The 57451-nt window shown below is 64.6% G+C and carries 53 protein-coding genes, 1 tRNA gene and 1 pseudogene (1 of these 55 cut by a window edge); 35 read left to right on the top strand and 20 right to left on the bottom strand.

What is annotated here, in order from left to right; all coding sequences use genetic code 11:
- From AOP77_RS03510 to AOP77_RS03480, 7 genes are all read left to right on the top strand, one after another.
- Nucleotides 1-340 carry the end of a DNA-directed RNA polymerase subunit alpha gene (locus tag AOP77_RS03510; protein WP_061963600.1) on the top strand. Its footprint begins 653 nt before the window's first position, so 340 of the gene's 993 nt are visible here — the last part of the coding sequence; the start codon falls outside the window, past its left edge; it ends in the stop codon at nucleotides 338-340.
- 18 nt (nucleotides 341-358) lie between these two features.
- A complete protein-coding gene (gene rplQ, locus AOP77_RS03505; RefSeq protein WP_062209419.1) occupies nucleotides 359-922 on the top strand; it encodes a 50S ribosomal protein L17 in 564 nt (187 codons plus the stop codon).
- A gap of 49 nt (nucleotides 923-971) precedes the next feature.
- On the top strand, nucleotides 972-1868 hold the full coding sequence (locus AOP77_RS03500; protein WP_062209416.1) for a tRNA pseudouridine synthase A: 897 nt from the start codon (nucleotides 972-974) through the stop codon (nucleotides 1866-1868).
- A 266-nt stretch (nucleotides 1869-2134) separates the two neighbouring features.
- Nucleotides 2135-2578, top strand: coding sequence for a 50S ribosomal protein L13 (rplM, locus tag AOP77_RS03495; protein ID WP_061963606.1), 444 nt, complete (start codon nucleotides 2135-2137; stop codon nucleotides 2576-2578).
- Nucleotides 2579-2609: 31 nt separating this feature from the next.
- Complete coding sequence (gene rpsI, locus AOP77_RS03490) at nucleotides 2610-3107, top strand: 30S ribosomal protein S9 (protein ID WP_439644698.1); 498 nt, start codon at nucleotides 2610-2612, stop codon at nucleotides 3105-3107.
- A gap of 10 nt (nucleotides 3108-3117) precedes the next feature.
- Nucleotides 3118-4479: a phosphoglucosamine mutase gene (gene glmM, locus AOP77_RS03485; RefSeq protein WP_062209413.1), complete on the top strand. Its 1362-nt coding sequence runs from the start codon at nucleotides 3118-3120 to the stop codon at nucleotides 4477-4479.
- Nucleotides 4476-5195, top strand: a complete 720-nt coding sequence (locus AOP77_RS03480) for a DedA family protein (RefSeq protein ID WP_152649752.1) — start codon at nucleotides 4476-4478, stop codon at nucleotides 5193-5195. The genes glmM and AOP77_RS03480 overlap by 4 nt, the downstream gene beginning before the upstream one ends.
- Nucleotides 5196-5199: 4 nt before the next feature.
- On the opposite strand, the gene AOP77_RS03475 is transcribed toward AOP77_RS03480, so the two are convergent.
- From AOP77_RS03475 to coaA, 3 genes are all read right to left on the bottom strand, one after another.
- Entirely contained in the window at nucleotides 5200-6735 is a 1536-nt protein-coding gene (locus AOP77_RS03475) for a DHA2 family efflux MFS transporter permease subunit (protein WP_152649751.1), read from the bottom strand.
- A gap of 45 nt (nucleotides 6736-6780) precedes the next feature.
- Complete coding sequence (locus AOP77_RS03470; protein WP_062209407.1) at nucleotides 6781-7407, bottom strand: PadR family transcriptional regulator; 627 nt, start codon at nucleotides 7405-7407, stop codon at nucleotides 6781-6783.
- 126 nt (nucleotides 7408-7533) lie between these two features.
- Entirely contained in the window at nucleotides 7534-8478 is a 945-nt protein-coding gene (gene coaA / locus AOP77_RS03465; protein ID WP_236685744.1) for a type I pantothenate kinase, read from the bottom strand.
- Nucleotides 8479-8614: 136 nt separating this feature from the next.
- Between coaA and glmS the strand changes: the two genes are divergently transcribed.
- Genes glmS through rimI form a run of 6 tightly spaced genes read left to right on the top strand, consistent with a single transcriptional unit; the run spans nucleotide 8615 to nucleotide 13621 of the window.
- On the top strand, nucleotides 8615-10480 hold the full coding sequence (gene glmS, locus AOP77_RS03460; protein ID WP_062209402.1) for a glutamine--fructose-6-phosphate transaminase (isomerizing): 1866 nt from the start codon (nucleotides 8615-8617) through the stop codon (nucleotides 10478-10480).
- Between the two features lie 6 nt (nucleotides 10481-10486).
- The gene (locus AOP77_RS03455) at nucleotides 10487-10843 is read left to right on the top strand and encodes a holo-ACP synthase (protein WP_062209399.1); all 357 of its coding nucleotides are present in this window, start codon (nucleotides 10487-10489) and stop codon (nucleotides 10841-10843) included.
- A gap of 2 nt (nucleotides 10844-10845) precedes the next feature.
- A complete protein-coding gene (gene alr / locus AOP77_RS03450) occupies nucleotides 10846-11955 on the top strand; it encodes an alanine racemase (RefSeq protein ID WP_062209396.1) in 1110 nt (369 codons plus the stop codon).
- A gap of 4 nt (nucleotides 11956-11959) precedes the next feature.
- Nucleotides 11960-12502, top strand: coding sequence for a tRNA (adenosine(37)-N6)-threonylcarbamoyltransferase complex ATPase subunit type 1 TsaE (gene tsaE, locus AOP77_RS03445; protein ID WP_062209393.1), 543 nt, complete (start codon nucleotides 11960-11962; stop codon nucleotides 12500-12502).
- 4 nt (nucleotides 12503-12506) lie between these two features.
- The gene (gene tsaB, locus AOP77_RS03440; protein ID WP_084622246.1) at nucleotides 12507-13127 is read left to right on the top strand and encodes a tRNA (adenosine(37)-N6)-threonylcarbamoyltransferase complex dimerization subunit type 1 TsaB; all 621 of its coding nucleotides are present in this window, start codon (nucleotides 12507-12509) and stop codon (nucleotides 13125-13127) included.
- A gap of 53 nt (nucleotides 13128-13180) precedes the next feature.
- Nucleotides 13181-13621, top strand: a complete 441-nt coding sequence (rimI, locus tag AOP77_RS03435) for a ribosomal protein S18-alanine N-acetyltransferase (protein WP_062209390.1) — start codon at nucleotides 13181-13183, stop codon at nucleotides 13619-13621.
- 138 nt (nucleotides 13622-13759) lie between these two features.
- Here the strand turns inward: rimI and AOP77_RS03430 are convergent, their stop codons facing one another.
- Nucleotides 13760-14401: a malonic semialdehyde reductase gene (locus AOP77_RS03430; protein WP_062209387.1), complete on the bottom strand. Its 642-nt coding sequence runs from the start codon at nucleotides 14399-14401 to the stop codon at nucleotides 13760-13762.
- A 53-nt stretch (nucleotides 14402-14454) separates the two neighbouring features.
- Between AOP77_RS03430 and tsaD the strand changes: the two genes are divergently transcribed.
- Nucleotides 14455-15495 carry a tRNA (adenosine(37)-N6)-threonylcarbamoyltransferase complex transferase subunit TsaD gene (tsaD, locus tag AOP77_RS03425; RefSeq protein ID WP_062209384.1) on the top strand — a complete coding sequence of 347 codons (1041 nt, stop codon included), beginning with the start codon at nucleotides 14455-14457 and terminating at the stop codon, nucleotides 15493-15495.
- Between the two features lie 47 nt (nucleotides 15496-15542).
- Complete coding sequence (locus AOP77_RS03420; protein WP_084622244.1) at nucleotides 15543-17225, top strand: glycoside hydrolase family 3 protein; 1683 nt, start codon at nucleotides 15543-15545, stop codon at nucleotides 17223-17225.
- A 16-nt stretch (nucleotides 17226-17241) separates the two neighbouring features.
- On the opposite strand, the gene AOP77_RS03415 is transcribed toward AOP77_RS03420, so the two are convergent.
- Nucleotides 17242-18435, bottom strand: coding sequence for a THUMP-like domain-containing protein (locus tag AOP77_RS03415; RefSeq protein WP_062209379.1), 1194 nt, complete (start codon nucleotides 18433-18435; stop codon nucleotides 17242-17244).
- 193 nt (nucleotides 18436-18628) lie between these two features.
- On the opposite strand from AOP77_RS03415, the gene groES reads away from it, so the two are divergent.
- Nucleotides 18629-18922, top strand: coding sequence for a co-chaperone GroES (gene groES, locus AOP77_RS03410; RefSeq protein ID WP_062209376.1), 294 nt, complete (start codon nucleotides 18629-18631; stop codon nucleotides 18920-18922).
- A 148-nt stretch (nucleotides 18923-19070) separates the two neighbouring features.
- Here the strand turns inward: groES and AOP77_RS03405 are convergent, their stop codons facing one another.
- Nucleotides 19071-19361: a WhiB family transcriptional regulator gene (locus tag AOP77_RS03405; protein ID WP_061963635.1), complete on the bottom strand. Its 291-nt coding sequence runs from the start codon at nucleotides 19359-19361 to the stop codon at nucleotides 19071-19073.
- A gap of 272 nt (nucleotides 19362-19633) precedes the next feature.
- Between AOP77_RS03405 and guaB the strand changes: the two genes are divergently transcribed.
- A complete protein-coding gene (gene guaB, locus AOP77_RS03400) occupies nucleotides 19634-21145 on the top strand; it encodes an IMP dehydrogenase (protein ID WP_062209373.1) in 1512 nt (503 codons plus the stop codon).
- 60 nt (nucleotides 21146-21205) lie between these two features.
- Here the strand turns inward: guaB and AOP77_RS03395 are convergent, their stop codons facing one another.
- Nucleotides 21206-21787: a TetR/AcrR family transcriptional regulator gene (locus AOP77_RS03395; protein WP_084622242.1), complete on the bottom strand. Its 582-nt coding sequence runs from the start codon at nucleotides 21785-21787 to the stop codon at nucleotides 21206-21208.
- Between the two features lie 80 nt (nucleotides 21788-21867).
- Between AOP77_RS03395 and AOP77_RS03390 the strand changes: the two genes are divergently transcribed.
- Together AOP77_RS03390 and AOP77_RS03385 are read left to right on the top strand one after the other, a co-directional pair.
- Nucleotides 21868-22224, top strand: a complete 357-nt coding sequence (locus AOP77_RS03390; RefSeq protein ID WP_062209366.1) for a DsrE family protein — start codon at nucleotides 21868-21870, stop codon at nucleotides 22222-22224.
- A gap of 113 nt (nucleotides 22225-22337) precedes the next feature.
- A complete protein-coding gene (locus tag AOP77_RS03385) occupies nucleotides 22338-23087 on the top strand; it encodes a TSUP family transporter (RefSeq protein WP_062209363.1) in 750 nt (249 codons plus the stop codon).
- Between the two features lie 8 nt (nucleotides 23088-23095).
- Here the strand turns inward: AOP77_RS03385 and AOP77_RS03380 are convergent, their stop codons facing one another.
- The 3 genes from AOP77_RS03380 to AOP77_RS03370 form a co-directional block, all read right to left on the bottom strand.
- Nucleotides 23096-23455 (bottom strand): DUF5655 domain-containing protein, encoded by a 360-nt coding sequence (locus tag AOP77_RS03380; RefSeq protein ID WP_062209360.1) that lies wholly within the window; start codon nucleotides 23453-23455, stop codon nucleotides 23096-23098.
- The gene (locus tag AOP77_RS03375) at nucleotides 23455-24723 is read right to left on the bottom strand and encodes a Glu/Leu/Phe/Val family dehydrogenase (protein WP_062209357.1); all 1269 of its coding nucleotides are present in this window, start codon (nucleotides 24721-24723) and stop codon (nucleotides 23455-23457) included. Before AOP77_RS03375 ends, AOP77_RS03380 begins: the two co-directional genes overlap by 1 nt.
- Nucleotides 24724-24816: 93 nt before the next feature.
- Nucleotides 24817-25530 carry an exonuclease domain-containing protein gene (locus AOP77_RS03370; RefSeq protein WP_062209354.1) on the bottom strand — a complete coding sequence of 238 codons (714 nt, stop codon included), beginning with the start codon at nucleotides 25528-25530 and terminating at the stop codon, nucleotides 24817-24819.
- Nucleotides 25531-25664: 134 nt separating this feature from the next.
- Between AOP77_RS03370 and AOP77_RS03365 the strand changes: the two genes are divergently transcribed.
- Together AOP77_RS03365 and AOP77_RS03360 are read left to right on the top strand one after the other, a co-directional pair.
- Nucleotides 25665-26789 (top strand): GuaB3 family IMP dehydrogenase-related protein, encoded by a 1125-nt coding sequence (locus AOP77_RS03365; RefSeq protein WP_062209351.1) that lies wholly within the window; start codon nucleotides 25665-25667, stop codon nucleotides 26787-26789.
- Between the two features lie 89 nt (nucleotides 26790-26878).
- The gene (locus tag AOP77_RS03360; protein WP_062209348.1) at nucleotides 26879-27556 is read left to right on the top strand and encodes a glutamine amidotransferase-related protein; all 678 of its coding nucleotides are present in this window, start codon (nucleotides 26879-26881) and stop codon (nucleotides 27554-27556) included.
- Nucleotides 27557-27566: 10 nt separating this feature from the next.
- Here the strand turns inward: AOP77_RS03360 and AOP77_RS03355 are convergent, their stop codons facing one another.
- The 5 genes from AOP77_RS03355 to pta all read right to left on the bottom strand — a co-directional run bounded on the left by AOP77_RS03355 (nucleotide 27567) and on the right by pta (nucleotide 36373).
- The gene (locus tag AOP77_RS03355; protein WP_062209345.1) at nucleotides 27567-29516 is read right to left on the bottom strand and encodes an ABC-F family ATP-binding cassette domain-containing protein; all 1950 of its coding nucleotides are present in this window, start codon (nucleotides 29514-29516) and stop codon (nucleotides 27567-27569) included.
- A 60-nt stretch (nucleotides 29517-29576) separates the two neighbouring features.
- Nucleotides 29577-30542: a zinc-binding dehydrogenase gene (locus AOP77_RS03350; RefSeq protein ID WP_062209342.1), complete on the bottom strand. Its 966-nt coding sequence runs from the start codon at nucleotides 30540-30542 to the stop codon at nucleotides 29577-29579.
- Nucleotides 30543-30583: 41 nt separating this feature from the next.
- Nucleotides 30584-33043, bottom strand: coding sequence for a phosphoketolase family protein (locus tag AOP77_RS03345; protein WP_062209339.1), 2460 nt, complete (start codon nucleotides 33041-33043; stop codon nucleotides 30584-30586).
- Between the two features lie 97 nt (nucleotides 33044-33140).
- Complete coding sequence (locus tag AOP77_RS03340) at nucleotides 33141-34277, bottom strand: acetate/propionate family kinase (RefSeq protein ID WP_062209336.1); 1137 nt, start codon at nucleotides 34275-34277, stop codon at nucleotides 33141-33143.
- Nucleotides 34274-36373 carry a phosphate acetyltransferase gene (gene pta / locus AOP77_RS03335; RefSeq protein ID WP_062209333.1) on the bottom strand — a complete coding sequence of 700 codons (2100 nt, stop codon included), beginning with the start codon at nucleotides 36371-36373 and terminating at the stop codon, nucleotides 34274-34276. The genes AOP77_RS03340 and pta overlap by 4 nt, the downstream gene beginning before the upstream one ends.
- 289 nt (nucleotides 36374-36662) lie before the next feature.
- Between pta and AOP77_RS03330 the strand changes: the two genes are divergently transcribed.
- From AOP77_RS03330 to guaA, 5 genes are all read left to right on the top strand, one after another.
- On the top strand, nucleotides 36663-37727 hold the full coding sequence (locus AOP77_RS03330; RefSeq protein WP_160300037.1) for a GGDEF domain-containing protein: 1065 nt from the start codon (nucleotides 36663-36665) through the stop codon (nucleotides 37725-37727).
- Between the two features lie 86 nt (nucleotides 37728-37813).
- Entirely contained in the window at nucleotides 37814-39037 is a 1224-nt protein-coding gene (locus AOP77_RS03325; protein WP_062209327.1) for a GGDEF domain-containing protein, read from the top strand.
- 3 nt (nucleotides 39038-39040) lie between these two features.
- On the top strand, nucleotides 39041-39886 hold the full coding sequence (locus AOP77_RS03320) for an SURF1 family cytochrome oxidase biogenesis protein (protein ID WP_062209325.1): 846 nt from the start codon (nucleotides 39041-39043) through the stop codon (nucleotides 39884-39886).
- Entirely contained in the window at nucleotides 39883-40245 is a 363-nt protein-coding gene (locus tag AOP77_RS03315; RefSeq protein ID WP_062209321.1) for a DUF3817 domain-containing protein, read from the top strand. The genes AOP77_RS03320 and AOP77_RS03315 overlap by 4 nt, the downstream gene beginning before the upstream one ends.
- On the top strand, nucleotides 40242-41813 hold the full coding sequence (guaA, locus tag AOP77_RS03310; protein ID WP_062209318.1) for a glutamine-hydrolyzing GMP synthase: 1572 nt from the start codon (nucleotides 40242-40244) through the stop codon (nucleotides 41811-41813). The genes AOP77_RS03315 and guaA overlap by 4 nt, the downstream gene beginning before the upstream one ends.
- Nucleotides 41814-41913: 100 nt before the next feature.
- Here the strand turns inward: guaA and AOP77_RS03305 are convergent, their stop codons facing one another.
- From AOP77_RS03305 to AOP77_RS03295, 3 genes are all read right to left on the bottom strand, one after another.
- Nucleotides 41914-42633, bottom strand: coding sequence for a hypothetical protein (locus AOP77_RS03305; RefSeq protein ID WP_062209315.1), 720 nt, complete (start codon nucleotides 42631-42633; stop codon nucleotides 41914-41916).
- Between the two features lie 132 nt (nucleotides 42634-42765).
- Complete coding sequence (locus tag AOP77_RS03300; protein ID WP_062209312.1) at nucleotides 42766-43122, bottom strand: hypothetical protein; 357 nt, start codon at nucleotides 43120-43122, stop codon at nucleotides 42766-42768.
- A 2-nt stretch (nucleotides 43123-43124) separates the two neighbouring features.
- Entirely contained in the window at nucleotides 43125-44819 is a 1695-nt protein-coding gene (locus AOP77_RS03295; protein ID WP_160300036.1) for a PspC domain-containing protein, read from the bottom strand.
- Nucleotides 44820-44988: 169 nt separating this feature from the next.
- Here AOP77_RS03295 and AOP77_RS03290 point away from each other — a divergent pair, with 169 nt between their 5' ends.
- From AOP77_RS03290 to AOP77_RS03260, 7 genes are all read left to right on the top strand, one after another.
- On the top strand, nucleotides 44989-46011 hold the full coding sequence (locus AOP77_RS03290; RefSeq protein WP_062209306.1) for a sensor histidine kinase: 1023 nt from the start codon (nucleotides 44989-44991) through the stop codon (nucleotides 46009-46011).
- A 10-nt stretch (nucleotides 46012-46021) separates the two neighbouring features.
- Nucleotides 46022-46672: a response regulator gene (locus AOP77_RS03285; RefSeq protein WP_062209303.1), complete on the top strand. Its 651-nt coding sequence runs from the start codon at nucleotides 46022-46024 to the stop codon at nucleotides 46670-46672.
- A gap of 251 nt (nucleotides 46673-46923) precedes the next feature.
- Nucleotides 46924-48468 (top strand): DEAD/DEAH box helicase, encoded by a 1545-nt coding sequence (locus tag AOP77_RS03280; protein WP_062209300.1) that lies wholly within the window; start codon nucleotides 46924-46926, stop codon nucleotides 48466-48468.
- A 151-nt stretch (nucleotides 48469-48619) separates the two neighbouring features.
- Nucleotides 48620-49183, top strand: a complete 564-nt coding sequence (locus tag AOP77_RS03275) for a dihydrofolate reductase family protein (protein ID WP_062209297.1) — start codon at nucleotides 48620-48622, stop codon at nucleotides 49181-49183.
- A gap of 137 nt (nucleotides 49184-49320) precedes the next feature.
- The gene (locus AOP77_RS03270) at nucleotides 49321-50469 is read left to right on the top strand and encodes a GGDEF domain-containing protein (protein WP_062209294.1); all 1149 of its coding nucleotides are present in this window, start codon (nucleotides 49321-49323) and stop codon (nucleotides 50467-50469) included.
- 12 nt (nucleotides 50470-50481) lie between these two features.
- A complete protein-coding gene (pcrA, locus tag AOP77_RS03265; protein WP_062209291.1) occupies nucleotides 50482-52854 on the top strand; it encodes a DNA helicase PcrA in 2373 nt (790 codons plus the stop codon).
- A gap of 178 nt (nucleotides 52855-53032) precedes the next feature.
- Nucleotides 53033-54955 (top strand): pectate lyase-like domain-containing protein, encoded by a 1923-nt coding sequence (locus AOP77_RS03260; protein ID WP_062209288.1) that lies wholly within the window; start codon nucleotides 53033-53035, stop codon nucleotides 54953-54955.
- Nucleotides 54956-55027: 72 nt separating this feature from the next.
- On the opposite strand, the gene AOP77_RS03255 is transcribed toward AOP77_RS03260, so the two are convergent.
- Nucleotides 55028-55642, bottom strand: coding sequence for an HdeD family acid-resistance protein (locus AOP77_RS03255; protein WP_062209285.1), 615 nt, complete (start codon nucleotides 55640-55642; stop codon nucleotides 55028-55030).
- Nucleotides 55643-55889: 247 nt separating this feature from the next.
- Between AOP77_RS03255 and AOP77_RS03250 the strand changes: the two genes are divergently transcribed.
- Nucleotides 55890-55962 (top strand) — tRNA-Ala (locus AOP77_RS03250).
- 315 nt (nucleotides 55963-56277) lie between these two features.
- Here the strand turns inward: AOP77_RS03250 and AOP77_RS03245 are convergent.
- The gene (locus AOP77_RS03245) at nucleotides 56278-56601 is read right to left on the bottom strand and encodes a hypothetical protein (protein ID WP_062209283.1); all 324 of its coding nucleotides are present in this window, start codon (nucleotides 56599-56601) and stop codon (nucleotides 56278-56280) included.
- A gap of 176 nt (nucleotides 56602-56777) precedes the next feature.
- Between AOP77_RS03245 and AOP77_RS03240 the strand changes: the two are divergent.
- Nucleotides 56778-57451, top strand: a pseudogene (locus AOP77_RS03240) (hypothetical protein); the annotation flags it as partial.

Genomic DNA, 57451 nt, shown 5'->3' with positions numbered 1-57451 from the left:
GTTCTCGCTCGCACGCGGCCTCAACGAGGCGGCAGAGGGCATCGAGATTGGCCCGTCGGACACCGACGAGTCGCTCGAAGAGGACTACAACCAGCCCATCGAGGAGCTGAACCTTACCCAGCGCTCGTACAACTGCCTCAAGCGCGAGGGCATTCACACCGTGGGAGAGCTCACTGCACGCAGTGAGACCGACCTCATGGACATCCGTAACTTTGGTCAGAAGTCGATCACCGAGGTGAAGGAGAAGCTCGCTGAGCTGAACTTCTCTCTCAAGGATGGTGGCGTCGAGTACGACGGCACCTCCGCGGCTGGTGTGTACTTCTCCGGCAGCGAAGAATAATCAAGGAGAACATCCAACATGCCTACCCCCACTAAGGGCGCCCGCCTAGGCGGCAGCCCGGCCCACCAGCGTCACATGCTGGCCAACCTTTCGCAGAGCCTCTTTGAGCACGGTCGCATCACGACCACGCTCACCAAGGCAAAGCGCGTTCAGCCCCACGCTGAGCGTCTGGTGACGTTCGCCAAGCGTGGCGACCTCGCGTCGCGTCGTAAGGTCATGGGAATCATCTCGGACAAGTCCGTGGTGCACACCCTGTTCACCGAGATTGGCCCCGGCTTCGCGGACCGCGAGGGCGGCTACACCCGCATCACCAAGGTTGGTTACCGCAAGGGCGACAACGCTCCCCTCGCAGTGATTGAGCTTGTTGAGTTCGGTACGCCGGCCAAGAAGGCTGTCTCCAAGGAGGCCGAGAAGGCCACCAAGAAGGCTGCTCCTAAGAAGGCCGCTAAGAAGGACGACGACGTCGCTCCTGAGGCTGCACACGCTGATGCTCCCGCCGAGGGCGCAGAGGACGGCGCAGCTCCCGTCGAGGACATCGCAGCGGAGCACGCAGACGCTCCCGCTGAGGGCGCCGAGAAGTAGCAACGAATTCGTGTGGCACTAGCCGCACGCTCGTACAAGGCGGATTCTCATGACCGAACTGGACTCCAGTGACGTTGTGAGGGTCCGCCTTGACTTTTCTTACGACGGAGGCGCGTTTCAGGGCTGGGCCGCCCAGCCCGACCTCCGCACCGTGCAGGGCGTCATGGAGGCTGGTCTCACCCAGGTAATTCGCCGCGTGGGCGCGATCCGCCTCACGGTGGCCGGGCGTACCGATGCCGGCGTGCACGCCCGCAATCAGGTCGCCCACTTCGATATACCCCGCGAGGCGTGGGAGCGCTGCGTGAACCGCAGCGTCAAGGACCCGGAACTCGCGCTCCGCTTCAAGCTGTGGAGCGTGCTGCCACGGGACGTCGTGGTCAAGCGCGTGTCGCTCGCGCAGCAGGGCTTTGACGCCCGCTTCTCTGCAGTGGCACGGCGCTACTCGTATCGCATTAGCGACCGGTTCGAAACGCGCGATCCGCTCCGCCGAGGCCACGTCCTATGGAACCGCAAATCTCTGGACATCGAGGCCCTCAATGCGGGCGCGCTGACCGTGACGGGCCTGCGGGACTTTGCGCCCTATTGCCGTCCACGCGAATTCGCCACCACCATCCGCGAACTACACCGCTTCTCGTGGGAGCGACCCACGTCGGGACCCGATGAAGGTCTTGTGGTGGCGACGCTCGAGGCCGACGCCTTCTGCCACTCGATGGTGCGCTCGCTAGTGGGCGCGGTGAAGGACGTGGGCTCCGGCCGACGTGACCTGGTGTGGCTGGCGTCGCACGACGACTTCAGCGAGCGCTCTCCCGGAATCTCCGTGGTGCCGCCGCACGGGCTGGTGCTCGAGCACGTGGAGTACCCGGACGCCGCCGAGATGGCCGCGCGCGCGCAGTTGACTCGCCGGCGCCGTCAGGTGGCAGATTCCGCCGACGCTCCCGCTGAATAGCTAGCCGCAGCATCGGCTTGGGGGCGGGCTCTTGGGTCGTGAGTAGCGTCTAGACTTGGCGACTAGACAGCAGTTCGTTGGGATCGTGCCGGGACGTGTAATCGACTCAGATTGACCCTTACGGGATTGTGCCGGTATGATAGATCCTCGTTGTGCGTTCCCCGTGGAATGGTGTAATCCCACTCGCCTTTTCCTAGGACCCGCCGACCGAAAACTTGCGGTAATTCGTTACCGCCCCCTCAGATCAGATAAGAGAAGGCTTTCAAGTGCGCACGTATTCTCCCAAGCCGGGTGACGTCACCAAGAACTGGTACGTCATCGACGCTACTGACGTGGTCCTCGGTCGTCTGGCCTCCCAGGCCGCTTCGCTGCTCCGCGGCAAGCACAAGGCGACTTTTGCTCCCCACGTTGACTCCGGTGACTTTGTCATCGTCATCAATGCTTCAAAGGTGGCCCTCTCGGGCGCCAAGCTCACCGACAAGATGGTGTACCGCCACTCGGGCTTCCCGGGCGGCCTCAGCGCCGTGCCGATCGGGGAGCTCCTTGAGAAGAACCCGCAGCGCGTCATCGAGAACGCGGTGAAGGGCATGCTGCCTCGCACCAAGCTTGGTGCCGAGCAGCTCACGAAGCTCAAGGTCTACGCAGGCTCCGACCACCCCCACGCCGCGCAGCAGCCGCAGGCGTTCGAGATTTCCCAGGTCGCGCAGTAGCGCGGAGAAGAAGGACTGACTAGTGGCAGATGTGACGACGACTGACGTCGAGACCGAAAACGTGACCGACACCGAGGCAGACGCGCCTACCGAGTACACCTCGGAATCCGCGCCTGAGCGCGGCAAGGGCACGTCCAACGTGGCACCCGGCGCTGGCCTTGGCCGACGCAAGCAGGCCATCGCCCGTGTTCGCCTGGTTCCCGGAACCGGCAACTGGACGATCAACGGCCGCGACCTCGCGAACTACTTCCCCAACAAGGTGCACCAGCAGATCGCGAACTCGCCGTTCGCACTGCTCGACATCGAGGGCAAGTTCGACGTGCACGCACGCATCACCGGTGGCGGCCCCTCGGGTCAGGCCGGTGCGCTTCGCCTTGGCGTCGCACGCGCGCTCAACGAGATCGACGAAGAGACCAACCGCGCAGCCCTCAAGAAGGCTGGCTTCCTGACTCGCGACGCACGCGTCGTCGAGCGCAAGAAGGCTGGACTCAAGAAGGCACGTCGCGCACCTCAGTACTCGAAGCGCTAGTCTCGAGCGCATGCCGCGCTTATTTGGAACCGACGGTGTTCGCGGGCTTGCGAATCGCGACATCACCGCCGAACTTGCCGTTGACCTCGCCGTCGCTGCCGCCCACGTTTTGGCGCAGCGCGGCGAGTTCTCCGGGCACCGTCCCCGTGCCATAGTCGGCCGGGATACGCGTGTTTCCGGGCAGTTCCTCAGCGCGGCGGTAAGTTCAGGACTCGCCTCCGCGGGAATCGATGTCCTGGACGTGGGCGTCTTGCCCACCCCCGGCATCGCCCACGTGACGGCGGCCATGGACGCCGACATCGGCGTCGTGATTTCGGCCTCGCACAACCCGATGCCCGACAACGGCATCAAGTTCTTTGCGCGCGGCGGGCACAAGCTTGACGACGCCGTCGAGGAGACGATTGAGGCCCAGATCGGCGAGAGTTGGCAACGTCCGCTCGGCGCGGACGTTGGCACGATTTCTGACGCGTCGGCGATGGGTGAGCGCTACGTCAACCACCTTGTGGGGGCCGTCGCGACCTTCGCGGGCGAGGCACACCCGCTGACCGGTGTCACGCTCGTCGTGGACGCGGCGCATGGCGCAGCCAGCGTGGTCGGTGCGGCAGCACTGACAGCGGCCGGCGCGACGGTGCATCTCATCAACGCATCCCCAGACGGCTACAACATCAACGACGGTGTGGGGTCGACCCACCTCGGGCCCCTCCAGGCCGCCGTGGTGGAGCACAGCGCGGATATGGGCGTCGCCTTCGACGGAGACGCCGATCGCTGCCTCGCGGTGGACCACGAGGGCGAGGTCGTGAATGGCGATGCCATCATGGGACTTCTCGCGCTTGCTATGAACAGCAAGGGTTCGCTGTATCACAGCACCCTGGTGGCCACCGTAATGAGTAACCTCGGCCTGCACCGCGCGATGCGCGACGCCGGTATCGACATCGTAGAGAGCGCGGTGGGCGACCGCTACGTGCTTGAGGCGATGCGCGAGGGTGGCTTCACCCTAGGCGGAGAGCAGTCCGGTCACATCATCGTGTCTGACTACTCGACCACCGGTGACGGCGTCCTGACGGCGCTGTTGCTCGGCGCGCAGGTCAAGGCTGCCGGCTCGCTGCGTGACCAGTGCGCGACCATTCACGTCCTCCCGCAGGTACTTATCAATGTGCCCGGCGCGGACCGCTCCAAGGTCAACACCGACCGGATTCTCCAAGACGCGGTTGCCGCTGCCCGCAAGGAACTTGGCGACAACGGCCGAGTGCTGCTGCGCTCATCGGGCACCGAGCCGTTGGTGCGGGTCATGGTCGAGGCCAGCACAAAAGAGGACGCAGAACGTCACGCGGAGGCCCTAGCGGCGGTTGTTGCTGACAGACTGTGTTCGTGAACAACCTCTGGGACACCATCACCGGATTCTCCGGGCAGCTCGAAGAGTGGATTCTTCAGCTCACTGACTCTCTGTGGATCTACCCGTGGATGTATATCCTCTCGGTCGTCGACGGGTTTTTCCCGGTCGTACCTTCGGAGTCCGTCATCATCGCCTCGGCTACCGCGTGGGCCCAGACCGGTTCACCCTGGTTGCCCGGGATCTGGATTGCAGCTGCCACCGGTGCCTGGTGCGGAGACCAAATTGCGTACGGCATCGGCCGCCTCTTCGACGTGACGAAGTGGAAGATGTTCAACACCGAGAAGGGCAAGGCCTCCTTGGCATGGGCCGATAGCGCTTTGGAGAAGCGCGGCTCTACCTTCATCATCGCCGCGCGCTTTATCCCCATGGGTCGCGTGATCGCCAATATCTCCGCTGGTGCGCTGCGCTACCCGCATCGGCGTTTCATGGGAGTCGACGCCATCGGCGCGCTGATCTGGGCGACCTACTCGGTGGTTCTCGGAATCTTCACCGGTTCGCTCTTTAGCGACAACCTCATCTTGTCTATCGTGGTCGGCGTCGTTGCCGGCATCGTGATGGGCTTCGTGATTGATCGAGTCATGCAGAAGATTGGCTTCAGTCCTCCGGAGGTCCCTGACCTCTCAAAGCAGATCGAGACTCCCGCCGCCGACGGTGGAAAGAATGGCAACATCGACGACGGGCGCGACAACTCGTAGCGGGCTAGGCCCCCTGCTTCACCGGTGAGGACGCACCGGCGACCTCACCCGTGCGTGCGGAGTCGATCTGTGGCGCGACACCTCCACCTTCCCTCATGTGCGCGGGCTTCACAAAGAAATACGCCAGGACTGCGCCCAGGACCAAGACGACTGCAGGCAAATACAACGTTTGTCCCATGGCAGTGCTGAAGCCATCCTTGAGGGCGTCGGGAAGCGCTCCTAGGCCTGCCTCGCCTCCGTCTGCGCTGCCGGCCGCGGCGGGTAGGTTCGCGGCGATTCTGTTTGCCAGCAGAGTGGCGATCGCGGCAGAGCCTAGAACCGCCCCCACCTGGCGGGTGGTGTTGTAGACGCCCGACCCGGCGCCGGCGGCGTTCATGGGCAGGTTGCGCGTCGCGGTCGACGAGATCGGACCCCACATGAACGCGCTGCCGATTCCCAGAATGGTTGGCGGAATGAGCAACAGTCCGATTGACATGGTGGGGGTGAACATCACGGCCGTGAGCCACAGCGAGAAGGCCGTGACCAGCATGCCAGGCACCACCAGGTAGCGCGGGTGCACCGTGTCGGTCAGCTTTCCGGCCAGGCGTGCCAGCAAAAGCGTCATCAGCGCCGTCGGAACCGTCATGAGCGCTGTCTGTGTGGGGCTGAGCCCACGTACTACCTGGTAGAAGTACACCATAGGGATAAACATCGAGGTGATCGCGAAGCCCACGGTGCTGATAGTTGCGTTCGCAAGGGAGAAGTTGCGATCCTTGAAGAGCTTGAGAGGCAGGAGGGGTTCGTTCTTGTTGATCCGCTGCCACCAGATGAACAGTGCGATCACTACGAGGCCGCCGATGATTGACGCCCAAACCCATCCATTCCAATCGTTATCAGTGCCTTCCTGAAGGCCAAACACGAGCAGGAACATACCCACAGATGACAGCACAATTCCGAGCCAGTCCATCTTGTGAACGTGAGTCTCGAGGTTGGGGACCAGGCGCCAGGCGAGCACGAAGGCGATGACGCCGATGGGCACGTTGACGAAGAAAATCCACTCCCACCCAGGGCCGTCGACAAGCAGGCCGCCCAGCAACGGGCCGATGAGCGTGGCGACTCCCGCCGTCGCACCCCACAGCGCCATCGCAGTGCCGCGCTTGTTGGGGGCGAAGGTGCGTGTGATCACCGCCATGGTCTGTGGGGTCATCAGTGCGGCGCCGAGTCCCTGAACGGCGCGAGCCGCGATGAGGTTGCCGATTCCGGAGCCGGGCAGAGTGTCGGCGAAGCCACACCACAGCGAAGCGAGTGTGAAGATGGTGAGGCCGATGAGGTAGATCCGCTTGGGTCCGAACATGTCACCGAGTCGTCCGGTCACGAGTAGGGGCACCGCATAGGTCAGCAGGTACGCGCTGGTCACCCAGATGACGCCCGTGGTCGTGGTGTCCAGGCCCTGCTGAATCGACGGGTTCGCCACGGCCACGATGGTGGTGTCGATAAGGATCATAAAGAACCCGACGACGAGCGCCCACAGCGCGGGCCAGGGGCTTCGAGATTCGGTCACGTTTTTCCTTAGGTTTTCTGGGTGCAAGCAGGATGTGAGGGACGTTCAGGTGGTGAGGGGGTCGCCGCTCGTCGGGGTGCCCCGCAGAGAGTCGGGGAGCGGTTCTTCCCAGTCGAGGGCACCGGAGTCGAGCTCTGAAATGACTGACTCGACCCACGCGATCTCCGCACCGAGCTGGGCGACCAGATACTCGCTGTCGAGTGTCCAGCGCCGGGGCACTCCGCGGGTTGCCGCTTCGGTGACATGGGCCTCTAGGTCAGTGCGCTCCATAATCAGTTGTGCAAGGCGTTGCTCGAGAAGCCCGCGAAAGATGTCGCCTGACAAGTTGTGAGCCTCGCCGATCGCGACCGGAAACAAGGGGTACTCATTGACAGGTGCCTGAAGCAGGTCCGCCACCCGGTCTGCCAGTTTCTCGCGCCCATGATCGGTAATCGTGTAGACCGTGCGCTCGGGTCTGTTGCCGGCGCGCTCAGTGCCGACAGATGCCGCGAGGCCGTGCTCGACCAGCCGATCGACTGTGTGATAGAGGCTCCCCGGGCGGACCTTGACGATGCGCTGCTCGCCGCGGGCGATCAGTAGTTGGTACATCTCGTAGGGGTGCATGGGCCGCTCGACAAGGAGAGCGAGAGTCACAACCCCTAGCGGGCCGATGGAGGCGGCGCGTTTCCCCATAAGTTGCTCCATTCCGATTATTCCACGCCGAGTATATTTGCGGTCAGGGCGGCATGCAAGACCGGAACGCGGGCAAGTGGGGCGTGGCTGCGCCGTGCGTGAATCCTCCCCGGTTGAGCAGCCTCTTTAGAGCTTGCGCAGTTGGACGGACTCGACCTGGTGATCGGCGCCCTTGCCCAGGATGATCGTGGCGCGTGAGCGGGTGGGAGCGATGTTCTTTTCGAGGTTAGGCGCGTTGATCGAGTCCCAGATCTGACCCGCACGTTCGCGTGCCTCCTCGTCGCTCAATGTCGAGTACGAGTGGAAGTACGAGTCGGGCTGCGAGAACGCAGTCTCGCGCAGTGTGAGGAAGCGGTCGACGTACCAGCGGCGCACGTCGGACTGCTTGGCGTCAACGTAGATGGACACGTCAAAGAAATCACTTACGGCGAAGGACGCCGACCCTGGAGTGCGGGGGGCTGCGGGCTGAAGCACGTTCAGGCCCTCAACGATCAGCACCTCGGGCTGCCGCACGCTGACCACCTTGCCGGGCACGATGTCGTAAGTGAGGTGTGAATAGACCGGCGCCTCGACCACGGGTTCGCCGGACTTCACGGCCGCCACAAACTGATGGAGGGCACGGCGGTCGTAAGACTCGGGGAATCCCTTGCGTTCCAAAAGCCCGCGCTTGCGCAGTGTCTCGTTGGGAAGCAGGAATCCGTCCGTCGTGACGAGCTCGACATGCGGCGAGTGGGGCCACCGAGCCATGAGTTCGCGCAAGACTCGGGCGGTGGTGGATTTACCTACCGCCACGGATCCGGCTACGCCAATCACGTACGGCGTTCGGGAGGCGCGCTCCCCTAGGAAGTTGCTGGAGGCGTCGTGCAAGTGACCCACGGCTTCTGAGTACAGGTCCAAGAGGCGCGAGAGCGGCCGGTAGATCTGGTCGACCTCCGCGAGGTCGATGGGGTCACCCAGGCCGCGCACCCTGGCAATGTCGCGCTCGGTGAGCGGCAAGGGAGTGGAGCGAGCCAACGCAGCCCATTCGTCCCGTGGCAGAGTGATGAACGGACTGGCAGCGCTATCGGTCACGCGTCCATTGTGTCGCACGCCCAAGCACACGCGTAACCGGCACGGAGGAACCGACTGAACCGCGGCATCGGCCGGTGTGCCGTGACGCCCGCTACACGTCCCTGCCAGGTGCGCCTCTCCCAGTAGACTCATCCCCATGTGTGGAATCGTCGGATATGTGGGCTCAGGGGCGGCCAATACTCGCCCCCAGCAGGTCGTCATGGGCGGCCTCGCGCGGCTCGAATACCGAGGGTATGACTCAGCGGGGATCGCAGTGGTCACTGACAGCCGCGAGCGAGTGTCCATCGCTAAGAAATCGGGCAAGCTCCGAAATCTCGAGGCAGAATTGGCGGAGAGGCCCCTTCCTCCTGGTACCGCGGCAATCGGGCACACGCGCTGGGCAACCCATGGTGCCCCCACCGACGTCAACGCCCACCCACACCTCGCTGCGGGCGGACGTGTTGCCATCATTCACAACGGCATCATCGAAAACTTCTCCTCTCTCCGCAAGGAGCTCGCGACTGAGGGCATCGACTTCCTGTCTGAAACTGACACCGAGGTCGCGGGACACCTACTGGCCCGCGAGATCGACCGCGGCCTCTCGCTGCCCGACGCCATGCGCTCCGTCGCACAGCAGCTCGAGGGCGCCTTCACGCTGCTCGCGGTCGACGCGCTCGAGCCCACCACCGTGGTGGGAGCGCGCCGCAACTCCCCGCTCGTGGTCGGAATCGGTGAGGGTGAGAACTTCCTTGGCTCCGACGTGGTGGCCTTCATCGAGCACACCCGGACCGCGCTCGAGCTCGGTCAGGACGAGGTCGTCGTGATCACCCCCGATGCCGTGGTGGTCACCGGCGCAGACGGCAACGTCGTGGAGCGCGAGCCGTACCACGTGGACTGGGACGCTGAGGCTGCCGAGAAGGGCGGCTTCGCGACCTTCATGGACAAGGAGATCCACGATCAGCCTCAGGCCGTAGCGGACACCCTGCGTGGACGGGTCGATGACCACGGGCGACTCAAGCTCGACGGCGGCATTATTGCCGAATCCGTGCTCAACTCCGTCGACAAGATTGTCATTGTTGCCTGCGGGACCGCGTCCTACGCGGGTCTCGTCGCTCGGTACGCGATCGAGCACTGGTGCCGCATTCCGGTGGAGGTCGAGCTCGCGCATGAGTTCCGCTACCGCGATCCGGTGGTCAACGTGAAGACGCTTGTCGTGGCCATCTCGCAGTCGGGCGAGACCATGGACACCATCATGGCCGTGCGCCATGCACAGCAGCAGGGCGCCAACGTCATCGCGATCGTGAACACGCAGGGCTCCACCATCGCCCGCGAGGCCGACGCGGTTCTCTACACGCGCGCTGGGCCCGAGATCGCAGTGGCCTCTACCAAGGCCTTCCTTGCTCAGATCACGGCGTCGTTCCTGCTGGGCATCTACCTGTCCGAGTTGCGAGGCAACAAGTTCCCGGACGAGATTGCGACCTTGCTCGCGCAGCTCGACGAGATCCCTGCCAAGATTCAGCGGGTCCTTGACACGTCCGGGCCGATACGCGAACTCGGCGCCGCTCTCGCGGACGAACGCACAGTGCTCTTCCTGGGCCGTCACGTGGGTTTCCCCGTCGCACTCGAGGGCGCGCTCAAGCTCAAGGAACTGGCATATATTCACGCCGAGGGCTTTGCCGCCGGCGAGCTCAAGCATGGCCCCATCGCCCTAGTCGAGGACGGGCAGCCGATCTTCATCGTGCTGCCCAGCCCGCGCGGACGCGAGTCGCTGCACTCCAAGGTGGTTTCCAACGTGCAGGAGGTCCGCGCTCGCGGTGCCCGCACGTTTGTGATCGCGGAGGAGGGTGACACCGAGGCGGCCAACTATGCAGAGCAGGTCTTCTATGTCCCCGCCTCGCCTGTGCTGATGTCCCCGCTACTGAGCGTGATCCCATTGCAGCTCTTTGCGCTCGAACTTGCGACGGCCAAGGGACTCGACGTGGATCAGCCGCGCAACCTCGCCAAGTCGGTCACGGTCGAGTAGCCAACGATGGCCATCGTGGGGCTGGGAATCGACGTCGTTGCCATCGAACGGTTTGAGGCGGCGCTCGAGCGTTCTCCGGGATTCCTGGAACGTGTCTTTACGCCCGCAGAACGCGAGCTGGGAACTCACTCGCTGGCGGCACGCTGGGCCGCAAAGGAGGCCCTCGCAAAGGCGCTTGGAGCGCCCGGAGGATTGAGCTGGCAGGACGCTGAGGTGGTCCGCGAGGACTCGGGACGCCCGCGTCTGGCCATCAAGGGATCAGTCGCGGCGCGCGCGGCAACGCTCGGGATCACGTCATTCCACCTGTCGCTGTCGCACGATGCCGGCATCGCATCGGCCGTCGTTATTGGGGAGGCGCTGTAGTCATGACCATGTTGAAGGTAGATGTCGACTACGACGCAATCGCGGGCAATGTCGCGACGTTGCGGGCGCTCGCACCCACCGCGAAGCTCATGGCCGTCGTCAAGGCCGATGCCTACGGCCACGGGCTGCTGCCCTCCGGTCGCGCGGCGCGTCGCGGTGGTGCCGATTTCTTGGGTGTCGCACAGCCGTCCGAGGCTATCGCCTTGCGCGACGGCGGAGACGAGGGGCGCATCCTCACTTGGCTCTACGGCCCCGAGGTGCCGGCCGCGGACCTGCTGAGCCGCAACATCGACGTCTCTGCGGGCTCGCTTGCGGTGCTCCGCGCAATTGTCGACGCATCGCGCGCGGGCCACGGCACGGCCGCAGTCCACATCTGCGTCGACACCGGCCTGGGACGCGAGGGCGTGCCCATGGCGGACCTCGGAAGCTTACTTGCCGCGGCATCGGCCGCCCAAGACGAGGACCTGATTACGATCGTGGGAATGTGGTCACATCTGGCGTGGGCCGACCAGCCAGGCCACCCCACAGTCGATGCACAGGCGGAGAACTTTCGCGCTGCGCTGGCGACCGCCGAGGAACTTGGGCTCAATGTTGAGCTCGCGCACCTGGGTAACTCGGCTTGCACGCTCACCCGGTCTGACCTTCACTTCGACATGGTGCGACCAGGGATCGCGATCTATGGTTTGCCGCCTGTCGATGACCCAGAGGGCGACAACTTTGGCCTCGTCGCGGCGATGTCGGTATCCAGCACCCTCGCGCTTGTCAAGGAATTGCCAGGTGGCCATGGTGTGAGTTACGGCCACGAGTACGTCACTCCGCAGCGCACGCATGTGGGTCTGGTGAGTGCCGGCTACGCCGACGGGGTCTTCCGTGCCGCGGGCGGGGTGGCCGAGGTTGCCGTGCGTGGAACGCGCTACCCGATTGCCGGTCGAGTCTGTATGGACCAGTTTGTGCTTGACCTGGGTCCGGAGACGGAAGCCAATACTGGGGATGCTGTGACGCTGATAGGCCCCGGCGGGCCCACGGCGCGTGATTGGGCGATGGCCGTCGACACCATCGACTACGAGATTGTGTGCCGCTTTGGCGGGTTGCGGCCCAAGACCGCGGAGTGAAGGAATGACTGACGTGAACGGCTTAACCGAACTGCACCTCAGCGCCGACAGCGCAGAGCAGATGCGCGCGATCGCAACCGAGGTGATTGCCCCGCACCTGCGCGCGGGCGACCTGCTGATCCTGTCAGGAGACCTGGGCGCGGGTAAGACTACGTTCACCCAGGGTTTGGGCGACGCGCTCGGCGTGCGCGGGCCCGTCGCGAGCCCCACCTTCATCATCGCCAGGACTCACCCAAGTGAGGTGGGAGGGCCCGCACTGATTCACGTTGACGCATACCGACTGACGTCGCTCGCGGAGCTCGACGACCTCGACCTCGACACCACCCTGGATGACAGCGTGACGGTGGTCGAATGGGGTGAGGGAAAGGCCGAGGCGCTCGCAGTGGACCGCCTGCACGTGCGTATCGACCGCGAGCGGGGTGGAGAGTTGGACATGGCGAACCCTGAAGGCGGGCGCCGCGAGGTTAGCATCCTCGCGCATGGGCCGCGCTGGGTGAATGTGGATTTTGCGGCGGACACCTCTTCCTCCGACGGCGACCTAGGCTAGTGCCGTGATACTCGCAATCGACACCTCCTCCGCCATCTCCGTCGCAGTGGTCGACGGCGACAAGACCGTAGCCGCGCGCACCGAGTTTTCGCCACGTGGTCACTCCGAGCTGCTGTCAGGAATGATTGAGGCCGCGCTCGCGGATGCCGGAATCGCCGGCACGGATGTTGACGCAATTGTGGTGGGAACAGGGCCGGCACCGTTCACTGGTCTGCGCGTGGGACTCGTGACCGCCCGCACACTGGGCATGGTGTGGAGGGTTCCCGTACGCGGCGTGTGCTCACTCGATGCAGTCGGCGCCCAGGCCGCCGATGCAGGCGGGGGCCAGATCACCGTAGTCGCCGATGCGCGCCGCAAGGAGGTCTATTGGGCCACCTACACCAATGGGGTCGCCGATGGTGCGCCGCACGTGAGTGCGCCCGCGGACGTGCAGCCGCTGGGTGGCGTCGTGGGTCGTGGAGCGCTGCTCTATCCGGACGTATTCCCGGATGCGAAGGATGCGGACCCAGATCCCGCGTGGCTCGCACGAGTGGCCGCCCGCAGGCTGGAGGCGGGGGATACCGACTTTCCCACGGAGCCCATGTACATGCGTCGCCCCGACGTCCACGGAGTGCCGGGCGCGTGAGCGTCGCGGGGCCACTAGGGGCCGCGCCAGAGCATCGGCGATGCTTGCGCGACATGAGCGAGGACCAACTCGCCTGGATGGCCGAGCGCGAGCGAGAGATCTTTGGCGCCGCGGCATGGTCGCTCAAGCTGATCCAGGAGGACTATCGCTACGGCGGCAAGCGCTATCGCGTGGTCGAGATTGACGGTGAACCGGTCGCCTATGCGGTGTACGGGTACGACGGCGACGCCTTTCACTTGATGAACATTGCGGTAGATTCCAACGCGCGTGGAGCCGGTCACGGCAAGGTCCTCATGGAGGACTTTCTCACCGAGGCGCGTGCCGAGCGGGCACGGGACGCGTGGCTCGAGGTTGCCGTGACGAATACCCCGGCGCTGGCTCTGTACCGCTCGTATGGGTTTGAGGACGTACGGGTGCGACCGAGGTACTACCAGCCCGAGGACGTGGATGCGATTGTGATGAGAGCGAAGGTCCCGCCAGCTCACGCTGGTTGACTAGCCCCCCACTCGCCCGGCTGATCACCCACTGACTCAACCCCTCGCTCCATCACTCGGAACCAGCCCTAGAGCCCACGGTGCGAAACCGGACCAATAGGGAGTGTGGAGTGAGTCAGCGCGCGCAGTGAGGTCTCCTTATAGCGAGGCGACCCCAATGTCATTGGAGACGCGGCCCTTGCGAGGGCCGGCGCCGTGCTCGCTATCCGACGGGTAGCCCACGCCGAGCAGGGCGATCGATCCCCAGCTGGTGTCGGAGAACAGTGCCTTATCCAGGCCATCCTTGTCGAAGCCGCCGTACGGGCGAACCGCAAGACCCGCGGCGCGCAGTCCCACGATCAGGTAGCCCGCTTGCAGCCAGGAGCCGGTGGTCGCCATGGTGGTGCGACGATCGGGAGCGGCCTCGAGGCGCTCTGCGCTTCCCTCGGACCCGGGTGACGTGACCGCGAAGTGGTCGTGGAACCTGTCGTCACGCGCGACAACCAAGAGCACCGGTGCCTTGGCCAACTTGGGACGGTTGCCCTCCATCGCGTTGTCGATGACCGCTTCGCGGGCAGCTTCCGAGCGTGCGATGGCGACGCGCATCGGCGTGGTGTTGTTGGCGGTGGGACCCCACTTGATGAGGTCAAACACGTCGCGAATGATGCTGTCCGGGACGTCGACTTCCGCGAACGCTATGTTGGAACGCGCCTCCAAGAACAGGCGACGTTGCGTAGTGTCGTCAATCGCGAGGCCCTCGATGGGTGGGGCAAAGTCGGGGGCGTGCTCGGAATTGGTCATATCCCGTAGACGCTTGTTCGTGACAATCTATTCCCACGCATAGGCTTATCCCCGTGGACCCACTCGTACTTGGAATTGAGAGCACGTGCGACGAGACCGGCGTCGCGCTCGTGCGCGGAACCGAGCTGCTCGCAGACGTTGTCGCGTCGTCAATGGACGAGCACGCGAGGTTCGGCGGCATTGTCCCCGAAGTCGCCTCACGCGCCCACCTTGAGGCCATGATCCCCACCATCGAGGAGGCACTGAGTCGCGCCGGCCACTCGCTGGCAGACGTTGACGCCGTTGCCGTCGCATCGGGACCCGGATTGGTTGGGTCGCTCACCGTAGGGGTTTCCGCGGCGAAGGCGCTCGCGCTTGGACTCGGCAAGCCGCTGTACGGCGTCAACCACGTGATCGGACACGTAGCCGTCGACGAGTTGGTGCACGGCGTGTTCCCCGAGCGCATCATGGCGCTGGTTGTCTCCGGAGGTCACACTTCGCTGCTTCTTGTCAATGACATCGCCACCGACATCACCGAACTAGGCCACACGCTCGATGACGCGGCTGGCGAGGCTTTCGACAAGGTCGGCAGGCTGCTCGGCCTTCCGTATCCCGGTGGCCCGCACGTCGACAAGCTCGCACGTGAGGGCAACCCCTCTGCAATCCCGTTCCCGCGCGCGCTGACCAAGCCCAAGGACCAGGCCAAACACGCGTATGACTTCTCCTTCTCCGGCCTCAAGACTGCGGTTGCGCGCTGGGTGGAGGCCTGCGAGGCAGAGGGCCGTGAAGTGCCGACGGCCGATGTTGCGGCAAGTTTTGCCGCCGCCGTCGCCGATGTGCTGGTCGCCAAGACGATTCAGGCTTGCCAGGAACACGGGGTCACGACCTTGGTCATTGGCGGTGGCTTCAGCGCGAACAGTCAACTTCGCGACTTGGCGACCGCGAGGTGTGCCGAGGCGGGGATCGAGGTGCGCATCCCGCCCATTCGTTTCTGCACTGACAACGGTGCGATGATCGCGGCGCTTGGAAGCGCCGTCGCCAGGCGAGGGCTGACGCCGAGTGAGCTGAGCATCGGCGTTGACTCGTCTATGCCGCTCACTACAGTGTTGGTATGACAGCCCCGCTGGTGTGAGTCCGGTGGCTAATCGAGCGGAGAGAGTTGATGGCGCGATCCTGGGGAATGTCCGCGACAATTGCGGCCGTTGCCATCGTGGCGATCGGCGCCGGGGTCTGGGCGACCACCGCCATCTCTCACAGGCAGGGCGCGCAAGCCTCGCCCTCGCCGTCAGTCTCGAGCTCGCACACCCCATCAACTACACCTACCGCTACGCCATCGGCTACGCCGTCCCCATCGCCGTCGGCCATTCCCTCCGAGTACCCCCGTGCGTGGGGGCCCACGCAGGCCGACTGGGACGCTGCGCTGGCTACGGCTCAGGAACTCTCCGTGGAACGCGCGGCGGGTCAGGTCATCGTCGGATCGTATGGGGGCACGTCTCCTACCGAGCTCAAGGCAATGATCGAGAAGTACGGCCTGGGTGGTGTCATGCTGCAGGGCGACGCGACCTCTACCGCGAAAATCACCAAGGCGCTGACCTCCGCCGCCGCTGAGGCGGGTGGCGAGCGAGACTGGCCGGTCATGATCGCCGTCGACCAGGAGGGTGGGGTTGTCGCTCGCCTGCGAGGGATGATGCCCGACCTGCCCGGCTTCATGGCCGCTGGCGCCGCGACGGACAAGGACTACGTGCGCGAGGTCTATTCGAACCAGGGCGCTCGCACCCTGGGGCTGGGTTTCAACACCAACTTCGCGCCCGATGCGGACGTCACCGCCGGCCTGAGCGACCCGGTCATTCGCACCCGGTCGCCCGGCTCGGACCCGCTGAACGTCGCGGCTACCGCGAACGCCGCGCTAGAGGGGTACACGGACGCCGGTCTCATCACCACTGTCAAGCACTTTCCGGGTCACGGGGCCGTCGAGACCGACTCGCACGAGGGTCTCCCCACGCAGAGCGCGACGGTAGCGGAGCTCGAGGCCCGGGACTTGGTGCCGTTCGCCAGCGCGGTCGATGCGGGGGCGCCCGCCATCATGGTTGCCCACATTGCGCTCGCAGAGTGGGGAGGAGACGCGGCCTCCCTTTCCCCCGACGCATATGCGTATCTGCGCGATGGGCTGGGTTTCACAGGAGTGGCCATGACCGACGCTCTCAACATGGGTGCGATAGTGGACCACCACGAGCCGGGCGAGGCGACCGTCTTGGCGCTCAAGGCTGGCGCGGACATCGCGCTCATGCCCGCGAATACCAAGAAGGCGATGGCCGCGATAGCGGTAGCGGTGAAATCCGGTGACCTACCTCGCGAGCGGCTGGACGAGGCGGCAGCAAGGTCTATCCTGCTGATGCGGTGGCAGGCGGGCCTCGAGGCCAAGCCCGTTCCGGCCGACTCGGACGGCTTCGCGCAAGAGTTCGCCGCGAAATCTGCGACGGTGGTGACTCCCAAGTGTGGCGAGCGTTTGGTCTCCGGCACGGTGACAATCACCGGGGGGTGGGACCAGGCGCGGGCGACCCTGGCCGCGGCGCTCAAGGAACGCGGCGTCAGCATCGGGGACGCGGACAACCCCGGGACACGGGTGCGGCTCGCGGTTAACTCCAGTGAGGATGTCAAGGGAGACGTGGTCGTGGCGATCTCCGGCCCCTGGATTCTCGACGAGTCCAAGGCCACCAGTTACATCGCGACATACGGCGGATCCGATGACGTAATGGAGGGCCTCGCGGACATCCTCATGGGGGACGTGAAGTCCGAGTCCGCCTGGCCGGTGAAGCTCAAGAACATGCCGTCTGATTCTTGCTGACGCCGACCCTGCTGACCTAGCGGTGCAGGGGCTCCACGATGAGTGCCTGGTGACGGCCGCCCATGCGGGTCAGGATGACGGTAGCGCGGTCGTCCCCGCGAAGTTTGAGTTGCGGACGTAGTTTCTCTGGTGTGATGTCGATGCCGCGCTTCTTGATGTCTACGACGCCGACATTGCGCTCGTGGAGTGCGGAAGCGAGACGCTTGACCGAGTAGGGGAGGACCTCGAGCACGCGATAGCCGCGAGCGAAGGGGGTTGAGACCGGAGTGTTGCAGGTGAGGTACGCGATGCTCGGGTCGATCAGGTGAGCATCGAGCTCCGTTGCCACCTCGCCCACCAGCCCTGAGCGGATCACGGCGCCGTCCGGCTCGTAGATGTACGCGCCGAGTGGCCCGTCGGGAGCGCGGTCCGTGCTGCCCGAGAGGTGATGTGCCTCGCCGTCCGCGATGACGAGCGCCGTGTGTCCGACAGATTGGGCCAGCTTGCCGCTCCAAAGCGCAGCCTCGACCACCGTTCCGTCAACACTCACCCACTGGGCTTCCAGGTCCTCGGGGATGGCGTCGTGCTCGATTGCGGGGCCGACCTTCACGCCTAGCTCGGGGATAAGGTCGCGCAGCGCGAGCACCTCGTCGAGTGCCGGCGAGTAGTCCTTGGGGTCGTGGCGCCGGCCTCGCGCATTGCGGCGGGCCGGGTCAGCGAAGATTCCGTCGACGCCCAACTTGGTGACGGCATCGGGGGAGCGCAAGGTCCCGAGGGAGTCTGCGTGCACTACGTCCGTGGTGGGCCAGTGGCGCAGATTGTGGTCGGCAATCAGCGCGGTCGCCTCGTCTAACTCGAAGGCGACCACCGCGAGCCCGAGTGCGGAGGCGGCCATGGCATCGGCGCCGATGCCGGACGTGAGGTCCGCGATGCGGGTGCAGCCCGCGTCGCGAAAGCGGGACGCGTGCAGGCCCGCCACTGACAGTCTCGTGGCCTGCTCGAGGCCGTCTTGGGTGAACAGCATCCCGGCGGCGAACTCGCCGAACTTGGGGCGCGCTGCAGCGCGCAAACGGGACTGGGTCATGGCTGCTGCGACCGTGGCAGCATCGGCCCCTGCTTTGCGCAGCTGACCGCCAAGCGTCAGTGCGTCGGAGTCCGAGTACGGCGGCAACGAATCGATGAGCGAGAGGCCGTCTGCGCTGGTGATGAGCCGCGCGGTTGAGGGGTCCATGGGTTCATAGTTTCACGGTCAGCGAATGTAGCGCCGCTAGTTAGCACTCGCGGTACGAGAGTGCTAAATTGAGAACGCCCCGCAAGGGGCACGTGAAGTGTGCTGATGGCCTGACCCCCGCGACGGCGGGCCACCAACCACGGAAGCGTTTCAATCGTTCGGTACACATAATCGATGGAAGGTGAGGTCCGCAATGTCGGTCTCTATCAAGCCTCTTGAGGACAAGGTCGTGGTGAAGTCGGCAGCTGCCGAGCAGACCACTGCTTCTGGACTCGTCATCCCGGACACCGCCAAGGAGAAGCCCCAGGAGGGCGAGGTCGTGGCAGTGGGACCGGGTCGCTTTGACGACAATGGCAACCGCGTACCCGTGGATGTCAACGTTGGCGACAAGGTGATTTACAGCAAGTACGGCGGCACCGAGGTCAAGTACGCAGGCGAGGATTACCTGATCCTCTCGGCGCGCGACCTGCTCGCAGTCGTGAGCTAGACAACGCCCGTACTAGGGCCTGACTTAGGTCAGCGTCCCAAGCGAGGCAACACGAAGGCCCCGGGACTCAGTCCCGGGGCCTTCGTGCGTTTTGGGCACAAGATTCACTTCTTCAGTTGCGCGGCCTGCTCGCAGGCCACAGGTCGGACTAACTCGCCTTCTTGAGCCTGCCGGACAGAATCGCGTGGCGCTCGTCCTCGCTGAGGCCACCCCACACGCCAAAGGGTTCGCGGGCATCGAGTGAGCGCTCGCGGCAGAGGTCTAGGACGGGGCAACGTTCGCAATAGCGCTTGGCGGCTTCGGCACGCCGGCGTCGGGCGGCGCCACGCTCGCCCTCGGGGTGAAAGAACAGGTCAGTGTCAGCATCTCTACAGGCACCGTCATACTGCCATTCCCATTGGTCCTGCGTCGGCGCGGGTAACTTTGCGACCGTATCCATGAACTGCCCCCTGTGACGTTGTATCGGGCCGGCCCCGAGTCTCCGTTGACTCAAGTACCGCGTTGGTACATTCAACCTAATTCCGACAAACCAGACAGTCAACCCCCTGATTCTGGAGCGACGACTGCATTGCTTGCTACTCCTATGTCTACTCCTCCGTTGGCGGCTTGGCTAGCCCCCATTTTGGGGGGCATCCAGGTGCGATGCGTTATTGAGCGTGGGCGCCCACCGTGCCGTCCGGTATGCGCGCCTTCGCCCCGTAGACTTGACCAATGGCGCCAGCAGAACACGACCCCTTTGCCCTCACCGGACTCACCTACGACGACGTCTTGCTGCTTCCCGGGCAGAGTGACGTCATCCCGTCACAGGTAGACACCACCACCCGCCTGACGCGTGAAATCTCCATCCGCATCCCGCTTTTGAGCGCCGCGATGGACACTGTCACCGAGTCGCGCATGGCAATCGCCATGGCCCGACTAGGCGGCATCGGCGTCCTGCACCGAAACCTGTCGATTGAGGACCAGGCTCACCAGGTCGAGATCGTCAAGCGCTCCGAGTCCGGCATGATTACCGACCCGGTCACCGTTAGCCCGGACGTCACCCTGACGGAGTTGGACGAGCTGTGCGGCAAGTATCGCGTCTCCGGCCTTCCCGTGGTGGACGAGTCCAACACGCTCGTCGGCATCATCACCAACCGCGATCTGCGATTCGTCAACCACGCCGACTTCCCCACGTTGCGCGTGCGCGAGATCATGACGCCCATGCCACTCGTCACCGGGCCCGAGGGCATTGGCAACGCGCAGGCCGCCGAGCTGCTCGCCAAGCACAAGATCGAGAAGCTGCCGTTGGTCGACGGCGACGGCCGCCTCACCGGTCTCATTACCGTCAAGGACTTCGTCAAGACCGAGAAGTACCCCAAGGCCACCAAGGATGCCGAGGGTCGACTCCGCGTCGCCGCGGCAGTCGGATTCTTCGGTGACGCCTGGGAGCGTGCCACTGCGCTGGTAGACGCGGGCGTTGACGCGCTCGTGGTGGACACCGCTCACGGTCACGCGCAGGCAATGATCGACATGATTCGCCGTCTTAAGTCCGATCCGGCCACCAACCACGTGCAGGTCATCGGTGGAAATGTCGCGACCCGTGAGGGGGCGCAGGCGTTGGTTGATGCCGGAGCGGACGCCGTCAAGGTTGGCGTGGGCCCCGGATCCATTTGCACTACGCGCGTCGTCGCTGGCGTGGGTGTTCCGCAGATCACCGCCGTGTATGAGGCATCCAAGGCCGCGAACCCTGCGGGCGTCCCCGTCATCGCCGACGGTGGCCTTCAGTTCTCCGGTGACATCGCCAAGGCGCTGGTCGCCGGGGCAGAATCTGTGATGCTGGGCTCGCTGTTCGCTGGCTGCGCAGAGGCGCCCGGCGACCTCGTGCTCGTCAACGGCAAGCAGTTCAAGAGCTACCGCGGCATGGGCTCCATGGGTGCCATGGCGTCGCGCGGGCGCGTGAGCTACTCCAAGGACCGCTACTTCCAGTCCGATGCTCCGAGCGACGATGACATCATCCCCGAGGGCATCGAAGGTCGAGTGCCGTTCAAGGGCTCGGTGGAGAATGTGGGCCGCCAGCTCGTTGGTGGGCTCGGTCAGTCAATGTTCTATGTAGGTGCTCGCACCATTCCTGAGCTCCGCGAGCGGGGCAGGTTTGTGCGCATCACGCCCGCGGGCCTCAAGGAGAGCCACCCGCACGACGTGCAGATCACGGTCGAGGCGCCCAACTACGCCGGCAAGAAGTAGCGCCTCCACGCACCACTTGCGACGGCATTGGCGCTCAGCCGGGTGCCGCGACTGGGTGCGCTAGTCGCGCCCGGTTTTCAACCAGGCGCGCACGACATTCTGCGCCATCGCGCTGGCCGTCGCTACAGGTGCGGCACTTCGCGTTTGCTTGGCCCCCGTCACACCGCCGTCGTAGAGCACGACAACCTGAGCAACCACGGTGTCGGTCGTCTTTGCGCCGATGAGATCCGCGACGTGCTCCGCCATCACGCGTCGATAGTCGCCCACGATCTCGGCAATTGCTGGGTCAGCCGGTCGCTCGACCATGGCGTTCGTGAAGGGGCAGCCGTGAAAGCTGTCCGTCGCGATCGCCGTGGCCGGGATGGTGAACATCAGCGCCACGCGCTCGACCGGGCTCTTGGATGAGTCGTCCACGCCCGTGGCGGCCTCGTGCCATCCGTTCGCTTCGCCTCGAAGATACGCCGCGACAAGTCCGTCCTTGTTGTGGAAGTGGTGGTACATGCTTCCTTTGGTCGCGCCAGACTCTGCGATGACGGTGTCGATTCCGGTCGCGTTAATGCCGTTCGCGTAGAAGAGTTTGGTCGCCGTGGCGACCAAGCGGTCTCGGGATTTCAGGGGGCTCGCGGGGGGAGAAGTGGCCATGTTGACAATAGTAGACGAACCTGTCTAATCTAACTAGACGGTTCCGTCTAATACTGAGGACGGACAGAAAAGGAGAACCGATGTCTGAGTTCAAAGTTGCAGTAGTCATTTACGAACCGATCGATGGCGACATGGCGCGGGCGTACCGCGGCCTCAAGACGGCCCTCGAGTTCAAGCAGGCCGGAGACGACGTCGTGGTGCAGTTCGATGGCTCGGGAGTCGACACACTCGCCGCGATCTCGAACGCAGAACACCCGATGAATGGCCTGGCCACCGCGCTGGCCGACAACATCACCGGTGCGTGCGGTTACTGCGCCACGTCGCACAAGGTCGCCGACGCGATCGAGCAGGCAGGCTGGACACTCCTCAGCGATGACGGGGGCGAGGCAAGCAACCGCAAGCTCATGGTCGAGGGTTACCAAATCCTGACTTTCTAGCTCCCACGCGCCCGTCGTGCACCCGCCCCCGAGGCGGTGCGCGACGGGCGTTGCTGTGGCCCCGCGGTGGCCCCGGTGCAAAGCGGGGCCAGCGAACTGGCAGAGTAAGCACTGTGGATCTCACCTGGCACGCGCTGCTCATTCTCTTCATCGTCGCGCTCCTGGCCGGGTTCCTGGACACGCTCGCGGGCGGCGGAGGGTTGCTCACCGTGCCCGCACTGCTCCTCGCGGGCATCCCCCCGCTGCAGGCTCTTGGTACCAACAAGCTTCAAAGCTCGTTCGGCACGGGTATGGCCACGTACCAGGTCATCCGCAAGAAGCGAGTGCATTGGCGCGACGTCCGATGGCCGATGCTATGGGCGTTCCTGGGGTCGGCGGCCGGTGCAGTCGCAGTGCAGTTCATCGATACCGATGCGCTGCTGATCATCATCCCCGTCGTTTTGGCGCTCGTGGCGGCGTACTTCCTGTTCGTCCCAAAGTCGCACCTCCCGCCGCCGGAGCCGCGCATGACGGACCCGGCCTACGAGGCCACGCTGGTGCCTATTATCGGCGCGTACGACGGCGCGTTTGGCCCCGGCACCGGGTCGCTCTACGCGCTTAGCGGAGTAGCGCTGCGCGCCAAGAGTTTGGTGCAATCCACCGCGATCGCCAAGACCCTCAACTTCGCCACCAACTTTGCCGCGTTGCTGGTGTTCGCCTTTGCGGGGCACATGTTGTGGACAGTGGGCGCAGTGATGATCGTTGGTCAACTCATCGGTGCCTACGTCGGCTCACACATGCTCTTCCGAGTGAACCCGCTGGTGCTTCGCGTACTGATCGTGGTCATGTCGCTGGGCATGCTGATCCGCGTGCTCCTCGACTAGCCCCGCAGCTATCTAAAACCAGGCCCTACCGTCTGGCGAGCCTCGTCGATCAACTCGCGCAGCGCATCGTCAAACTCGTGTTCCTCGCGCAGGGTGATCCGATGCATCGTGACGCGCTTGGAGGTCGCGAACGCCGTGCGCAGCTTGGGGTGCTCCGCCTCGCGCAGCAGCTCGAGCCCAATCTCCAAGTAGTGGCTCTTCACGTACGCGGACGTGAAGATGCGCTTGACCGCGTACTGCACCTCCGCGCTGTGCACCCGCTCCTCGACGCCGTCGAGCGAACGGCAGAAGTCACGATAGAGCGTGAGCAGCGCGAGATCGCCCTCGGACAGGTTGCCCGTGAGCTGCTCCCATGAGCCGCGAACCATCAGGGGTAGAGGCCACGCAACTCGTGCGCCTCGACCACGCGCTTGACGGACAGCGCCGTGGCCGCCTGGCGGTAGGTGAGCTGGTGAGCACCCGCGTACTCGATCACCGAGTGCCACGCGCGCGTCATGCGCTCCTCGAGCCGCTCGTTGACCTCCGACTCGCGCCACTGATAGGCCTGGTTGGCCTGCACCCACTCAAAGTAGGACACGACCACACCGCCGGCGTTCGCCAGAATGTCCGGCACCACCAGGACGCCGCGTTCGTGCAGGATCGCATCGGCCTCGTTGGTCGTGGGGCCGTTGGCGCCTTCGACCACGATGCTCGCACGAATGTCGCGTGCGTTGTCGCCGGTGATGACGCCTTCCAGTGCGGCCGGGACCAGCACGTCGACGTCGGCGGTGAGTAGGTCAGCCGGGTCGAGTTCCTCCGCGCCCTCGAATCCCACCACACTGCCGGTGGCGTCCACGTGCTCGGACAGCGCCGTGATACTGATGCCGCCCGCGGCATAGATTGCCCCGTCGACATCGCTGATGGCCCTCACGGCCACCCCCGCCTCAGCAAGGAAGCGGGCCGCGTCGCGCCCCACCTTTCCAAAGCCCTGCACGGCGGCCGATGCGTGGGCTGGGTCGATTCCACGACTGGCCAGGGCCATCAGCGCGATGTGCGAGACGCCGCGCGAGGTGGCGCTGGCACGCCCGAGGGAGCCACCCAGGCTGATGGGTTTGCCAGTGACGACGCCAGGAACCGTGTGGCCCTGCGAGGACGAGTAGGTATCCATGATCCATGCCATGGTCTGCTCGTTGGTGCCCATGTCGGGGGCCGGGATGTCCACATCTGGGCCGATGATCGGCAGAATTTCTGCGGTGTAGCGCCGCGTCACGCGCTCGAGCTCGGCCTTGCTGTGGTCGCGGGGGTCGAAGGCGACACCGCCCTTCGCGCCGCCATAGGGCACGTCTACCAGGGCGCACTTCCACGTCATCCACATGGCGAGCGCGCGCACCTCGTCGATGTCGACCGAAGGGCTGTACCTCAGTCCTCCCTTTGCGGGGCCACGAGAGAAGTTGTGTTGCACGCGGTAGCCGGAGTAGACGGCGATAGAGCCGTCGTCGCGACGCAGCGGCACGCTCACCATCAGTTCGCGGCGCGGCTGCGCGAGCATCTGGTGAACGCCTGGAGAGATGCCCAGATGCTTGACCGCGCTGGCGAGCTGCGCGAGCGCATCGGTCAGCGGGCTGGTGGATTCGACGGGTTGTTCCTGCGCGTTCATCAGCACCTCATTGTGTTGCTTTGCGGTTGTGAATCCGTACTCGTTGACACTATCTCGATGTTGCCGGGTGGCGCACTCGAGAGTTGCACCCGGTCAGACTGGCCAGGAAGGCGAGGGAAGGTCTTCCACCTTGCCCTTAGACGTCAGCCACGCGGAGAACTCGGTGGCCCACTTGCGGTGCGCCTCAACCTGCTGGTCGTGCAGGTCATTCAGCGCGACGGACGCCATCGCCGGGTACTTCACGGCCATTGCTTGAGTCACGTCGAGTGTGGCCAGTACATCGGCATCGGCGGCGTGGAGGTCCTCGGCGACAACCGGGACGCCGTACGTTTCGCACATGTTGACGAGTTTGCGCTTGCCCCTGCGCCACTTATCCAAGTGGCGGTCAAGCACCAGCGGGTCGACAACGGGGCGCACGTCGTCGGTCTCTAGCCGGGATACGAGGGATGACAGTCCAGTTCTTGCGAGCTCGGCCTCAAGAATCGAGATGTCGAACTGGGCGTTGAATGCCACCACCGGGAACCCAGCAGCCAGCGCGCCGGCGAGCACGGTGGCGATCTCTTCCAGAGCATCGGCTGGTGCCTGCCCGTCTTCCTGGACCTTGGCGTCGGTGATGCCGTGGACGGCGGTGGCACCGGGAGGAATAGGCACGCCCGGGTTGATGAGCCACGTGCGGGTGGTGACCGAGGCATCTGGCCCCGATCCGGTTCGTGTAATCACGGCCGCGGTCACGATGCGGTCATTCGCGGTCGATACGCCGGTGGTCTCGGTGTCGAATCCCACCATGGTCTGCTCAAGCCAAGTCATGCCACCACTCTGCCACCCGCTACCGACAGCAGAGGCCAGGCGCGGCGACCAAGTGGCCCCAGCATCGGCCGATGCGGTGTGGAGTGGGGCCTCGGCCCTGCCCGGGTGTCCGCAGGTGCCGGTAGGCTGTCCGGGTGAGCAACGAAATTGAAATTGGCCGTGGCAAGCGCGGACGGCGCGCGTACTCGTTCGACGACGTGGCAATTGTGCCGTCTCGACGCACGCGTGACCCCAAGGACGTCAGCCTGAACTGGCAGATCGACGCGTTCCAGTTCACCATCCCGGTGATCGCGGCGCCTATGGACTCGGTGATGTCTCCCGCGTCCGCGATCGCGCTGGGAAAGCACGGCGGACTGGGTGTGCTGGACCTCGAGGGCCTATGGACGCGTTACGAGGACCCCACCGCTTTGCTCGCGGAGATCGCCGAACTCGACGAGTCAGCAGCGACCGCACGCATGCAAGAGATCTACTCGGAGCCAGTCAAGGACGAGCTGATCACCGCTCGTCTCAAGGAGATTCGCGCCGCTGGCGTCACCGTTGCCGGGGCGCTCAGTCCGCAGCGCACGCAGGAACACTACGAGACGGTGTTGAAGGCCGGCGTGGACCTGTTCGTGATTCGCGGCACCACGGTGAGTGCCGAGCACGTGTCCTCCGATGCGGAGCCGCTGAACCTCAAGAAGTTCATCTACGACCTCGATGTGCCGGTCATCGTGGGTGGCGCGTCCACCTACCAGGCGGGTCTGCACCTCATGCGTACCGGCGCCGCGGGCGTGCTGGTGGGCTTTGGCGGCGGTGCTGCACACACCACGCGCACCTCGATGGGTATCCACGCACCGCTGGCGACCGCGGTTGCGGATGTTGCGGCTGCGCGTCGGGACTACCTGGACGAGTCCGGCGGGCGCTATGTGCACGTCATCGCCGATGGCGGCCTGGGTCAGTCCGGCGACATGGTTAAGGCATTCGCGTGCGGTGCGGACGCCATCATGGTGGGCGCTGCGCTGGCTCGCGCGTCTGAGGCGCCCGGAGGCGGCTACCACTGGGGCCCCGAGGCTCATCACCCCGAACTGCCGCGCGGCGAGCGCGTGCACGTGGGTACGGTCGGCTCGCTCGAGGAGCTGCTGTTTGGCCCCGGAACTCGCGCCGACGGCACCACCAACATGATGGGCGCACTGCGCCGATCGATGGCGACGACCGGCTACTCGGACCTCAAGGAGTTCCAGCGCGTCGACGTCGTGGTGAGTCCGTACCAGGCTCACTAGGCCACTTGCTCGGGGTGGCATCGGCGGCGGCGTTTCTCGCGGTGTCACCGCGAAACATTGCCGACATGACCCGGCCCTAGAATCAGCGCATGAATTGTGTTGCGCTACGCCATGTCGCGTTCGAAGACCTAGGCCACTGGGAGCCTGAGATTCGTGCCCATGGGTACACGGTGACGTATGTCGACGCTGGGGTTGATGACCTGTCGCCGGTGCGTGACGCGGACCTCGTGATCGTGCTCGGCGGCCCAATAGGCGTGCCGGATGCGGCCATCTTCCCCAACATCGAGGAGGAGACCGCGCTGATCCGCGAGCGCCTCGACGCGGGACGCCCCGTGCTCGGCGTGTGCCTGGGCGCGCAGCTGATCGCGCACGCGCTGGGGTGGCCGGTGGCGCCGGGGCGGCTCGAACTGGGTTGGGGTCTGATTGATGTTGCGCCTGCCGGGATGGAGACGCCCTTGCGGCACATCTCCGGCGTGCCCATCTTGCAGTGGCACGGCGACTCGATCACCGCGCCTGTTGGCGTGGAGCTGCTCGCGTCCACGGACGTTACTGCGTGCCAAGCGTTCTCCGTGGGCAGCGGGTTCGGAATTCAGTTCCATCCTGAGGTGGATCCGGAGTCGTTCGAGCGCTGGCTCATTGGCAATCTGGTCGAGCTGCGCGGGTTGGGGATCAGCATCGAGGAGTTCCGCGCGCAGACCGCCGCGGCCGCCGACGGTGCGTCGATGGCCGGCATCCGCTTCATCCGGGATTATCTGCGCGGCCTCTAGCGCTACGTCGTCAGGCCAGTAACTCCGAGAGTTTTAACCAGGACTCCTCGAGTTTGCTGGTCTCCGCCTCGAAGTCGCGCAGCTGCTTGGTGAGCGATGCGAGGCCCTCGTAGTCGGTCTGATCGTGCGTCGCCATGTCGGTGTGGATGGCAGCCATGAGTCCGGCCACCTTAGCCATGCGCCGCTCAACGCTCGCGAGTTCCTTGGTCGCGACACGGTGCTCAGCGCCGCTCAGCGCGGAGGCCGCTGGTTTGGAGGGTGCGAAAGATGCGCGCGACTCCTGCGACGATGCGTCTCCGGAGCGAGTGCGCTTGCGCTCACGGTCAGAACCGCCCCCGGCCGATGCCTCGGCGGGGGAGGCCGCGGATGTCGCCCCGGCATCGGGCAAGTGGGTGGTGCCCGCCTGGCCCCCGAACGAGCCCACTCCCTCGGACTTGGTGCGGCGCTCGCGCGACAGACGCACGTACTCGTCAATGCCTCCGGGCAGGTGGCGCAGGCCGCCGTCGATGACCGCGTATTGCTGGTCGGTGACGCGCTCCATCAGGTACCGGTCGTGGCTGACCACAATGAGGGTGCCGGGCCAGGCGTCGAGCAGGTCCTCCATGGCCGCGAGCATATCCGTGTCGAGGTCGTTGGTGGGCTCATCGAGCACCAACACGTTGGGGGCGTCGAGCAGAATCATGAGCAACTGCAGTCGGCGACGCTGTCCACCGGAGAGCTTGCGCACCTGCGTCTTGAGCTGCACGGCGGTGAACCCCAGGCGCTCGAGCAGTTGCTTGGGGGACATCTCGGTGCCGTCGGAGAGCTGGACCGCAGAATAACGCTTGACGACAGCGCTGACGCGCTCGTCCTCGAACTCGTCGAGCTCGGCGAGCTGCTGAGACAGCGCCTGCACGCGCACGGTGATACCGGTCTTGACGCGGCCGCCCGTGGGCTCCATTTCGCCCGTGATGAGTTTGAGGAGCGTCGACTTTCCCGCGCCGTTCTCCCCCAGGATTCCGGTGCGTTCGCCCGGGCCGATGTTCCAGCTGACATCCCGCAGGACTTCCTTCACGCTCTCGCCCTCGCCGTACGAGACGGAGCAGCGGATCAGGTTGACGACGTCCTTGCCCAGGCGCGAGGCGGCCATGCGGGCCAGCTGGACCTTGTCGCGGATGGGAGGCACGTCGGCAATGAGCTCGTTCGCGGCGTCGATGCGGAACTTGGGCTTGGCGGTGCGGGCGGGGGCGCCGCGGCGCAGCCACGCGAGCTCCTTGCGCATGAGGTTCTGACGCTTGGATTCGGTGGCGTTGGCGATGCGGTCGCGCTCAACGCGCTGCAGCACGTAGGCGGCGTAGCCACCTTCGTACTGGTCCACTTCGCCGTCGTGGACCTCCCACGTGTCGGTGCAGATCTCGTCCAGGAACCAGCGGTCGTGTGTCACGACCATGAGGGCGCCCTTGGTGCTGGCCCAGCGGCGCTTGAGGTGCTCGGAGAGCCACACCACACCCTCGACGTCCAGGTGGTTGGTGGGCTCGTCGAGGAAGATCACGTCGTGCTCGCCCACGAGGACGTGAGCGAGGGCGACACGGCGCTGCTGGCCGCCGGAGAGGTTGCCAACAATGGCGTCACCAGGCAGGTCGGGGACGAGCCCCGCCATGATGTCGCGGATGCGAGGGTCGGAGGCCCACTCGTAGGTCTCGGCGCCGTCGCCGACGATGGCCTCGAGCACGGTCAACGACGTGTCGACGTGGTCGGACTGATCGAGGACGCCGATGCGGGCGCCACGGGAGATGGTCACGCGCCCGTCGTGCGGCTCAAGCCGGCCGGCGAGGAGTTTCATGAGCGAGGACTTGCCCGCGCCGTTGGACCCCACCACGCCAATGCGGTTGCCGTCGTCGAGGCCCAGTGACACGGAACCGAGCACCGTGCCCATGCCAAAGTCGAGGTGAAGCGCTTCCGCGCCTAAGAGGTGAGCCATGCCTCAAGGGTAGTTGCCACCTCGCGTCGGCATCACCGCCGCACGTCTCGCGCCAGGGGGTTAAGGCCCGACGGTGAGCACTACCTTGCCAAAATGCTCCCCCGATGCCACCCGGCCGAGCGCTTCACGCGCCTGCTCGAGAGGCATGACTGTGTCGATGACGGGGTGCAACCCCGTGCGGGCCATGAAGGCCAACAGTGCACTGAGGTCCTCGCGTGAGCCCATAGTGACACCCTGGATGCGGATCTCCTGGAAGAAGACCCGGGTGAGTTGCGCGGGCTCGGGATCCCCGGTGGTCAGCCCAGCCACCGCGATGGTGCCGCCGGCCTTGACCGAGGCAACCGAATGCGCCCAGGTGGCCTTGCCGACTGACTCGACCACGGCATCGGCGCGACGGGGCAAGCGAGCGCCCGGTTCGAACGCCGCAGATGCGCCAAGGGCGAGCGCCCGCTCGCGCTTAGCCTCGGACCGTGAGGTCACGATGACCTCGATACCAGCCGCGCTACCCAGAGCGATGGCGGCCGATGCGAGGCCGCCTCCTGCTCCCTGGATCAGCACGCTGTGGCCGGGTTTGAGGTCCGCCGCGACGAACAACATGCGGTACGCGGTGAGCCACGCCGTAGGCAGGCACGCGACCTCCTCGAAGGTCAGTTCCGCGGGCTTTGGCAGTAGGTTCGCAGTAGGAACCGTGACCCTCTCCGCGAAGGTTCCCTGGTAGCGCTCGGACAGCATGGTGCGAGGTTCGTGAGGCCCCACGCCGTGGCCGTCCGCGCCGATCACGCTGTGGAGCACGACCTCGGATCCATCGGGAGCGATGCCAGCCCCATCCGTACCGAGGATCATGGGAAGGCTGGACTGCGGCAGACCCACGCCCTGCAGTGACCACAGGTCGTGATGGTTCACGCTGGCGGCCCGCATCTCGATAGTCGACCAATGCTCGCGAGCCTCGGGTTCGGGCCGGTCGCCGACCGTCAGGCCGGAGACCGGATCATCGGAGCTGAATTGGGTGGCATAGGCGGCGAGCATGCTTTCACCCTATGCCTGCCGCCTACCCCCTCGACCAATTCCTACTCGTTGTCACCGCCGGTGGCGGCTACAGCATCGACCGCGATGCCGGCGTTGTCGGCCCGCGCCTCGGGCCACACCCAGTCATTGACCTCGGGCAGGTCGGAGCCGGTGGCCAGCGCGTACCGACGGGCCTCGAGTCGCTTGTCGAACATCGCCTGGCGCAGTGCCGCCGCGCGGGTGCCGAGCGAAGGCACGTGGTCGATGACGTCCATGACCAGGTGGTACCGGTCGATGTCGTTCAGCATCGCCATGTCGAACGGCGTGGTGGTGGTGCCCTCCTCCTTGTAGCCGCGCACGTGCAGGTTGGAGTGCCCGGTACGGCGGTAGGTGAGGCGGTGGATCAGCCACGGGTAGCCGTGATAGTTGAAGATGATCGGCTTGTCCGTGGTGAACAGCTGGTCGAACTCGCGATCCGGCATGCCGTGTGGGTGCTCCTTCTCCGGCTGCAGCCTCATCAGGTCGACCACGTTGATCATGCGCACCTTGAGCTCTGGCAGGTGCTCGCGGAGCAGGTCAACGGCGGCCAAGACCTCGAGCGTGGGCACGTCGCCGGCGGCAGCGAGCACCACGTCCGGCTCCTCGCCCAACGGCACGTTGGACGCGAAGTTCCAGATGCCCAGACCGCGCGTGCAGTGGTCGACGGCCTGGTCCATGGTCAGCCACGACGCCTGCGGCTGCTTACCGGCGACGACCACGTTGACGTAGTCGCGCGAGCGCAGGCAGTGGTCGTAGGTGGATAGCAGGGTGTTGGCGTCCGGCGGCAGGTATACCCGGACAACTTCGGCCTTCTTGTTAATGACGTGGTCGATGAACCCGGGGTCTTGGTGAGAGAACCCGTTGTGGTCCTGGCGCCACACATGGCTGGAGAGCAGGTAATTCAGAGACGGCACCGGCTGGCGCCACGGGATCTCGCGCGTGACCTTGAGCCACTTGGCGTGCTGATTGAACATCGAGTCCACCAGGTGGATAAACGCCTCATAGGAGGTAAAGAGCCCGTGGCGTCCAGTGAGCAGATACCCCTCGAGCCAACCTTGGCACTGGTGCTCGGACAGCATCTCGACGACGCGGCCCCGGGGTGCCAAGTTGTCGTCGTCCTCGTCGATGTGCGCATCCCACACCCGGTTGGTGGTCTCCAGCACCGCGGCGATGCGGTTCGACGCGAGTTCGTCTGGCGCGAAGATCCGGAAGTTGTCCGGGTTTGCGGCCATGACGGCGTTGAGCCACGTGCCCAGCACGCGCGTCGCCTCTGCAGCCCCGTAGCCGGGATGGGGAACGTCGACCCCGAAGTCCTGGAAGTTCGGCAGGCGCAGGTCCTTCATCAGGCGGCCGCCGTTGGCGTGCGGCGTGGCGCTCATACGCAGGTCGCCCTCAGGGGCCAGTGACGTGACCTCGTCCTTGATCTTGCCAGCCTCGTCGAACAGCTCGTCCGGCTTGTACGACTGTAGCCAGCCCTCGAGCACTGCGAGATGCTCGTCAGTGTCACGGGCATTGGACAGCGGCACCTGGTGCGAGCGATAGGAGCCTTCGACCTTCTTGCCGTCGATGACGGGCGGGCAGGTCCAGCCTTTGGGGGTGCGGAACACGATCATGGGCCAGCGCGGGCGCTTCATGTCGTCGTCTGTCGCGGCCTCGGCCTTGATGGCTGCAATCTCGTCCATCACGTCGTCCAGCAAGTCCGCGAAGCGGCGGTGGATTGACGCATGTGACTCGTCATCGAAGCCAGCCACGAACACGTGCGGCTTGTGGCCGTAGCCGCGCATGAGCGCGTCGAGTTCGTCGTCGTCAATGCGTGCCAGCACTGTGGGGTTGGCAATCTTGTAGCCGTTGAGGTGCAGGATCGGCAATACAACGCCGTCGGATGCCGGGTGAATGAACTTGTTCGAGTGCCAGGAAGTGGCCAGTGGCCCCGTTTCTGCCTCGCCGTCACCGACGATGGTGGCTACCAGCAAGTCGGGGTTGTCGAATGCCGCACCGTACGCGTGAGAGAGCGAGTAGCCCAACTCGCCGCCCTCGTGGATGGAACCCGGAGTCTCGGGAGCCACGTGCGACGGGATGCCGCCAGGGAACGAGAACTGCTTGAACAGGTGCTGAACCCCACGCTCGTCGAGGCTCGCGTCCGGGTATGTGTCCGTGTAGGTGCCGTCCAGGTAGCTGGAGGCGACTAGTCCGGGACCGCCGTGGCCCGGGCCGGTGACATAGAGAGTCGGCTGACTACGTTCCTGAATCATCCGGTTGAGGTGGGCATAGAGGAAGTTGAGGCCCGGGGTGGTGCCCCAGTGTCCCACCAGACGTGGCTTCACGTGATCCCGGTGAAGTGGTTCGCGCAACAGCGGATTGCCCAGGAGATAGATCTGCCCTACAGATAAATAGTTGGTGGCACGCCACCAACGGTCAATCCCCGCGATCTGATCGTCGGTCACACAGTCGCGTTGACGCGCTGCCCATGGTCCGGTTGCCATCTTTGCCTCCAGTGATGTGAACTCAAACACTCATACTCGGGAAAGTCGGTGGAGCAACGGGGACTATGCCCCACGCGGTGCGAACGCCAGGTGCGCGCTAACTCACCGCCGCAATTGACTGAAGAGCGATCTCTCGCTCCTCGTTGGTTGGCACCACCCACACCTTGACGGCAGAGGCATCGGTGCTGATCAGCTTTGGCTCCTTGCTACGCCCAGTGTTGCGTTGAGGGTCGATCTCGATGCCTAGCGCCTGAAGTCCTTTGAGCGCGTTGGCGCGTACCCATTCGTCGTTCTCGCCCACACCTGCGGTGAAAGCTATAGCGTCCAGCGAGCCAAGCTGCGCGAGATACTGACCCACGTAACCGCGAATGCGTCGGACATACACCTCCAGGCCCAGAATCGCGTCTCGGCTGCCTTCCGCAGCTGCCTTGTGGGCGTCGCGCATATCGGAATAACCGGTCAGCCCCAACATGCCCGACTGCCTGTTGAGAAGGGCGTCGATCTCGTCAACGGTCATTCCGGCCGTGCGGGCAAGGTGCAGGGTGACGGCTGGGTCGATGTCGCCGGACCGAGTGCCCATCACTAGGCCCTCGAGGGGGGTGAGGCCCATTGATGTGTCGATCGAAAGTCCTCGTTGTACGGCGCACGCGGAGGCACCATTGCCCAGGTGCAACACGATGGTGTTCATGTCGCGGTCACTCCGTCCCATGAGCCGTGCGGTCTCGCGCGACACATAGGCGTGTGAAGTGCCATGGAAGCCGTAGCGGCGGACCCCGTGCTCCCGCGCGACATGGCGGTCGATCGCATAGGTGTAGGCAACTTCAGGAATCGTTGAGTGGAACGCAGTGTCGAAGACGGCGACGTGCGGCAACGTAGGGAAGGCGGTGCGTGCGGCAGTGATGCCAGCGAGGTTAGGCGGGTTATGCAAAGGAGCGAGAGTAGAAAGCAACGCAATCTTGTGCTCGACCTCGTCGGTGATGATGGTGGGCGCGGAGAACTCCGCGCCCCCCTGAACTACGCGGTGGCCCACTACCGTCAAAGCCTCTAGGTCAACCCCCGAGCCAGGCTGACCGAGTTCCGCGATGATGTCGCTAATCGCCGCGGAGTGATCCGTCACACGTTCAATGATTCCCGACAACAGCGGCTCATCCAGGGTGGTATCCACCACCTGATACTTGACGGAACTGGAGCCGCAGTTCAGGACCAGCGCGAGTCCTAGGTAGTTGACGCTCACGCGGTTGCCTCCGTGGAGTTTTCGCCCGCCGCGGGGGCGTCGAGTTGTTGAGCTTGGATTGCCGTGATGGCGACGGTGTTGACAATGTCCTGCACCAGCGCGCCTCGGGAGAGATCGTTGACGGGTTTGCGTAAACCCTGCAACACCGGACCGATGGCAACGGCACCCGCCGAGCGCTGTACTGCCTTGTAGGTGTTGTTGCCGGTGTTGAGGTCCGGGAAGACCAGCACCGTGGCGCGGCCGGCGACAGGGGAGTTGGGCGCCTTGGAAGCGGCGACACTTGGCTCGACGGCGGCGTCGTATTGCATCGGCCCATCTACCAACAGGTCGGGCCGGCGCTCGCGAACCAGTTCCGTGGCCCGGCGCACCTTCTCCACGTCATCGCCGGAACCCGATGCCCCAGTTGAGTACGACAGCATCGCGATGCGCGGCTCGATGGTGAACTGGCGAGCGGTTTCCGCTGAGGAGATGGCGATGTCTGCTAACTGCTCGGCGGTCGGGTCTGGATTGACGGCACAGTCGCCGTAGACCAGGACTCGGTCGTCGAGGCACATGAAGAACACCGATGAGACGATGGAGACACCCGGGGGGGTCTTGATGACCTGGAAGGCCGGACTGATGGTGTGGGCGGTGGTGTGCGCCGCACCGGAGACCATGCCGTCCGCAAGGCCCTCGCGCACCATCATGGTGCCAAAGTAACTCACGTCTTGGACGACGTCACGGGCCTGCTCTAGCGTCATCCCCTTGGCGGCTCGCAACTCTGCGACGGTGGCCGCGAAGGGCTCAAGGTACGTGGGGTCGTCGGTGGCGATGATGCGAGCCTGGTCGATGTCGACGCCCAGTTCGCCGGCTCGGGATCTAATAGCCGACTCGTTGCCGAGGATGGTGAGGTCCACTACCTCGCGGGTGAGGAGGGTGGACGCTGCGCGCAGGATGCGGTCGTCGTTGCCCTCGGGAAGGACGATGTGGCGTTTGCCTGATCGTGCACGGCTGAGTAGGTCGTACTCGAACATCAGCGGCGTCACCACGTCAGTGCGAGCCACGTCCAAAAGCTCCAGCAACGTTTCCGTATCGACGAGGCGCTCGAACATCGATAGCGCGGTGTCTACCTTGACGGCGCTCTCACGTGAAAGGCGTCCGCGGGTTTGAGAGCATCGGGCCGCGGCTTCGAACGTTCCGAGTTCGGTCCGAATGATAGGTAAAGCCGAACCCATTCCGGCGATCAGGCGTTGGACAGACGGAGGCGTCGCAAAGCCGCCGTTGAGGATGACGCCTGACAGAGTGGGAAAGCCCTCAGCGCCGTGCGCACCAATGAGTGCCAGGAGCGTGTCTGCGCGGTCGCCGGGCGTGATCACGACGCCGCCCTCCTCGAGGCGTTCGAGGAGATGCTCCGCGTTCATCGCGCCAACGGTCAGCGCACGCACTTCACGGGTCAGTAGGTCGGCGTCTCCCGAGACCACGTGGCCGTCTACAGCCTCGACAAGTGCACTGAGCAATGGTGCGATGAGGACGGGGTCCTCGGGCAGCGCGCCCACTGCGAGACCTGCGGGTAGCGCCTCCATGACTGCGTCAAGCTGGTCCGGATCACAGCGGTTCGCGAAGACTGCAGCCACTCGCGCATGCGAATCGGTCATCTCGGCCCGCGACTGCTCGACGACCTGCGCAATCTCTGCGGGTGTGCGGCCGATGCCGTGGACCACCAAGGCGACAGGGGCACCAAGGTTGGCGGCGATGCGGGCATTGAATTCGAACTCGGCTGGGCCTGAAACGTCCGTATAGTCGGTGCCGACAATGACCATCGCGTCGCACGCGCCGTCGATCTCGTGGAAACGGGAGACGATGGTAGCGAGTGCTGCATCGGGGTCTGTGTGCACGTCCTCGTATGTGACGCCGATCGACTCGTCATAGGTCTGGGAGACGCCTTCGTGACCGAGCAAAAGCTCGAGGACATAGTCCGTACCGTCTGCGACGCGCGCAACGGGGCGGAAGATTCCTACCCGGCCCACGGACCGCGCAAGCAGGTCTGTAATGCCGAGCGCGACGGCGGACTTCCCGGAGTTTCCTTCGGCGGACGCTACATAGATGCTTTTAGCCACAAGGTCAGCATTCCACGTTCTGCCCCCGCGTGCGCCTGACCAACGTCCCGGGTGCGCGCGCCGTCGTCCAGGTAGAGCACGATCTGAGTGAAGTGCGTCACTCGTAACGATGCGAGCCGCTGCGGTGTCGGAGCAGTCCCATAGACTCTCCTGGTAAGACTTGCGATGGCCAGCGATTGAGGGCCGGATTTAGCGAGAGCGGCGTGAGGGCGTCGTATCAGGTGCAGGGGGCGGGATGGGGAGCGTAGGCGTGCTCAGCAGATTTCGCCGCGCCTGGTCGACTCTCAGCATGCGCGGCCTGGATGCGAGTGACCGGTCCGAATCCCGTGCGGTCATGGGTGCTAACAATTTCTACATTCTGACCGCGCTCGCAAACCTTCCTTGGGCGGTCGTGGTCATGGCACACAACGGTGGGGACTTCATCCTTCCCGGGGTAACCCACCTTGCGATGGTCACAGTGTGGGTGATCGCTTTGGTGGTCAACAAACGTGGGTATACGCCATGGATGTCGGCGGCATCGATCGTCGCCGCGATCGCGCAGTACACCTTCCTCACCGACGTTTTCTCGCGCGCAGCCGGCTTCCAGTTCGCGCTCTTTGGGATGCCCGCCCTGGCATTCGCGATGTTTGTACGCCGACACGGTCGCGTTCGGGCAGCGGTCATTGTGCTGGCAGCGATCCCCGCAGTCTGGATCTATCTAGATGGGGCCTTTGCTCACCCATGGGTGACAGTGAGCGACACCTGGCTCGACTGGTCGGCCGCCATGATGGTGGTCTCGGTAATGATTTTGCTCATGTCACAGGCTGCCTTCGCGGACTACTACTTCAACCGCGAACGTAAGCACAATAGTGCGTTGCTGGCCGAGGCGCGCGTCGCGGCCCACACCGACGCCCTTACCCATCTGCTGAACCGTCGGGGAGTGGCGCCACGCCTGATCGAGGCGGCGGAGGCCGGGCAGTATTGCGTGGCACTCGCCGACCTCGATCGTTTCAAGCGGGTGAATGATGTGCTGGGTCACGGCGCGGGAGATGTGGTGCTCGCGAGCGTGGCCGCCACACTCGAGGACTCTGTGGGTTCAAAGGGATCTGTTGCACGCTGGGGCGGCGAGGAGTTCCTGATTGTCTTGCCGGGCCTGTCCCTAGTTGACGGCGAGGCGACATTGGAGCGTGCGCGGCTTGATCTGGAGGCGCGCTTCCGTGAGGATTTGGGAGGCAGTAGCGTCACCATGTCCGTCGGCGTGATCGCCGCGCCCCAGGACGCCGCGCGCGACGAGGTGTTGCGCCAGGTGGACGCCAAACTCTACGAGGCCAAAGCATCGGGCCGAAATATGGTCGTTGCAGGCGCCCTCGCCTAGTCCCCCCACTCGGCGGTTTGGCACGCAAAATAATAGTCTTGACGCACGACTGAGGGTCAACGAGTGATTCCGCGTGAGGGGAAACCGTGAGCACGCACGATGCTGAGATAGGCGACGAGTCGCCGAGCGGACTTGTCTCAGCGATGGGCCGTCTCCTCGACAGGGCAGTCGGCGGGCTGACTGGGGAGCGCGGCCGGGCGGCCGCGGCGGCCCAGACCTTCATGATCTTCTCCGCCGCGCTGTCGGTGGGCTACGCGGCGTTCTACCTGTCGTACCCCGACAGTGACCTCAGGCCATTGGCTGCTTTCTCCATCGTGTGTGCTCTTGCCTATGCGGTGGGCATCGTGACAGTCCGCGTCGGCTATCAGCTGGCCGCGGCCGTCATCGGACTCTCCGTAGCCACGGCGCAAGTGGTCTACATCGTGAGTTCAGTGGGTTGGGAGACTGGCGCGCACATGTACCTGATCGTCGGAGGCCAACTGGTTTACATGGTCTTCACTGAGCGGCAAAGGCTGCTGAGATGGGCGTACTTGGGGATAGCGGCGACGGCATTCCTCGTGTGCCAGGTCGCCTTGCCAGCCCGCGGCGCAGACTATGCCATCGACAGTTCGACGTTGACATGGATGTTCTCGATCAACGCCGTGCTTGCGATGACGATGCTTTTCACGCTGGCAGCCCTTGCCCACTTCAGGGCCAGGGAGTCGCGCGCACAGGCAGCGGAGAGCGCCGAGCGAGCCGAGTATCTCGCCAACACCGATGCGCTGACCGGGCTGTCTAACCGTCGGCCCATCCTCGAAGTCCTTGAACGCGTGTCCTCCGGAAGCGTGGGAAAATACTGTGTAGCCATCGCGGACCTCGACCGGTTCAAGGATCTCAACGACAGGTATGGTCACTCGTGTGGAGATGCCGTCCTTGCTGTGGTCGGCGAGAGGTTGCGTGCAGAGATTCGCACGACGGACGCCCTGGGTCGCTGGGGCGGTGAGGAGTTCATCTTCGTGATGCCGGACACTAGCCTGGATGCGGCGGTGCGCACCATGGACCGTACTCGCGCCGCCGTGAGCGACGTTCCGGTGTCCTGCGGAGACCACGAGCACGAGGTGACAGTGTCCATTGGGGTGGCTGCCGATTCGGCCGCCGCCCGCCCCCACTTGGTCATCAAGGATGCGGACGACGCGTTGTATGAGGCAAAACTGGAAGGTCGCGATTGCGTGCGGATGCATCGCGGTGCTGGCCTTCCCGTGCCGGTCAGGGCGGAGCCCGAAGAAGAAGCCGACAACGGCACCCCGGGCGCTCCTGGGAGGCTTGGTTAGGCGATGAGTTCGGACACCAAGCCGCGTCGCAAAGCGCGGTGGGTATCGATTACTGCCGCGCTCGCAGTGATGGCCGCTGCCATGACTCTCACTGGCGCCCTGGGCTGGTGGCAATGGAACCGATCGCACGAGCAGGCCGTCTCGGTGGCCCCTGAGCCGACTGTGCCGATTGCCGACGTCCTCGCCCCAGCATCGTCCCCTGGCAGGGCGATTAGCCGCCAGATTTCCGTCGGCGGAACTTGGGCCGACGTTGACGCCGCGATCATTCCTGGGCGCGAGGTTGAGGGAACTCCCGCAGAGTTCTTGGTGCGACCACTCATCGTTGACGCGGACCTCACCGGCACGGGCGCGCCTGCCACGCTCGCCGTGGTTGTGGGCTGGCGTCCCGAGGGTGACAGCGTCGGGCCCGATGCGGAACCGGGGGCGGTGGAATTTGACGGCTACATGCGGTCCGCCGAGCAGTCCATGCCGGGTGTAGAGCTACCGGATGCCGTGGTGGACGGCGCGACGTGGAGTGCGGCCATGTCCGTCGCCGAGTTCGCGCAGGAATGGCCGGGACCGTTGTATTCGGCGGTGATGGTGTCGTACGCAGGCTCGCCCTCGTGGCAACCGCTTCCTCCGCTGCCCGAAGAGAGCCATCTCAATCTGCAGTACCTGGCTTACTCGTTCGAGTGGTGGATCTTTGGCGCATTTGCCGTGTTTATTGGCGCACGCTGGATACGCGACAATGGTTTCGACTCCAGTGAAGACGATGCTGAGCCCCAGGGTGATGGCGCGTCAGATGACCTGGTGGCAACCGATGAGACCGTGGCGGTCGGCGACGCCGATGCCCGAGAGGACCAGAGTTGAGCGACGCAACACAGGCGCGAGCAGGCAAGATCCGGGGTGCGCTCAAGCGCTACCAAGTGATGGCGATCATCACCAGCAGCTTCCTGCTTCTGCTCACCATCGTGACGCTCGTGAAGTACATCGGCGACTGGGCGTTTGACTGGGTCAACGAGGGCTTCCTCTCCGTCGCCTTGACCATCGGCATCGTGCACGGCTGGATCTATGTGGTTTATCTGCTCTCTTGCCTGGACCTGTGGACCAAGATGAAGTGGTCCTTTGGTCGCCTCGTTTACATGGCACTCGGCGGAGTGATCCCCGTGCTCGGCTTCTTTGTTGAGGCCAAACTCGCCCGCGAAGTCAAGAACGGACTCGAATCATGACCGACACCCTTCAGCAGCGCCCCGTCCTCGTCGTCGACTGCGGCGCGCAGTACGCGCAGCTCATCGCCCGCCGCGTGCGCGAGGCCAGCGTGTACTCCGAGGTAGTCCCGCACTCGATGAGTGCCGCGGAGATGCTCGCCAAGAACCCTGCCGCTGTGATCCTGTCCGGGGGGCCGTCCTCGGTCTACGCCGACGGCGCTCCTCAAATCGACCCTGCGCTGTTCGACGCCGGCGTTCCCGTGATGGGCATCTGCTACGGCTTCCAGGCCATGGCGGCGGCGCTCGGCGGCACCGTGGCAAAGACGGGCCTGCGCGAGTACGGCCGCACTACCGCGCGAGTCGCCGATGCTGGCACGTCCCTGGCTGGTTCTCCCAGCGAGCAGGAAGTATGGATGAGCCATGGCGACTCTGTGCAGGCCGCACCCGAAGGCTTTACGGTGCTCGCGACCACCGACGGCGCGCCCGTCGCAGCGTTCGAGAACCTAGACCGCCAGATGTGCGGCGTGCAGTGGCACCCCGAGGTCAAGCACTCGCCGTTAGGTCAGGCCGCGATCGAGAATTTCCTGTACAACGTGGCAGGGATTCGCGCCGACTGGACAGCAGCGAACGTGATCGACGAGCAGGTCGCGTTGATCCGCGAGCAGGTCGGCAAGGCGCGGGTCATCTGTGGGCTGTCGGGTGGCGTCGACTCGGCCGTGGCCGCGGCGATTGTTCAGAAGGCCATTGGAGACCAGCTCACCTGTGTGTTCGTTGATCATGGACTGCTGCGCAAGGGTGAGGCCGAGCAAGTGGAGCGTGACTTCGTGGCCATCACGGGCGTGAAGCTGGTAGTCGCGGACGAGAAGCAGCGCTTCCTCGACGCGCTCAAGGACGTGACTGACCCGGAGACTAAGCGCAAGATCATCGGCCGCGAATTCATCCGCGCCTTTGAGGCCGCGGAGCGTCAGATCGTGGCTGCGGCACCCGACGGTGAGCCCGTGAAGTTCCTGGTGCAGGGGACGCTGTACCCCGATGTGGTCGAGTCCGGCGGCGGCGAGGGTGCCGCGAACATCAAGAGCCACCACAACGTGGGTGGGCTGCCCGAGGACCTCGAGTTCGGTCTGGTGGAGCCCCTACGCGCGCTGTTCAAGGACGAGGTGCGCGCCGTGGGTGCCGAGCTCGGCTTGCCCGATGACATGGTGTGGCGCCAGCCGTTCCCCGGTCCTGGTCTGGGAATCAGGATCATTGGCGCAGTCACGCAGGAGCGCATCGACATCCTGCAGGCGGCCGACGCCATCGCCCGCGAGGAGCTCACCAAGGCGGGCCTGGATCGTGAGATCTGGCAGTGTCCCGTGGTGCTTCTCGCCGACGTCCGTTCAGTGGGCGTGCAGGGTGATGGCCGCACCTACGGCCACCCTGTGGTGCTGCGTCCAGTGTCCTCAGAGGACGCGATGACGGCCGACTGGACGCGCGTGCCCTACGAGGTGCTCGCCCACATCTCCAACCGGATCACCAACGAGGTCGAGGAGATCAACCGCGTGACGCTGGACGTGACATCCAAGCCGCCGGGGACCATCGAGTGGGAATAGCAGTTTAGCTTTGTGCGCCAGCAGTCGTTGAGTGCCGTTTGTACGGCTATTTCAGCACTCAACGACTGCTGGGGCACACGAGCACAACGCTCACATAGCGCTACTTGATCTGCGAGGACTCCAGCACCGCGTGGAGGATGCCGTCGCTGGTGTCGCCTTCCCTTGCGTCGTCAAGGTAGTCCTCGACATCCACGTTCGTGGGGCGAGCGAGAATCCAGATGTCCCCGTGACGCGCGAGCAATTCGTCCGTCGCTGCGCCCTCGTCGTTGGTGTACCTGACGTGAACGAGCGGGATATCGCCACCGGTGAATGCCTCGCCGTCGCCGCCCGTGGCATCGGCGATCAGGTTTGCAAGGCCGTCGGCGTCCTCGGGAACCTTGGCGCCGTAGGGCGACTCGTCGCCCACGCGGTAGGTCTCGACCTGTACCCAGACCGAATTGTTGTAGGCGTCCGAGCCAGGCTCCGAGAGGTCGAACGGCTGACCCGCGTCCACGAGTACGGCGTAGGGCAGCGCCCCGTCTCCGTAGGTCCCCTCGTACTGCCATTCGTCCGGTAGTCGGATGCTCACAGTTGCGACAGCCGTGCCGAGCGACGCCTCCCCTGAGGCATCCTGAGCATCGGCGCTGGGATCCCCGCCGGAATCGACGTCAATCGACGCCTCAGACTGCGAGCTTGGCGAGTTCCCGGGCGTCGGCGTCGCGGCTGAGTTCGACTCGGTGGCGGTCACGGTGGGTGTGGGCGAGGGGTCATCGTTGCCGCCGGAGCACGCGGTGAGCGCCAGGGTCGCGGCTAGGGGAATGGCCCAGAGTGTCTTATTCACGTTGCCTCCATCGTCGGAAAGTAGAGTTCCTTTGTGTTAACGCTGGGGATCCCACAATCCTTACCGCGCGCTAGCGGTACCTGCGTGCTGAAATCGAGCGGGAATCGGAACTCATGCACCGTCACCAAGCAACTAGTCGCGTGCTTCGTCGGAGGGGGCGGGGTTGGGATTGGCAGCCTCAGCAGGGGCCGCCCCACCCGTGGAAGGTGACGAGCCGGAATCGGTATGGGTGGCATCGTCGTCCGGATCATCATTGGCGACCGGTGCCGCCGCGATGGTCTGCTTGCTCCGCGACCTGGCTCCGCTGGTCACCAGCGCCGTGAGGAGGAGCCAAAGGCCCACCCCGAGTAGCCCCAGGATGGCCACTAGTTGGAAGTCCACCCGGAAGCCGTTGATTGAGGCCACCATCAGCCCTCCACAGGCGGCGACCAGGGTTCCCCACAGTGCGCCGGAGAATCGTCCGGAGGTGGTGCGTCGTAGTTCAGTCATGACTAGTTCCCTTCGGGGGCGGTGGTCGGTTCGGGCGCTCCAGTGGGTGCGGGAGCCGCCGTGGCGTCGGGGGTGGCTGCCGGAGTTTCCTCGATCACGATGGTGTTGGCGAAGTCGTCGTCGTGCACCACCAGCGTGAGGGTCGGCACGCCGGCATTGACCACGGAAAGGTAGTCGCTGGTGGAGTAGTCCAGGCGCCCCTCGTCGTCGTAGAACGCGTCGCCACCGTAGTCGCCATTGTTTCCGTAGAACTCACAGTGCAGGCCGCGTGACTGCCAGTCCACCGTCGCCTGAGCGTTGGTGCCGCCACGGATGACCACATTGGTTGCCTCGGGAATGCTCACCAAGGTGCGTTCCGCCGTGACGTCGACGGCGGCGTCTTGCGTGAGTTCTCCATAGGTCAGTCGCGCTTGAGTCGCGAAGACCCGCGTGTCGTCGTAGACCTCGCCCGTGTCAGGATCGGTGAAGGCCTCGGCTTTGACCGCCTCGTAGTCAAAGCACTGCTGTGCGACATAGATCTGCTGGTAGTCGTCCGTGAAGGCGAGGGTGGGGTCGGTGACGGTGGGATCGTCATAGGGGGCCTCCTCGATGAGAGTGCCGTCCGACTCGTAGTGCTTGCCATCAATCCAGTAGTCGGAGGACCCGCCGGCCGAGATTTCTACGCTGACGGTGTCGAAGGCTTCCCGGATCTCGCCGGTATTGACCGCGGCCAACAGTCCCACCGCCAGTAACGGCAATGACAGGAAGCCAAGGAAGCCGAGCTTGCGGCCGGTGAGAGAGATGGCGGCGAGGATGACCCCAAAGCCGATGGTGAACGTCGCCAGCCAGATCAACGATGCCGAGGCGGCTAGCAGGTACTGCGACTCCGCGATCAGAATCGCGGCTGCTGAAATTAGCACCCACGCGAGCGCGATGAGGTAGAACATCTTGCCCGGGCCCGGCACGCGTCGCTTGGGTGGACGCGGCGGCACCGCAGGGGCCGTCTGCGCGGGCGGCATAGGCGGCACGGATGCGGCGGAACCCTCGCCGTACGAAGCCGCGGCAGCTTCCCAGGGTTGGGGTCGGATGGGATCGGCCGCTGCTGGGGATCCGGTGGGGGTGGCCTGGCGATCGTTCGCATCGACCGAATGGGCACCGGTGCCCTCGGGGCCACTGGTGGCGCCTCCGTCGCCCTTCGCCGAGTCGCGCCCGCCGCGTCGCACCAGGTACACGATGGCGAAGACGATCCCCGCCAGGATGAGCAGGCTGAAACCAATCGAGATGATGGTGAAGAACACCATCAAGACGGTGTCGAACCGACCGAATCCGGACACCTCGGCGGAGTTCCAACCAATGTTGAATCCGCCGTTCCACCAGTGGTCGTCGAGGTTCATGAAGCCAATGAGTGCGACGATACCAATGCCGACGAGCGCGCCGACGTTGGTGACCCCGCGGCCAAAGTTCTGGATGACGATGTTGCCCTCACGGTCGGGCAGCAGCGCCCAGGCGGCGGCGTAGGCGAGCAACACAAGTCCGGTCAGAATCAGTGCCGCGATCACGAGGATGATGCGGGCGGGAACCCGGGCCAGGCCGATGCGCTCGCCGATTCCCGAGGCGACGCCGCCGAACACTCCCTGGGAACTGCGTGTGATGCCCCAGCTGCGAATGGCGGTGAAGAACGCCGCTTCGCGTTGAGGTTGTGGTGCAGAGTCGGTCACGGTGGCTCCTTGCGATGAGTGGCGTGGGCCGGGGCCCCACACCGAAATGATGATGACCTCAGTCTCGCCGGGGCTCACCGCCAGCCGCTATGAGGTGACACCCTGATCTTGACCCTGATATTCGCCCAAACGGCCGGTGCGAGATGAGGTGCTGTGTGACGATTAAGCCGTGACAGAGACAAGCCGGCGCCGCATCGCGCGCCCCCTCGAGCGTGAGCGCGCACCCAGTCAGTGGTGGCGCGGCCTCGTCGGCACTGCGCTGCTAGTCATCGCTGGCGTGATGATCGCGAACCGCTCGGGCGCGGAGGGCGTCGAGCCCTGGGTTATCCCGTCAATCGTTTTCCTCGTCGGGCTCGTGCTGGTGTGGAGCCCACTCGACCGCGCGACCACGGATGACGCGCGGCGTCCCAATCTCGCGGGCCTCTTCCGGCGCGACGCGATGGTGCGCCTGGTGTTGGGGCTGGCCATGACCATCGGCGCCCTGTGGTGGTTTGCGACGTGGGACTTCACCGAGGACCCGGTGCGCCGGTCAATCGTGGTGCCGCTCGTCGTACTGGGTGCACTCGCGCTGGTGCTCGCACCGTGGTGGCTGCGACTCATCCGTCAGGTGGGAGTGGAACGCCAGGAGCGCGTCCGAGAATTCGAGCGCGCGGAGATCGCGGCGCACCTGCACGACTCGGTGCTCCAGACGCTCACGCTGATCCGCGCCAAGGCCGACGACCCAGATGCGGTGACACGGCTGGCGCGAGCCCAGGAGCGGGACCTCAGGGCCTATCTGTACCAGGACCGACGCACCGAAGAGGAGTCGGTTGCGACGGCCCTTGAGCTCGCGGTCAACGCGGTTGAGGACGCCCAGGGAGTGGTGGTCGACCTGGTATCGGTGGGCGACGCCCCCACCGATAGTCGCCTCTGGGCCGCGGTGAAGGCGGCACGCGAGGCGACGTCGAACGCCGCCCGCCACGGCATCGGCCCCGTGTCTGTCTACGCCGAGCTGACCGCGGACGCGTACGAGATCTTTGTGCGGGACTCGGGCCCAGGATTTGACCCCAATTCGGTGCCGGCGGACAGGCTCGGTATCAAGCATTCAATCATTGGCCGAGTCGAGCGTCAGGGCGGGGCAGCGTCCATCCAGTCGTCGCCGGGTGGTCGCACAGAGGTCACTATTTCCGTTCCCCGTGAACTAGAGAAGTGAGTCACCAACCATGAGCGTTTCAGTGGTAGTCGTCGACGATCACGACGTCATTCGCGTCGGCGTGCGCGAGTCGCTTGCCGATGACATCGAGGTGATCGGAGAGGCGCGCGACGTAGAGAGCGCGATCGAGGTTGTTCGGAACACCCGACCGCAGGTGGTCATCCTCGACGTGCACCTTCCCGGGGGAACAGGAGGAGGAGCGCTAGACGTGCTCGCCGAAATACTTGCTGGCGCCGATGCTCCACGGGTCTTGGCGCTGTCCGTTTCCGATGCAGCGGAGGACGTGGTGGCGACGGTGCGGGCGGGCGCCCGCGGCTACGTGACCAAGTCAATCTCCGGCCCGGACCTGTCCGATGCCGTGCGCAGGGTTGCCAGTGGCGACGCAGTATTCTCGCCGCGGTTGGCGGGCTTTGTGCTCGATGCCTTTGGCGCGGCCGGGGGTGAGGTGGCCGCGATCGACGACGACCTCAACAAGCTGACCGCCCGCGAGCAGGAAGTCATGCGCCTTATCGCCCGCGGCTACACCTACCGCGAGGTCGGGGAGAAGCTGTTCATCTCCATCAAGACGGTGGAGACGCATGTGGGCAAGGTGCTCCACAAACTACAGCTGTCCAATCGCCACGAGCTCGCACACTGGGCCGCTCAGCGCCGCATTGTCTAGGCGCGGAATGTTTTGCCTGCTAGACTGGTTCCACTTGTGAGTCGAAGTTTGGCTCCCTGCGTCGCAGATTGCTTTCCACTTCTCGCCCGTCGTTAATACCGATGAGGCTCGTAGAAATTCTCTTCGGCGAACGATTGCGGACACCTCCGCCTTCGCCACCATCGCCGGTGCAATCTCACGCTGTCACCCGACGGCGACGCAACCGCACAACTGTGCACACGCATCGGCTCATTGCCCCGAAAGGCAACGCATTGTCTGACAAGACTTTTGGCGCGCTCGGCGTGCCCACCCCCATCACCGACGTCCTGGACGCGGAAGGCAAGACCAACGCCTTCCCCATCCAGATCGACACCCTCCCCGACACCCTTTCCGGTCGCGACGTCCTCGGACGCGGCAAGACTGGCTCCGGTAAGACCCTCGCCTTCTCGATCCCCATGGCCGTGCGCCTGGGGACCAAGGGTGGCAGGTCGCGCCCCGGTCACCCTCGCGGCCTCATCCTTGCTCCCACGCGTGAGCTTGCCACGCAGATCGACGCCGTCATCGCGCCGCTCGCCAAGGCCTACGGCCTTAAGACCACCACCATCTTTGGTGGCGTCAAGCAGCACCGTCAGGAGCAGGCGCTTCGTGCCGGCGCCGACATCGTCGTGGCGTGCCCCGGCCGCCTTGAGGACCTCATGAAGCAGGGCCACGTGAAGCTCGACATGGTCGACATCACTGTGCTGGACGAGGCCGACCACATGGCTGACCTGGGCTTCTTGCCCGGTGTCACGCGCATCATGAACGCCACTCCCCAGAACGGCCAGCGCATGCTCTTCAGCGCAACGCTGGACAACGGCGTGGACAAGCTCGTCAAGCGCTTCCTTCACGACCAGATCATGCACTCGGTGGACGAGGCCAATAGCCCCGTTGCCGCCATGACGCACCACGTCTTCACGGTCACCGGAGCCGATGCTAAGCGCGACCTGGTCCAGACCCTCGCCTCGGGCACGGGTCGCCGCATCCTCTTCATGCGCACTAAGCACCAGGCCAAGAAGCTTGCCAAGCAGCTCACCGCTGCGGGTATCCCTGCGGTCGACCTGCACGGCAACCTGTCGCAGAACAAGCGTGACCAGAACCTCGCGCTGTTCGCCGGAGACAAGCACCGCGTGCTCGTCGCGACCGACGTCGCGGCACGTGGCGTTCACGTGGATGGCGTTGAGCTCGTTGTCCATGTTGACCCGCCCGCAGAGCACAAGGCGTACCTGCACCGTTCCGGCCGTACGGCACGCGCGGGCTCCGAGGGTGACGTCGTCACAGTCGTACTGCCCGAGCAGCGTCGCGAGACCGAGCAGCTGCTTCGACAGGCCAAGATCAACGTCCGCCCGGAGGCAGTCAACTCGGAGTCCGCTCAGGTTGTCGCCTTGGTGGGAGAGGTCGCCGCTTACGTGAAGCCGTCTCCCATTGCGGAACAGCCGCAGCGTGGCAAGGGTCAGGGTGGCCGCTCGCAGGGGGCTAACGCCCAGCGCAAGCGTGCCAACCGCGACCAGCGTGGCCAGGGCGCGAGCTCCGGGTCGCGTGGTCGTCCCGAGGGCGAGCACGGCCAGCACCGTCCCGCCGGCTCGGAGCGTTCCAACGGTTCCGGTCGCTCTAACAACACGGGCCGGTCCAACGGCTCGAGCCGCTCGGGCGCACCTCGCGTCAAGGGTGAGAGCAACGGTCACGGTCAGCGCGGCGGTGGATCGCAGCGCTCCGGTGGCTCGAACGGTGGCGCTGCGGCGTTCTCGTCGAACTCCAGCGGCGGCCGTCGCTCGCGCTAGTCGCCTGATGGGTATGGCAACCCACTGATTTTCCCGGGAGAGCCCGGCACCGCGTCGTCCGCCAGGGCGGGGCCAGTGCCGGGCTTTTTCATGCCCCCAGCCGGACGATTGGTGGCATGCTGAGACGTGAAACGAAGCCAAGGAGCGTGAGATGGCTGACCTGTACTACACCGCGAATATGTCCCTCGATGGGTACACGACTGATGCGCACGGCAACTTCGATTTCTCGGAGCCGGATGACGAGGTGCATCAGTACTTCAACGACTTCGAGCGAGGCTTCGACACCGCGCTCTATGGCCGCGCCATGTACGAGACGATGGTCTATTGGGAGACGAATCCTGCCGATGATGAGGAGTCGCTCATCGGCCGGGAGTTCGCCGACGTGTGGCGGGCGCAACGCAAGATTGTCTATTCCGCGACGCTCGAGTCGGTCACTTCCGAGCACACTGCGCTCGAACGCGTTTTCTATCCCGAGGCGGTGCGCGAGATGGTGCGCGCCGAGCCTAGGAATGTGAGCATCGGCGGGCCGACTATCGCCGCCACGGCGCTGCGAGCGGGAATCGTTGACTACGTAAACCTGCTGGTCATCCCGCAAATTCTGGGCGGCGGGTTGGCGGCACTGCCCGGCGGGCTTCGGGCGTCGCTTGAACTGGTCGAGGAGCAGCGCTTTTCCGGTGGAACGGTCCGACTGTTGTACCGCGTGCCAGACATCTAAACTTGCCCCTCAACCTTTAAGTAGAATCTCCAGTCCGAATCCAGTGCGCGCGTTCGCGAATTCGGCTCTACGATGGAGGATGACGGCGCAGCATCGATGCTCTGAGGGGGCTCGCTACGCCGCACACAGGAGGTTCTGTGGTGAAGCCTGAGGGGGCCAACGTGCAGCGCGCGGACGCGCACCTCTTTGATGCGCCTACCTCCACCGGTGAGATCCCAATTCGCCACCGTTCTACGAGCCCACGGGTACTGCTCGCCTTTGCTTGTGCTGGCCTCGCGGTGTCCTTGTTTTACTCGGTGTGGTTCTGGATTGCGTATGACGAGCCGCGCTGGCCGCTCGTGACCCTCTCCGCCGTCGCCAGCGTGCTGTTCTGCCTATCGATGCTCTTTGCCTGGACGCGGCACACCACCGCCGCTGGGATCTTCATCGTGACGATGGCGAGCGTGGTGCTGTTTGTCTACACGCTCACCCTGTCGACGCGATCCGACGTGCACATGCTGTACCTCGCGATCGGGTTCGCGATGCTCGCGCTTTACCCCGAGCGACTCTTCAAGCTCAGGGTGGTGTACGCGGTCGCGATCGTGTCCTTAGTTGTCGCCTGCGAGTTCCTGCTGCCGGTGTCTCCGTCTGTGGAGCTGGCCGAGTCGGAGCTGGACAGCCTGTTGGCGAGTGCGAACCGAATGTGGACGGTGGCGGTCATCGCGATGGCCATGGCGATAGTCCTCTACCGCAGCGTGCGCCGCCAACGTGACTTGAGCGGCGCCGCCGAGCTCGGGGAGTATCTGGCGAGCACGGATGCGATGACGGGCATTGCCAACCGCCGTCCGGTCCTCGCGCGACTGCACGAGTACGACGACGAGAGCATCTCGCGCTACGCGGTGGCCATAATCGACATTGATGGCTTCAAGGCCATCAACGACCGGCTCGGGCACGAGGAGGGTGACGCGCTGATCTCCGCGATCGCGCGCCGCTTGCGGGCGCACTTCCGTCAGACCGATCTAGTGAGCCGGTGGGGAGGAGACGAGTTCCTGGTGCTACTCCCGAACATCTCCCACGAGGAGCTGTTCGCGGTGCTCGACCGGCTGCGCCTGTCGGTCGCGACGTCTCCCTTCTCGTTGGGAGCTGACCCAATTGCGGTCACCCTCTCCGCGGGCGCGGCAATCGCCGGTTCGGCCGATGCATCGCGTGACGTGATCCGGGCGGCGGACCAGGCGCTCTACACGGCTAAGCACACGGGGCGCAATCGCGTAGTGCTCGCGGAGAGCAGTGTCACCGAGAACGCCTAGACTCGTCGGGTCATGGATGCACTTTTCGATATCGCCGAGCCCGCACCTTCCGCATTGACGGAGGGCCTCAACCCGCCACAGGCCGAGGCGGTGGTGCACCAAGGCGGCGCGTTGCTGATCATTGCCGGCGCCGGATCGGGCAAGACCCGAGTACTCACGCACCGCATCGCCTACCTGCTGGAAACTGGTCGCGCGCGGCCGCACGAGATCCTTGCGATCACGTTCACCAACAAGGCCGCAGGGGAGATGCGCGAGCGCGTTGCCGCCTTGGTGGGGCCGGACGCCAAGCGCATGTGGGTCAGCACGTTCCACTCCGCGTGCGTGCGCATCCTGCGCCGCGACTATGAGAAGGCGGGGCTCAAATCCACCTTCTCCATCTATGACACGTCGGACTCGGTCAACCTCATGAAACTCGTCATGAAGGAACTTGACCTCGACCCCAAGAAGTTCACACCCAAGTCCATCCTCAACCGCATCGGCACGTTCAAGGACGAACTGATCGACCCCGAGGTTGCGCTCGCGGCCTCTGAGGCGGCATCGCGTCACTCAGTGGAGCACGCGGCGGGCAAGGCTTACGGTCTTTACCAGCGACGTCTCGAAGCGGCTAACGCCGTGGACTTCGACGACATCATCACCAAGTCCGTGTATCTACTGCAGCGACACCCCGAGGTCGCGCGCCAGTATCGTGAGCAGTTCCGCCACATCCTGGTGGATGAGTACCAGGACACCAACCACGCCCAGTACACCCTGGTACGCGAACTCGTCGGGCCCGAAGACGATGCCTCGTTACCGCCCGCGGAACTGACCGTGGTGGGTGATGCGGACCAGTCCATCTACGCCTTCCGCGGCGCGACCATCCGCAACATCATGGAGTTCGAGAAGGATTACCCGAACGCCCACACCGTGCACCTCGAGCAGAACTACCGCTCCACGCAGAACATCCTCACCGCCGCAAACGCCGTGATCTCCAACAACACTGGTCGTCGCCCCAAGAACCTCTGGACCGATGCCGGGGCTGGCTCCAAGATTGTCGGCTACGCGGGCGACACGGAGCAGGAGGAGGCGCTGTTCATTTCCGGTGAGATTCGCAGGCTGATTCGCGAGGACGACGTGCAACCGTCCGACGTCGCGATTATGTACCGTGCCAACGCCCAGTCCCGCTCCATTGAGGGACGCCTGGGCGCGGCGGACATCCCTTACAAGATCGTGGGCGGCACGCGCTTCTACGACCGCAAGGAAGTTAAGGACATGCTCGCGTACCTCGCCGCCGCGGTGAATGAGGACGACGACGTGGCCACTCGGCGCATCATCAACGTGCCTAAACGTGGCATCGGCGACACCGCCGTTGACTCCGTCGAGGGCGTGCGCCGGACGCTCAATGCCACGGCCGCACCTGGAGAGTCCGTCAGCTTTGGCGTGGCACTGCGCCACCTGGACGATGTTGGCTTGGCTGCGCGTTCGCGCGCGGCCATCGACGGGTTCGTGCGGCTCATGGATGACATTCGCTCGCTCGCCCAGGACAACGGCCCGGCCGGCGTGCTCGACGCCATCGCCGACCGCTCGGGACTGCTGTCCACGCTTCGCAATTCCGACGACCCGCAGGACGCGAGCCGCATTGAGAACGTGATGGAGCTGGTAGCCGTGGGCCGCGAATTCACGGAGGAGAACCCCGAGGGCACCCTTGCGGACTTCCTCGAGAAGGTCGCGCTCGTCGCCGATGCTGACCAGATTCCCGATGCCGACGGCACCGGCGGCGTGGTCACCCTGATGACGCTTCACACGGCCAAGGGCCTTGAGTTTCCCACCGTGTTCCTGACTGGCATGGAGGACGGCACGTTCCCGCACGTGCGTTCCATCGAGTCCGGCAGCACCAAGGACATGGAGGAGGAGCGTCGTCTCGCGTACGTGGGTCTGACCCGTGCGCGTGAACGCCTGTACCTGACGCGCGCCGAGGTGCGGGCGAGCTGGGGTGCGCCTCAATATTTCGCCGCCTCGCGCTTCGCCGACGAAATTCCCTCCGAACTGGTCGAGTGGAAGCGGTCGGAGACGTCAATGGCGTCGCTGCGAGCGCGTTCGGATCGTGGCACCTCGCGCGACAACGCATGGTCGTCCCACTACGGAGGCTCGCAGGATCGCCCTGACGGCAATGCCTATTCGCGTGCGGGTGCGGTGCTGTCGCGCAACGTGCCGCCCAGCCCTCCCGGCGTTGCCAACGGTGCCGACCTTGGCTTCGAGGTGGGGGACCGCGTCACGCACGACAAGTACGGCATGGGCAAGGTCATCGGCCTCGAGGGATCGGGCAAGAACGCCGCCGCGAAGGTGGACTTTGGTGCCGACGGCGTAAAGCGACTCGTGCTGCGGTTCGCGCCTATCGCCAAGCTCTAGGACAACGCCTCACCCACCTTCCCGAACCTCAGGCGTACTGATCGGCGCTGTTGCGGACGATTCGTACCTTTTGCGCGCTTCGCAACGATTCGTTACTGTCTCGTCAGTAAGGGGAAGCCGCGATGGCGCCCCTGCCGGGACGGCATCGTCTTGGAAACCTCAATGGAGAGGAACGCGCATGCAGTTACGTAGCACCACCACGCATCATCGGGGGAGGTCCGTCGCAATCGCGGCCTGTGCCGCCCTTGTCGCCGGAGCCGCCCTGGCGTCCCCGGCATCGGCCCATGGGTCTTCTCAGCCGAATTCCACGAGCCCGGATTTTGGCCCAAACGTCACGATCTTTACCCCTGATACTCCGCTCGCGGAGATTCAGGCGACGATGGACGCACTCGCCGACGAGACCCGCGATGCGGAGATGAGTACCGAGCGCCACGCCGTCTACTTCATGCCAGGAGATTACGGCACCGACCAGACCCCATTGCAGTTCGAGGTGGGGTACTACACAGAGGTGGCAGGACTGGGCGCCGCTCCAGGGGACGTCAACGTCAATGGCAAGATCGAGGTCTATAACCGGTGCCTGGGAGATGATGCGGCACCCAACTGCATCGCGCTCGTGAACTTCTGGCGCACGCTCTCCAATCTCTCGCTGCAGGTCAACGGCACGGGTCAGGATGGTTGCCGCGCCTCGGCAAACTTCTGGGCCGTGTCTCAGGCGGTGTCCATGCGGCGCGTAGATGTCTCAGGCGGCACCCTGTCGCTCATGGATTACTGCACTGCCGGGCCGCAGTATGCATCGGGTGGGTTCATTGCTGACACTCGGGCCGCTGGCGACCTAGTCAACGGTTCCCAGCAACAGTGGCTGACCCGCAACAGTGACGTAGGGAACTGGACTAACGGCGTGTGGAATCAGGTGTTCTCCGGCGTCGTGGGTGCCCCCGACGACTCGGGATTCCCAGACCCGACGTACACCACCATCGATGAGACGCCATTGAGTCGTGAGAAGCCATACCTGTTCGTGGATTCCAAGGGCAAGTACCACGTGCGTGTCCCCTCGGCCCACACCAATACCAGTGGTGTGTCATGGGAGGAGGGCATGACGACAGGCCGCACGGTGTCCATTGGTGATTTCTACATTGCCAAGCCGGGCGACTCCGTCAAGCAGATCAATAAGGAGCTTGCCCGCGGCAAGAACCTGATGCTGACGCCCGGTGTGTACGACATCGGCTCCAGCATCAACGTCAAGCGCAAGAACACGGTAGTGCTCGGCATGGGTCACGCGACGCTGACGGCGGTGAACGGTGCGACGCCTCTCAAGGTGTCGGATGTGCCCGGCGTAGTGATTGCCGGAGTCTCGATCGACGCCGGTGCCAAGGAGTCGCCGGTCCTGCTGCAGGTGGGCAAGGAGGACAAGAGCAAGGGCCATGGTAATAAGACGGGCAAGGCCAAGAAGGCCGACCCGAGCAACCCGATCACCCTGAGCGACGTGTACTTCCGGGTGGGAGGACCACACATTGGCAAGGCGGACATCGCACTCGAGGTTAACGCCGACAACACCCTGATCGACCACACCTGGGTGTGGCGTGGCGACCACGGAGTCGAGGGATTCACCGATGGAGTTAACGGCGACACGGATCGATGGAACACCAACATTGGTCGCAACGGCGCCGTCATCAATGGCGACAACGTGACGGCGACGGGGCTGTTCGTAGAGCACTTCCAGGAGTACAACACCATCTGGAATGGCGAGAACGGCACCACAATTCTGTACCAGAACGAGCTACCGTACGACCCGCCGACTCAGGCGGACTGGACACAGCCCAACGGCACGCTCGGTTGGGCGGGCTACAAAGTCGCGGACGACGTTAAGGAGCACAACCTGTACGGAGCCGGGGTGTACGTGTTTAACCAGAACAACCCCAACATCGTGACAGCGAACGGCTTCGAGGTGCCTGAGAATTCGGGGGTGAACCTGCATCACATCATGACGGTGAACCTGTCGGCCGGCACCATCGAGCACGTGGTGAATGGCGTGGGTAGCTCCGCGACGATGGACAACACGGGTACTCCCCAGTTTGTGGTGGAGTACCCCGCCGCCCCCTAGCGCGGCACGCAAAAAAGGAGGGGTGCCGTCCTCGCGGGCGGGACCCCTCCTCTTTTGCTTGTTAGGCGCTTGCTAGGCGTCGATGACCTTGGAGTCCTTGCCAAAGCTGAAGGCGCGAACCAGCGACACGATGCCGAGGATCACGAAGACCGCACCTGTGAACACGACGAGCCAGAGCGCGGACCACGCAGGGACGGCGATGACGACGACTCCCGCGATGATGCCGACGATGCCGGCGAAGTACGCGAGGCCCTTAGCCTCGGTGCGCGACGCCGTGGCCAGAGTGAGCGCACCCTCAATGATCCAGCCGATGCCGATGAAGATGACCACAATGATGGTCAACACTTCAGTGGACGACTCGAGGTTCTTGAGAACTACGACGCCGCCTACAAGGATCAGCAGCCCCAGGATGAGGTTCAGCGTGCGCGTGCCACCGGACAGGCCGTGACCGAAGATGCCGAAGGCCGTGCGGGCGATGCCGCCGATGACAAAGAAGATTGCGGAGATCGCGGCGACCACCATGAGCGACTTGCCTGGCCACACCAGCAGGGCGATTCCGAGGCCAACTCCGATGATTCCGAGAATGCCGAACGTGGTGCGAACCGCGCTCACGCCTGCGCCGGTGAGGTCCTTGGCCTCGATGACCAGGTTGTCGTACATGGGATTGCCGGTGGGGGTATTGCTCATAGTGCGGTGCTCCTCAGTTGAATGAAAAAAGGTGGCGTCGCCATTGACGCCACACCAATGCTACTCAGGTGGGGCTGTGCCCTCGTTCAGGTTCGCTTTGGGGACCCGAGGGGGCAGGCAGACAGGCATGAATGTTGAGTCAGGTGGAGTTCCAACCCCTCGACTGCACGCGGCAGTGGTACGTCCCGGGAGTTGTCTGCGGCCCCGGCGTGGGTGGTAATCTTTCAGCACAAGTGAATGTTGCTTGGGGGCTGTGGCGCAGTTGGTAGCGCGCCTCGTTCGCATCGAGGAGGTCAGGGGTTCGAATCCCCTCAGCTCCACCCCTAGATCTGGACCGCCCTGAGGGGCGGTCCTTTTCATTTGGTGGCCCCTTGTTGAGGTCCGCCGCGCGAGAAACCGGGGTTCGTGACGGACTAAAAGTGACGGATCTGCGGCAACGACACCGCCAGACTCGTGGCGTGGCATCACGTGGTCTTCCCGGTAGAGAGCACTGAGGACCCCGTGCCCACACCACCTAGTTGAGCTGCGCCCGGATCTCCGGACAGTGCGCATCGCCCACCGGGGCAGATCGGACCAGCAGGGCGCACAAGCCGCTGGATCCGTGCAAGAACGGACCAATAGGGGCGGCGCCGGCACTAGTCGCTGTACTTGTGATCCTTGGCCCACGCGCGGTAGTTGGCCAGTACTGCAGTGGTCTGCTCGTCATCCAGGAACTCGCTTAGTAACTTCTGGATTCGAGTCAAGGAGCGTGCGTCGAGGTTGTCGTTCGGATCTCCGTAGGTGTGGGCCAGCACGATGACCAGGTCGACCGTCTGGTCGAAATCCAGCTCGGGATCCTCGCCAAAGACCTCGAACCAGACCTGCTCCATTGCGGCATCAGGGTCGGCGTCACTTGGCAGCACGTAGAGACGAAGTGCCGTCGCAAGGTTGGCCTTGCCGAAATTCTTGAGGTAGGTCACGCCTCATGTCTACCATTTTGGCGGGTTAGGGGCCCGGTGACTGTTCCTGGCAATTGGCTAACAATCTTTGCAGTTTGGGAACCTTTCGAGCGTGCCGTAGGTTTACTTGGTGCTGCCCGCGCCACGTATTGCGCTGCGGTGCACGATCCCCCAATGACTTTAAGGAGCACCTTCGCGTGAAGAAGTACTGGCTGACCGCAACCACCCTGGGCGCCATCGCCGCGCTGAGCCTCACGGCTTGCAGCTCGAGCGACGACTCCACCGAGAGCTCGTCGACGGCCTCGCCGACGACGGCAGCGACCTCTGCTGCTACGTCCGCCACCGGGCAGATGCAGGTCGGCACCGATGCTGATGTCGAGGTGCTCAAGGCCATCAAGTGGACCGTGACCGACGATGTACCGACGCTCGAGTTTGACTCGCCACTGACGGTGACCTCCTCCGCTGCCTACGTCGCGACCGAGGGAGACGGAGATGTTGTCGCCGACGGTGACAACGTCGACCTCCAGGTCGTCGCGATCTCCGGCGCCGACGGAACGGTGCTCGCCTCCACGTACGAGACCGGCGTGATGGACACGGTTCCCATGGTCGACGGTTCTTTGCCCCCGGAGTTGTACTCCACCATCGTTGGCAACAAGGTGGGTCAGACGCTGGTCTTCGCGCAGGTCGACACCACCGCCACGGTGGAGGACGGCGATGTCGCACCCGCCGTGTTCTACGCGGTAACCGTCACCGACATCGCAGTTCCGCCAGAGGTTGCCGATGACGCGGCCGACCTTCCCACGGTCACCCGTGACGACGACGGCGTGCCGTCCATCGACTTTTCCGCGGCCAAGTTGCCAGAGGGCATGGT

Source organism: Demequina oxidasica (assembly GCF_000975115.1).
GTDB lineage: Bacteria > Actinomycetota > Actinomycetes > Actinomycetales > Demequinaceae > Demequina > Demequina oxidasica.
This window is presented reverse-complemented; position numbering and strand designations above follow the sequence as displayed.

What these genes read in the sequence shown, in the direction of transcription:
- rplQ (WP_062209419.1), top strand. Translation starts at nt 359, where the DNA reads ATGCCTACCCCCACTAAGGGCGCCCGCCTAGGCGGCAGCCCGGCCCAC.
- AOP77_RS03500 (WP_062209416.1), top strand. Translation starts at nt 972, where the DNA reads ATGACCGAACTGGACTCCAGTGACGTTGTGAGGGTCCGCCTTGACTTT.
- glmM (WP_062209413.1), top strand. Translation starts at nt 3,118, where the DNA reads ATGCCGCGCTTATTTGGAACCGACGGTGTTCGCGGGCTTGCGAATCGC.
- AOP77_RS03470 (WP_062209407.1), bottom strand. Translation starts at nt 7,407, where the DNA reads ATGGGGAAACGCGCCGCCTCCATCGGCCCGCTAGGGGTTGTGACTCTC.
- glmS (WP_062209402.1), top strand. Translation starts at nt 8,615, where the DNA reads ATGTGTGGAATCGTCGGATATGTGGGCTCAGGGGCGGCCAATACTCGC.
- AOP77_RS03455 (WP_062209399.1), top strand. Translation starts at nt 10,487, where the DNA reads ATGGCCATCGTGGGGCTGGGAATCGACGTCGTTGCCATCGAACGGTTT.
- alr (WP_062209396.1), top strand. Translation starts at nt 10,846, where the DNA reads ATGACCATGTTGAAGGTAGATGTCGACTACGACGCAATCGCGGGCAAT.
- tsaE (WP_062209393.1), top strand. Translation starts at nt 11,960, where the DNA reads ATGACTGACGTGAACGGCTTAACCGAACTGCACCTCAGCGCCGACAGC.
- rimI (WP_062209390.1), top strand. Translation starts at nt 13,181, where the DNA reads ATGAGCGAGGACCAACTCGCCTGGATGGCCGAGCGCGAGCGAGAGATC.
- AOP77_RS03430 (WP_062209387.1), bottom strand. Translation starts at nt 14,401, where the DNA reads ATGACCAATTCCGAGCACGCCCCCGACTTTGCCCCACCCATCGAGGGC.
- AOP77_RS03420 (WP_084622244.1), top strand. Translation starts at nt 15,543, where the DNA reads ATGGCGCGATCCTGGGGAATGTCCGCGACAATTGCGGCCGTTGCCATC.
- AOP77_RS03415 (WP_062209379.1), bottom strand. Translation starts at nt 18,435, where the DNA reads ATGGACCCCTCAACCGCGCGGCTCATCACCAGCGCAGACGGCCTCTCG.
- groES (WP_062209376.1), top strand. Translation starts at nt 18,629, where the DNA reads ATGTCGGTCTCTATCAAGCCTCTTGAGGACAAGGTCGTGGTGAAGTCG.
- AOP77_RS03405 (WP_061963635.1), bottom strand. Translation starts at nt 19,361, where the DNA reads ATGGATACGGTCGCAAAGTTACCCGCGCCGACGCAGGACCAATGGGAA.
- guaB (WP_062209373.1), top strand. Translation starts at nt 19,634, where the DNA reads ATGGCGCCAGCAGAACACGACCCCTTTGCCCTCACCGGACTCACCTAC.
- AOP77_RS03395 (WP_084622242.1), bottom strand. Translation starts at nt 21,787, where the DNA reads ATGGCCACTTCTCCCCCCGCGAGCCCCCTGAAATCCCGAGACCGCTTG.
- AOP77_RS03390 (WP_062209366.1), top strand. Translation starts at nt 21,868, where the DNA reads ATGTCTGAGTTCAAAGTTGCAGTAGTCATTTACGAACCGATCGATGGC.
- AOP77_RS03380 (WP_062209360.1), bottom strand. Translation starts at nt 23,455, where the DNA reads ATGGTTCGCGGCTCATGGGAGCAGCTCACGGGCAACCTGTCCGAGGGC.
- AOP77_RS03375 (WP_062209357.1), bottom strand. Translation starts at nt 24,723, where the DNA reads ATGAACGCGCAGGAACAACCCGTCGAATCCACCAGCCCGCTGACCGAT.
- AOP77_RS03370 (WP_062209354.1), bottom strand. Translation starts at nt 25,530, where the DNA reads ATGACTTGGCTTGAGCAGACCATGGTGGGATTCGACACCGAGACCACC.
- AOP77_RS03360 (WP_062209348.1), top strand. Translation starts at nt 26,879, where the DNA reads ATGAATTGTGTTGCGCTACGCCATGTCGCGTTCGAAGACCTAGGCCAC.
- AOP77_RS03355 (WP_062209345.1), bottom strand. Translation starts at nt 29,516, where the DNA reads ATGGCTCACCTCTTAGGCGCGGAAGCGCTTCACCTCGACTTTGGCATG.
- AOP77_RS03350 (WP_062209342.1), bottom strand. Translation starts at nt 30,542, where the DNA reads ATGCTCGCCGCCTATGCCACCCAATTCAGCTCCGATGATCCGGTCTCC.
- AOP77_RS03345 (WP_062209339.1), bottom strand. Translation starts at nt 33,043, where the DNA reads ATGGCAACCGGACCATGGGCAGCGCGTCAACGCGACTGTGTGACCGAC.
- AOP77_RS03330 (WP_160300037.1), top strand. Translation starts at nt 36,663, where the DNA reads ATGCGCGGCCTGGATGCGAGTGACCGGTCCGAATCCCGTGCGGTCATG.
- AOP77_RS03320 (WP_062209325.1), top strand. Translation starts at nt 39,041, where the DNA reads ATGAGTTCGGACACCAAGCCGCGTCGCAAAGCGCGGTGGGTATCGATT.
- guaA (WP_062209318.1), top strand. Translation starts at nt 40,242, where the DNA reads ATGACCGACACCCTTCAGCAGCGCCCCGTCCTCGTCGTCGACTGCGGC.
- AOP77_RS03300 (WP_062209312.1), bottom strand. Translation starts at nt 43,122, where the DNA reads ATGACTGAACTACGACGCACCACCTCCGGACGATTCTCCGGCGCACTG.
- AOP77_RS03285 (WP_062209303.1), top strand. Translation starts at nt 46,022, where the DNA reads ATGAGCGTTTCAGTGGTAGTCGTCGACGATCACGACGTCATTCGCGTC.
- AOP77_RS03275 (WP_062209297.1), top strand. Translation starts at nt 48,620, where the DNA reads ATGGCTGACCTGTACTACACCGCGAATATGTCCCTCGATGGGTACACG.
- pcrA (WP_062209291.1), top strand. Translation starts at nt 50,482, where the DNA reads ATGGATGCACTTTTCGATATCGCCGAGCCCGCACCTTCCGCATTGACG.
- AOP77_RS03260 (WP_062209288.1), top strand. Translation starts at nt 53,033, where the DNA reads ATGCAGTTACGTAGCACCACCACGCATCATCGGGGGAGGTCCGTCGCA.
- AOP77_RS03255 (WP_062209285.1), bottom strand. Translation starts at nt 55,642, where the DNA reads ATGAGCAATACCCCCACCGGCAATCCCATGTACGACAACCTGGTCATC.